At 36.1% G+C, this 57,671-nt stretch carries 53 protein-coding genes (2 of these 53 cut by a window edge); 17 read left to right on the top strand and 36 right to left on the bottom strand.

The genetic code is table 11. The features are described from left to right. From GFU89_RS14150 to GFU89_RS14165, 4 genes are all read right to left on the bottom strand, one after another. Window positions 1-1,134 carry the 5' portion of a TIGR03364 family FAD-dependent oxidoreductase gene (locus GFU89_RS14150; RefSeq protein WP_318847737.1) on the bottom strand. It extends 21 nt beyond the left edge of the window, so only the first 1,134 of its 1,155 coding nucleotides appear in the window; the start codon lies at window positions 1,132-1,134; its stop codon lies off the left edge, out of view. Window positions 1,135-1,145: 11 nt separating this feature from the next. Further along, on the bottom strand, window positions 1,146-2,456 hold the full coding sequence (locus GFU89_RS14155) for a DUF5690 family protein (protein ID WP_318847738.1): 1,311 nt from the start codon (window positions 2,454-2,456) through the stop codon (window positions 1,146-1,148). 9 nt (window positions 2,457-2,465) lie between these two features. Further along, the gene (locus tag GFU89_RS14160; protein WP_318847739.1) at window positions 2,466-5,291 is read right to left on the bottom strand and encodes a TonB-dependent receptor; all 2,826 of its coding nucleotides are present in this window, start codon (window positions 5,289-5,291) and stop codon (window positions 2,466-2,468) included. A gap of 581 nt (window positions 5,292-5,872) precedes the next feature. Beyond that, window positions 5,873-6,442 carry an XRE family transcriptional regulator gene (locus GFU89_RS14165; RefSeq protein WP_318847740.1) on the bottom strand — a complete coding sequence of 190 codons (570 nt, stop codon included), beginning with the start codon at window positions 6,440-6,442 and terminating at the stop codon, window positions 5,873-5,875. A 195-nt stretch (window positions 6,443-6,637) separates the two neighbouring features. Between GFU89_RS14165 and GFU89_RS14170 the strand changes: the two genes are divergently transcribed. From GFU89_RS14170 to GFU89_RS14215, 10 genes are all read left to right on the top strand, one after another. Beyond that, entirely contained in the window at window positions 6,638-7,345 is a 708-nt protein-coding gene (locus GFU89_RS14170) for a response regulator transcription factor (RefSeq protein ID WP_318847741.1), read from the top strand. Window positions 7,346-7,348: 3 nt separating this feature from the next. Further along, window positions 7,349-8,749: a HAMP domain-containing sensor histidine kinase gene (locus GFU89_RS14175; RefSeq protein ID WP_318847742.1), complete on the top strand. Its 1,401-nt coding sequence runs from the start codon at window positions 7,349-7,351 to the stop codon at window positions 8,747-8,749. A gap of 230 nt (window positions 8,750-8,979) precedes the next feature. Continuing rightward, window positions 8,980-9,474 carry a hypothetical protein gene (locus tag GFU89_RS14180; protein WP_318847743.1) on the top strand — a complete coding sequence of 165 codons (495 nt, stop codon included), beginning with the start codon at window positions 8,980-8,982 and terminating at the stop codon, window positions 9,472-9,474. 27 nt (window positions 9,475-9,501) lie between these two features. Continuing rightward, window positions 9,502-10,329: a YoaK family protein gene (locus GFU89_RS14185; RefSeq protein WP_318847744.1), complete on the top strand. Its 828-nt coding sequence runs from the start codon at window positions 9,502-9,504 to the stop codon at window positions 10,327-10,329. Window positions 10,330-10,646: 317 nt separating this feature from the next. Further along, entirely contained in the window at window positions 10,647-12,437 is a 1,791-nt protein-coding gene (mutL, locus tag GFU89_RS14190) for a DNA mismatch repair endonuclease MutL (protein WP_318847745.1), read from the top strand. A 6-nt stretch (window positions 12,438-12,443) separates the two neighbouring features. Beyond that, window positions 12,444-13,172 (top strand): rhomboid family intramembrane serine protease, encoded by a 729-nt coding sequence (locus GFU89_RS14195; RefSeq protein ID WP_318847746.1) that lies wholly within the window; start codon window positions 12,444-12,446, stop codon window positions 13,170-13,172. 9 nt (window positions 13,173-13,181) lie between these two features. After that, on the top strand, window positions 13,182-14,174 hold the full coding sequence (locus tag GFU89_RS14200; protein ID WP_318847747.1) for an endonuclease/exonuclease/phosphatase family protein: 993 nt from the start codon (window positions 13,182-13,184) through the stop codon (window positions 14,172-14,174). A 73-nt stretch (window positions 14,175-14,247) separates the two neighbouring features. Then, window positions 14,248-15,219: an endonuclease/exonuclease/phosphatase family protein gene (locus GFU89_RS14205; protein WP_318847748.1), complete on the top strand. Its 972-nt coding sequence runs from the start codon at window positions 14,248-14,250 to the stop codon at window positions 15,217-15,219. Window positions 15,220-15,223: 4 nt separating this feature from the next. Then, window positions 15,224-15,586, top strand: coding sequence for a hypothetical protein (locus GFU89_RS14210; protein WP_318847749.1), 363 nt, complete (start codon window positions 15,224-15,226; stop codon window positions 15,584-15,586). A 28-nt stretch (window positions 15,587-15,614) separates the two neighbouring features. Then, complete coding sequence (locus GFU89_RS14215; RefSeq protein WP_318847750.1) at window positions 15,615-16,058, top strand: hypothetical protein; 444 nt, start codon at window positions 15,615-15,617, stop codon at window positions 16,056-16,058. Between the two features lie 63 nt (window positions 16,059-16,121). On the opposite strand, the gene GFU89_RS14220 is transcribed toward GFU89_RS14215, so the two are convergent. From GFU89_RS14220 to mraZ, 17 genes are all read right to left on the bottom strand, one after another. Further along, entirely contained in the window at window positions 16,122-17,639 is a 1,518-nt protein-coding gene (locus GFU89_RS14220; RefSeq protein WP_318847751.1) for a GH3 auxin-responsive promoter family protein, read from the bottom strand. 105 nt (window positions 17,640-17,744) lie between these two features. Further along, on the bottom strand, window positions 17,745-18,155 hold the full coding sequence (locus tag GFU89_RS14225) for a BrxA/BrxB family bacilliredoxin (protein WP_079243608.1): 411 nt from the start codon (window positions 18,153-18,155) through the stop codon (window positions 17,745-17,747). Window positions 18,156-18,611: 456 nt separating this feature from the next. Next, window positions 18,612-19,058 carry a GatB/YqeY domain-containing protein gene (locus GFU89_RS14230; RefSeq protein ID WP_318847752.1) on the bottom strand — a complete coding sequence of 149 codons (447 nt, stop codon included), beginning with the start codon at window positions 19,056-19,058 and terminating at the stop codon, window positions 18,612-18,614. Window positions 19,059-19,144: 86 nt separating this feature from the next. After that, a complete protein-coding gene (gene ftsZ, locus GFU89_RS14235) occupies window positions 19,145-21,058 on the bottom strand; it encodes a cell division protein FtsZ (RefSeq protein ID WP_318847753.1) in 1,914 nt (637 codons plus the stop codon). 91 nt (window positions 21,059-21,149) lie between these two features. Continuing rightward, complete coding sequence (ftsA, locus tag GFU89_RS14240; RefSeq protein WP_318847754.1) at window positions 21,150-22,535, bottom strand: cell division protein FtsA; 1,386 nt, start codon at window positions 22,533-22,535, stop codon at window positions 21,150-21,152. Between the two features lie 88 nt (window positions 22,536-22,623). Next, entirely contained in the window at window positions 22,624-23,595 is a 972-nt protein-coding gene (locus GFU89_RS14245) for a cell division protein FtsQ (protein ID WP_318847755.1), read from the bottom strand. Between the two features lie 29 nt (window positions 23,596-23,624). Further along, entirely contained in the window at window positions 23,625-24,983 is a 1,359-nt protein-coding gene (gene murC / locus GFU89_RS14250) for a UDP-N-acetylmuramate--L-alanine ligase (RefSeq protein WP_318847756.1), read from the bottom strand. Between the two features lie 80 nt (window positions 24,984-25,063). Further along, entirely contained in the window at window positions 25,064-26,161 is a 1,098-nt protein-coding gene (gene murG, locus GFU89_RS14255; RefSeq protein ID WP_318847757.1) for an undecaprenyldiphospho-muramoylpentapeptide beta-N-acetylglucosaminyltransferase, read from the bottom strand. 1 nt (window position 26,162) lies between these two features. Beyond that, a complete protein-coding gene (locus tag GFU89_RS14260; RefSeq protein WP_318847758.1) occupies window positions 26,163-27,401 on the bottom strand; it encodes an FtsW/RodA/SpoVE family cell cycle protein in 1,239 nt (412 codons plus the stop codon). A 22-nt stretch (window positions 27,402-27,423) separates the two neighbouring features. Further along, window positions 27,424-28,761 carry a UDP-N-acetylmuramoyl-L-alanine--D-glutamate ligase gene (murD, locus tag GFU89_RS14265; RefSeq protein WP_318847759.1) on the bottom strand — a complete coding sequence of 446 codons (1,338 nt, stop codon included), beginning with the start codon at window positions 28,759-28,761 and terminating at the stop codon, window positions 27,424-27,426. 82 nt (window positions 28,762-28,843) lie between these two features. Then, window positions 28,844-30,085, bottom strand: a complete 1,242-nt coding sequence (gene mraY / locus GFU89_RS14270) for a phospho-N-acetylmuramoyl-pentapeptide-transferase (RefSeq protein ID WP_318847760.1) — start codon at window positions 30,083-30,085, stop codon at window positions 28,844-28,846. Window positions 30,086-30,129: 44 nt separating this feature from the next. Continuing rightward, window positions 30,130-30,510 (bottom strand): four helix bundle protein, encoded by a 381-nt coding sequence (locus GFU89_RS14275; protein ID WP_318847761.1) that lies wholly within the window; start codon window positions 30,508-30,510, stop codon window positions 30,130-30,132. Window positions 30,511-30,548: 38 nt separating this feature from the next. Next, window positions 30,549-32,009 carry a UDP-N-acetylmuramoyl-L-alanyl-D-glutamate--2,6-diaminopimelate ligase gene (locus GFU89_RS14280; protein WP_318847762.1) on the bottom strand — a complete coding sequence of 487 codons (1,461 nt, stop codon included), beginning with the start codon at window positions 32,007-32,009 and terminating at the stop codon, window positions 30,549-30,551. A gap of 57 nt (window positions 32,010-32,066) precedes the next feature. Further along, window positions 32,067-34,058: a penicillin-binding transpeptidase domain-containing protein gene (locus GFU89_RS14285; RefSeq protein WP_318847763.1), complete on the bottom strand. Its 1,992-nt coding sequence runs from the start codon at window positions 34,056-34,058 to the stop codon at window positions 32,067-32,069. Next, window positions 34,042-34,407: an FtsL-like putative cell division protein gene (locus GFU89_RS14290; RefSeq protein ID WP_318847764.1), complete on the bottom strand. Its 366-nt coding sequence runs from the start codon at window positions 34,405-34,407 to the stop codon at window positions 34,042-34,044. The genes GFU89_RS14285 and GFU89_RS14290 overlap by 17 nt, the downstream gene beginning before the upstream one ends. A gap of 62 nt (window positions 34,408-34,469) precedes the next feature. Next, complete coding sequence (gene rsmH, locus GFU89_RS14295; protein ID WP_318847765.1) at window positions 34,470-35,363, bottom strand: 16S rRNA (cytosine(1402)-N(4))-methyltransferase RsmH; 894 nt, start codon at window positions 35,361-35,363, stop codon at window positions 34,470-34,472. A 47-nt stretch (window positions 35,364-35,410) separates the two neighbouring features. Beyond that, entirely contained in the window at window positions 35,411-35,869 is a 459-nt protein-coding gene (gene mraZ, locus GFU89_RS14300) for a division/cell wall cluster transcriptional repressor MraZ (protein ID WP_318847766.1), read from the bottom strand. Between the two features lie 272 nt (window positions 35,870-36,141). Between mraZ and GFU89_RS14305 the strand changes: the two genes are divergently transcribed. From GFU89_RS14305 to GFU89_RS14315, 3 genes are all read left to right on the top strand, one after another. Beyond that, window positions 36,142-36,903 (top strand): alpha/beta hydrolase, encoded by a 762-nt coding sequence (locus tag GFU89_RS14305; protein WP_318847767.1) that lies wholly within the window; start codon window positions 36,142-36,144, stop codon window positions 36,901-36,903. 69 nt (window positions 36,904-36,972) lie between these two features. Next, a complete protein-coding gene (gene yihA / locus GFU89_RS14310; protein ID WP_318847768.1) occupies window positions 36,973-37,596 on the top strand; it encodes a ribosome biogenesis GTP-binding protein YihA/YsxC in 624 nt (207 codons plus the stop codon). Next, window positions 37,589-38,038 (top strand): GNAT family N-acetyltransferase, encoded by a 450-nt coding sequence (locus tag GFU89_RS14315; protein WP_318847769.1) that lies wholly within the window; start codon window positions 37,589-37,591, stop codon window positions 38,036-38,038. Before yihA ends, GFU89_RS14315 begins: the two co-directional genes overlap by 8 nt. A 62-nt stretch (window positions 38,039-38,100) precedes the next feature. Here GFU89_RS14315 and GFU89_RS14320 read toward each other — a convergent pair whose 3' ends face one another. From GFU89_RS14320 to GFU89_RS14380, 13 genes are all read right to left on the bottom strand, one after another. Further along, window positions 38,101-39,000, bottom strand: coding sequence for a hypothetical protein (locus tag GFU89_RS14320; RefSeq protein WP_318847770.1), 900 nt, complete (start codon window positions 38,998-39,000; stop codon window positions 38,101-38,103). An 11-nt stretch (window positions 39,001-39,011) separates the two neighbouring features. Continuing rightward, the gene (locus tag GFU89_RS14325; RefSeq protein ID WP_318847771.1) at window positions 39,012-40,352 is read right to left on the bottom strand and encodes a beta-carotene 15,15'-monooxygenase; all 1,341 of its coding nucleotides are present in this window, start codon (window positions 40,350-40,352) and stop codon (window positions 39,012-39,014) included. A 6-nt stretch (window positions 40,353-40,358) separates the two neighbouring features. Continuing rightward, window positions 40,359-40,766 (bottom strand): hypothetical protein, encoded by a 408-nt coding sequence (locus tag GFU89_RS14330; protein WP_318847772.1) that lies wholly within the window; start codon window positions 40,764-40,766, stop codon window positions 40,359-40,361. A 5-nt stretch (window positions 40,767-40,771) separates the two neighbouring features. Further along, window positions 40,772-41,173, bottom strand: a complete 402-nt coding sequence (locus tag GFU89_RS14335; RefSeq protein ID WP_318847773.1) for a DUF6804 family protein — start codon at window positions 41,171-41,173, stop codon at window positions 40,772-40,774. A gap of 9 nt (window positions 41,174-41,182) precedes the next feature. Next, window positions 41,183-41,398, bottom strand: a complete 216-nt coding sequence (locus GFU89_RS14340) for a TM2 domain-containing protein (RefSeq protein ID WP_318847774.1) — start codon at window positions 41,396-41,398, stop codon at window positions 41,183-41,185. Between the two features lie 3 nt (window positions 41,399-41,401). Continuing rightward, window positions 41,402-42,028 (bottom strand): PH domain-containing protein, encoded by a 627-nt coding sequence (locus tag GFU89_RS14345; protein ID WP_318847775.1) that lies wholly within the window; start codon window positions 42,026-42,028, stop codon window positions 41,402-41,404. Window positions 42,029-42,044: 16 nt separating this feature from the next. After that, entirely contained in the window at window positions 42,045-42,572 is a 528-nt protein-coding gene (locus tag GFU89_RS14350) for an SH3 domain-containing protein (protein ID WP_318847776.1), read from the bottom strand. 13 nt (window positions 42,573-42,585) lie between these two features. After that, the gene (locus tag GFU89_RS14355; RefSeq protein ID WP_318847777.1) at window positions 42,586-43,656 is read right to left on the bottom strand and encodes a type I restriction endonuclease; all 1,071 of its coding nucleotides are present in this window, start codon (window positions 43,654-43,656) and stop codon (window positions 42,586-42,588) included. Between the two features lie 5 nt (window positions 43,657-43,661). Then, window positions 43,662-44,000, bottom strand: a complete 339-nt coding sequence (locus GFU89_RS14360) for a YegP family protein (protein ID WP_318847778.1) — start codon at window positions 43,998-44,000, stop codon at window positions 43,662-43,664. 377 nt (window positions 44,001-44,377) lie between these two features. Next, the gene (locus GFU89_RS14365) at window positions 44,378-45,043 is read right to left on the bottom strand and encodes a response regulator (protein ID WP_318847779.1); all 666 of its coding nucleotides are present in this window, start codon (window positions 45,041-45,043) and stop codon (window positions 44,378-44,380) included. 117 nt (window positions 45,044-45,160) lie between these two features. Then, complete coding sequence (locus tag GFU89_RS14370; RefSeq protein WP_318847780.1) at window positions 45,161-45,823, bottom strand: DUF5932 domain-containing protein; 663 nt, start codon at window positions 45,821-45,823, stop codon at window positions 45,161-45,163. Between the two features lie 10 nt (window positions 45,824-45,833). Beyond that, complete coding sequence (locus GFU89_RS14375) at window positions 45,834-47,471, bottom strand: ATP-binding protein (RefSeq protein ID WP_318847781.1); 1,638 nt, start codon at window positions 47,469-47,471, stop codon at window positions 45,834-45,836. Window positions 47,472-47,527: 56 nt separating this feature from the next. Then, window positions 47,528-47,728 carry a hypothetical protein gene (locus GFU89_RS14380; protein WP_318847782.1) on the bottom strand — a complete coding sequence of 67 codons (201 nt, stop codon included), beginning with the start codon at window positions 47,726-47,728 and terminating at the stop codon, window positions 47,528-47,530. A 346-nt stretch (window positions 47,729-48,074) separates the two neighbouring features. Between GFU89_RS14380 and GFU89_RS14385 the strand changes: the two genes are divergently transcribed. Then, entirely contained in the window at window positions 48,075-48,881 is an 807-nt protein-coding gene (locus GFU89_RS14385; RefSeq protein WP_318847783.1) for a hypothetical protein, read from the top strand. A 76-nt stretch (window positions 48,882-48,957) separates the two neighbouring features. Further along, window positions 48,958-50,748: a metallophosphoesterase family protein gene (locus tag GFU89_RS14390; RefSeq protein ID WP_318847784.1), complete on the top strand. Its 1,791-nt coding sequence runs from the start codon at window positions 48,958-48,960 to the stop codon at window positions 50,746-50,748. A 128-nt stretch (window positions 50,749-50,876) separates the two neighbouring features. On the opposite strand, the gene GFU89_RS14395 is transcribed toward GFU89_RS14390, so the two are convergent. Continuing rightward, window positions 50,877-51,953, bottom strand: a complete 1,077-nt coding sequence (locus GFU89_RS14395) for a phosphatidylinositol-specific phospholipase C1-like protein (RefSeq protein WP_318847785.1) — start codon at window positions 51,951-51,953, stop codon at window positions 50,877-50,879. A gap of 330 nt (window positions 51,954-52,283) precedes the next feature. On the opposite strand from GFU89_RS14395, the gene GFU89_RS14400 reads away from it, so the two are divergent. After that, window positions 52,284-55,328: a SusC/RagA family TonB-linked outer membrane protein gene (locus GFU89_RS14400; protein WP_318847786.1), complete on the top strand. Its 3,045-nt coding sequence runs from the start codon at window positions 52,284-52,286 to the stop codon at window positions 55,326-55,328. 18 nt (window positions 55,329-55,346) lie between these two features. Beyond that, on the top strand, window positions 55,347-57,107 hold the full coding sequence (locus tag GFU89_RS14405; RefSeq protein WP_318847787.1) for a RagB/SusD family nutrient uptake outer membrane protein: 1,761 nt from the start codon (window positions 55,347-55,349) through the stop codon (window positions 57,105-57,107). Window positions 57,108-57,295: 188 nt separating this feature from the next. On the opposite strand, the gene msrA is transcribed toward GFU89_RS14405, so the two are convergent. After that, window positions 57,296-57,671: the 3' portion of a peptide-methionine (S)-S-oxide reductase MsrA gene (gene msrA, locus GFU89_RS14410; protein ID WP_318847788.1), read on the bottom strand. The gene runs 179 nt beyond the window's last position; only the last 376 of its 555 coding nucleotides appear in the window; its start codon lies off the right edge, out of view — the gene reads right to left on this strand; its stop codon occupies window positions 57,296-57,298.

A 57,671-nucleotide genomic window follows, 5' to 3' on the forward strand; every position in this document is an offset into this window, starting at 1 on the left:
ATTAAACTTGGAGAAGCCACCGCTTCCCGTCATTCCTTTTCCTCCGATACCGGTTACAATATGAATATTGGCAGAAGGGCTGTGCTCAAAAATATCTTTGGTTTTGCACTGAGAATAGATTCCAAACCATCTTCTCTGGATTTCATAAGTCGGAAGATCAATAATTTTTTTAGCCTCATGAATCATGAATTCGTCAATCTCCATATTAAGATCATATCCGAGATCATCTGCATTTTTAGCATCAGCATACTCATGAGAATCGCCGATGATGACAGAACCGTCCAGAGCTTGTTTAAATAAAATATGAACCCCATATTTCTTTTCAAACGAATTTGGGTCTTCTAAAGACTTGATTTTCTGAAAAGAGGGACATTCGCTGAATGATTCATACCTTCTGACAGACAGCCCGGTAAGAATATTCCCCTGAAGCGAGTATATTCCCTGTGGTTTGGTCTGAAGCATCTGAAGTTTACTGACTTCCAGATCGCTGTCATTGAATACTTTAGGGTATAAAGTTTTAAACTCATGGCCGCCGCAGATAATGATTTTAGAAGTATTGAATTCCGATCCGTCTGCGGTTACAGCGGTACATTTCTGATCATCTTCATTCGTTTCAAGTACCGTTGTATTATAGAAAATCTGCAGACCCATTTTTTCCTGCAGCAGCTTATGGAGTTTTACAATCATATCTGCAGAATCTACTGAAAGTTCCTGCGGGAAAAATAAACCTCCTTTACAATAATCCGAACGGAGACCGTCATATTTCTTGATACAGTCATTTTTAGATAGTAAAACAGACTCATAGTCATTGTTTCTGTTGATTTCATAAAGTTCTTCAATCAGCTGAAGTTCTTCGTCGTTGGAAGCAATATATACAGATCCGTTTTGTCTGATGGTAAGGTCTGCCTGGGAGTGAAGTTCGTTATAGATGGCAAGACTTTCTCTTCCGAAATTCTGCCATTTCAGATCCATCCCGGAGGGTACGACCTGTCCAAAATTCCTTACAGTAGCCCCTTGAGGAACAGAATTTCTTTCCAGTATAGCTACCTTAAGATTTTTCTTCAGCGCATGATAAGCATGGAATGTTCCTAAAATTCCACCTCCTACAACGATTAAATCAAATTTTGTTGTCATTGTATTATAATTTATAAGATTTTCGACGTATCGAAATTGATGAATTGATTAGAGTTTGAGTTTAAGTTTGATTTCGGCTTGGATTTGTTCCTGAAAGCCAGAAAAGCAATCACCGAAAGAACAAAAACCGTTACGGTGATGATATAATTTAAGTTGATATAAAAATGTAACCATGAAGTCTTGGCCGAACCGAAGTTTTTGTACAGCAGAATCAAGACACTTCCAAGATACCCGAACGAGTCTACAATGTAGATCAGGAAACCTACATTTCCTTTGATTTCAAATGCTGCAATCATCCGGTCAAAATAAATTCCGTTAAAAGGAATATAGCAGATGTACATTCCAAAACCTGAAACCGTCATCCATAAAAACGGAGACAGAGAACCCTGCTGAAATAGATAAGTAGAAAGCCCTACGGTGAGAATTCCTGTGAAAAGAATATAATGATAGTAGGCAAATGCTCTTTTATTATTCTTCACTTTCACCATAAAACTTAAAATCAAAAGAACCATCACCGCAATAGGGATCTCCGTTAAGGTGAAAATGGAGCTATCAAGATTAAAATGCAGTCCGTCCCAGATTTCACGGTTGAAATTATCTCTGAAGTCCCTTAAAACCGTTAAACTGATATACAAAAATATGATACAAACAATCGGTACAAAAAACTGCTGGATCAGTGCTCTTCTTTCTGCGCCATTCAACGGCTGTCTTTTGTTTTTAAGCAAAATATCCTCGTCTGTAGGCTTCGGAATTCTTTCAAGAAGAAGCCCGAAAAGAAGTAAAGGAATAACAAAAATAAGTCCGGCAGAAAACGGCATCCAAAACTCTGAAATGGAGAAAGTATCCATCAGAAATTTCCCTACAGATTTTGTAAACCCTGAAGAAACTACGAAACTTGAGCATAAAAATAAGCCTATAATTTCCGTGGTTTTCCGTCCTTCAATGTAGGAAAAAACAATTCCCCAGATCATTCCTAATGGGATACCGTTGATGAACATAAATATAATATTGTAAGGGGCAGGAACGGCTGCAAATCCTAACAACGCAAGTTCTGCAATGGCAATAAAAACGAATAAGTACGTGAGCCTTTTCTGAGGTTTCAGTTCAGAAATAAATTTGATCCCGATGAATTTTGAGATAAAATATCCTACCGCCTGGGCAATGATAATCAGAATCTTATAATCTACCCCTAAATAGGAAAGTCCCTCGAAAGATGCTACGGTAAAAGGTTTTCTGAAACCGTACATGCAGAAGTAAACACCGAAAGCAGCAAATGCAGCCTTCAGTGTTACTAATGTTTTTTTATTGATTGTTCTGGCCATAGTAATGGATTAGAAGTTCAGTTTTACTCCAAGATTGAATCGTACTCCATAATATTCTACCTGCTCAGGACGGTCTTCATTTTTACCAAAGTGATAAATCAGAGGTTTGTTCAGAATATTGTTGACATCTGCATATAAAGTCAGGTATTTTGTAAACTGGTAAGAACCTCCGAAATCAAGATTGCTGTATTTACCATAATAAGAATCATTGATGTCCTCTTCAGCATATTCCACAGCATATTTTCCTTTGTAGTTGTAAGCCAGTCTTGCATTGAATCCTTTTTTCTCAAAGAAAAGCTGGGCGTTATACAATTCTTTTGCCTGATAAGGAAGGGCTACCGTTCTCCCGCTTGGCTTTTCCATTTCAGAAGTCATGAATGTAGCATTCAATTGTACTCCGAAATACTGTAGAAACCCTGGAAGGAAGTCAAATCTCTTGTTGATTCCCAGTTCAATACCTCCTAACCATGCTGATTTTCCGTTGTTTGGGGCTGTAAACTGTACACCATTCATTCCGTTATAGCTTCCGATAAAAGAATCCTGAAAAATAGGATCTGTAATTGATTTATAGAAAACACCACCACTTAGAATTCCTACATTGGAAAAATAATATTCTCCCATCAGGTCAAAATTCAAAGAATAAGTAGGATTAAGGTTGGGATTTCCTCCTTTGAACTCGTTGTCCGCTTCAATATAAGTTCCTCCTGGTGTAAGATCTCCAAAATTCGGTCTTGAGAAAGTTCTTGTTGCTGCAAAACGAAGGTTGGTTTTATCATTTAATGTATATTTCAAATGAATCATCGGAAGAACAGCCAGGTAGTTTTTGGTATTTTCTACAGGAGTCAGTACATCATCATTTACGCTGTATCCTTTTACTTTGGTATTGGTGTTTGATAATCTGATTCCTCCTAAAATGATGATCTTATCATTCAGTTTATACGTTGCCATCCCATAAGCATCCGCATGTTTTTCAAACACATCAAAGTTTCTTCCTAATGCTTTATTATATTCCAGTGCTTCGGAATCAGCAGTATTAATTTTCAGATTTCCCTGATGATCATACCAGAATTGATTCATTCCATTGGTAGAAAGTACCGGTCCGAAAGTATTCCCGATGTGGGTATTCATTTCACTTAAATATTTTGGTCCGTTGGGCTGGGTCGTGATATATTGTGAAAACTCAGACAGAAGTGGGGCTGTTCCGTTGCTCCAGTTGTAGAAAATATCAGAGAACTTTGCATTACGCTCTTTATCTCTGTATTTGAAACCATACTTTAAAGTCAGTTTATCAGAAGCATTGATCTCATGGTTAAATGCCGCAACGATTTTATCCTTTTCCTCTACAAAAACTTTATAGAATTCAAGATCTGTAAATCTCATTTGGGAAGCATCCATTTTAAAGTTCGGATCACTGTAAAAACCAAATAAAGCATCCGGATTTTTATAGTCTAATTTTCCTCCATCCGCTTTCCAGTATGCTCGTGGGCCATTTCCATGATTGGAAATATAATCAGGATTGATCCCTACACCAGATTGCGTATACTTGATGACATAGTAGGAGTTATTTTGTTTGTCTGGGATATTTCCATACTTGAACTTATTATCATAATAAGATAAATCCCAGTCGATTTTTCCTTTATTTAATTGATGAACCGCGCCCAAAGAAACCGAAGTAAGCTCTGTAATCAATAAATTGTGGATATTCTGAAGCTCAACTCTTGCTGTATTGTTAGCACTGCTGAATTTATCAAATCGGATTCTGTGTTTGTAATGGGTCTCGTCATCTGATAAGGTACCATACATTCCTTTTAAATAGAAAGTTGTTTTTGGAGATAAAACATATTCAAAAGCCGTATTAATCCCGGTTGTCTTTCTTACCCCGTTATAATCACGAAGCTCCAGTCTGAAAACTCCTTCGTCTCCGCTTCTTCTGGCCTCGAAATTATCTGTAGACCAGTTTCTTATGAAATGGGCAAAATTGAACAAGTACCCGAATTTTTTATCTTTTGTTCTTCCTCCATATAAAAAGCCAAGATTGTAAACACCTTTATCAGCTTTTGCATTATATCCGCTTCCAATCGTTGCTTTGAATTCTGTCTTCATTGGGGGAGTTTTGGTGATAAAGTTTACGCCGCCACCAATTCCGTCTGCTTCCATATCTGGGGTAAAAGACTTGTTTACATGTACATATGAGATCAGTTCCGTAGGAAAGAAGTCAAAAGCTGTAGCTCTGGAAGTCGTTTCTTCCTCAGCCGTTGGAAGTCTGTTTCCATTGATGGTTGTAGATGCCCAGAATGGTGGAAGTCCTCTCAGGGAAACAAATCGTCCTTCTCCCTGGTCTCTTTCAATGGAAACTCCCTGTACACGCTGTACCGTCTCTGCTGCATTTCTGTCCGGTAGCTTTCCGATTCCGTCTGAAGCAATCACATTGGTAATATTGATCGCATTTTTCTGAAGGTTCAACGCTCTCGCTTCTGTATTTTTAAGTGTTCCCGTAACCACTACTTCATCAATGTTTTTTCGGGGCTGGGAAAGCTTTATGATTCCTAAATCAACTGTTTGTTCTTGTTTCAGATCAACATTGATGTCCGCTGATTCATAACCGATATAGCTGATTTGTAAAATATATTGACCTTCTTTGATATCATTGATGGTAAGTTTTCCTTCAATATCAGTTATTATATTTCTGGATAAACCTTTTATTTTGACTGTTGCCCCGGGGAGAGGCTGGCTGTCGTCAAGAACAGTTCCTATAATTAACTGTTTCTGTGCTGAAACAAAGACAATGAAACAGACAAAAACAAGGGTAAGTAATTTCTCTAAATTTGTTTTCATTTTTACATATATTAAATTTTTTATGCAAATCACGCTAATAATTTTAATATATATAAATATTTCGTATTAAGTAATGTTTAACAAATAAGTGCTATTTGTTACGCTTATTTTACTTTAGGGCCAACTGAAATCAAATTTAGAAAATCAATTAAAATGAAGGTTAATGTCGCTATTTCAACGCTTTGTGTAAATAATTCTTAAAAATAATAAGATGGAAAATCTCTGAAAAAGCATAGTATTTTGATTCATATTTCGTTCATCTCGGAAGAAAATAGAAAAATAAAAGTTGCATATTTGTAAACTTTTATATTGTCTGAAAATTAGAAATTGAAGGATAATGAATAAATGGCTGTTATTTTAAACGCAAAGTTTGATGATTTAACAAAATATTATTAAGGAAGCAAGGGCTGCGACTATGTCGCTGATGAAGTGCATACATCTGGAATGAATCTATTCTCGACGTGTCATTCTGAATGAAATGAAATGTAATGAAGAATCTTATGTTATTGAATGCAAATAAGATTCTTCCTTCGTCAGAATGACAAAAGTCAAGTAAAAACTTTGCGTTAAAAAATATGCTGTTATGCAGTATAAAAATAAAGAACAAGCATCACGCAGCTTTCATCACTGATGCTTACCGGAACGTGAGGAAACTTTCCGTTGAAATAAAGTGAGTCACCTTCTTTTAAGATGATTTCTTCATTATCAATCACATATTTCACTTCCCCTTTCAGGATATATTTGAATTCCCAGGCATCTGTAATTACTTTTTCCCTTTTAGAATTGGGCTCAAGAGTCAATAATACCGCTTCAAAACCTATAGAATGAAGACTCTTGCTGAAGATATGCATGTATTTAAACCCTTCAGCTTCTACTTCCTTTTCTATGACTTGCTGGCTTTCTTTCGGAACATAGATGAATTTGGCGTTGGATTTTTTTTCAACCCCTTCGAAAAAATAACTGGCATCAATCTCAAGAGACTGAATAAGGTCCAGTAAAACAGGAAGCGAAGGAATAGTTCTTCCGTTTTCAATCCTGGAAACAAGACCATTGCTTACATTCGCTTTGAAGGCCAAATCATTGATGGTTAAATTATTCTTTTTTCTAATATCCTTTAATCTCTTACCGATACCTATTAAAAAGTCGTTCATACTGTGTGTAATTTAACCTGAATTATTTTTTCGTCATTCTATTAAAAGCAAAGGTAATATTATTCTATAGAGTTTAGATATGGGAGGGAATCAATTCATTGAAAATTATTATTTGCTTTCTCGGCTTCCACAAATTCTTTCGTCTTTTCTCCCCAATAAAATTTCCCTATTTTTGTAAAACTCCTTATTTCATTTATGAAAAAAATTATTCTTATCGAAGACGAAACCAGTGTAGTTTCTTTTATTAAAAAGGGACTTCAGGAAAATGGATATGAAATTTCTGTTGCTTTTGACGGGCGTACAGGAGTACAACTGGTGCAGGCTAACGATTTTGATCTGGTAATTTTAGACATTATGCTTCCGGAAATGAATGGGCTGGATGTCTGTAAAGAAATAAGAAAAACCAATCAGAGTGTTCCTATTTTATTTTTAACCGCTTTGGGAACTTCTGAGAATATTGTTCTCGGATTGGAAAGTGGGGGAGATGATTATCTGGTAAAGCCTTTTAAATTCATTGAACTGGTGGCTCGTGTGAAGTCTTTATTGAGAAGAAGCAATAACAACGGCCCGCAGGAAACCATAGAACCGGAACCGGATAATGAACATGTGTTTCAGTTTTCGGATCTGATGGTGAATGATTACACAAAGAAGGTAACCCGCGCAGGAGAAGATATTTCTCTTACTTCTACAGAATATAAACTTCTGTTGTATTTCCTGAATAACCCGGAAAAAGTAATTTCAAGAGCAGAGATTCTGGATGCCGTCTGGGGAGTAAACTATGAGCTGGGAACCAATGTAGTAGATGTATACGTTAATTATTTAAGAAAAAAGCTGGATAGCCAGGATGAGAATAAGTTGATTCATACTGTGATAGGAATGGGGTATGTGTTGAAAAAAACATAATGGATGTTTAATAAAGTCATTACAAATCAGACCAAAACGATGGTGCTTTTAATGTTGGTTTTTACAGCCATCATTTTGTTGTTCAGTGGTTTGGTGTATTTTTCGATCGTTAATTTTTCACATCAGAGGTTTTATGAGCTGCTGAAGATCAGAACGGCGACTATTGTTCAGATCGAAAAAAGCAAAGATCATCTCGACCTTCCGGAAAACTATATTCTCAACAGCCTGAATGATGAGGAACTTCCGATGGAAAAAGATTATGTTTTTGCTGTTCCCAGAGATTCCAATTTCAAAAAAATATCTCAGGAAGTTCATATTCCCGATTATTTCTTTAAAAATATTATCAAAGAAGGAGAATCCAATTATAATGATGAGGAATTCTATTATATAGGACAAAGCTTTAAATATGATAGTAAAGATTATATCGCTATTGCTTCTGCCAAAAACCACTATGTCATTTATTATCTGGGCTTCCTAAAAAGGACACTGCTTACATGTATTGTACTTTCTCTGTTCTTTAGTATGATCTTCTCTTTTTATCTGTCTAAAACCTTATTTAGACCCATTTTAAAAATTACAGGAAAAGTAAAGGAGATCAGTTCTGAAAACCTTCACTTAAGATTAGAATCCCAGCCTGATAATAAAGAGCTGAATGAGTTGGTGGACACGTTCAACGATATGCTGAACCGTATTGAAACGTCATTTGAGACCCAAAATCACTTGATTGGAAATGTTTCCCACGAATTGAGAACTCCTCTTACTTCCATTATGGGAGAAGCCGATGTTGCCCTTTCCATCAGCAGAACAGCCGACGAATACAAAGAAACCCTCGGAATCATTCTGGATGAAGCCGAAAAACTGGATAAAAAGATCAAGGCATTATTAATGATTGCCCAGACAGGATTCGATGGGAAAATCCAGAAAATGGATAAAGTGAGAATTGATCAGCTTCTTTGGGACGTTATTGAAACACTTAGGAGAATTGATTCCCGAAACAATATCTATCTTGATATCAGTATGCTTCCTGATAATCCTAAAAAACTAAAAGTTCAGGGGAACGAACAGTTATTACATCTTGCAGTAGCGAATATCATCAGTAATGGGTGTAAGTATTCTAATTTTCAGCAGGTTAAAGTTTCTCTCGGAGCCACCAATACAGATGTATATATCATTGTAAAGGACAACGGAATCGGAATACCGGAAGTGGAAATGAACAAAATCTATGACCCGTTCTTCCGAGCTTCTAATACTAACAACTATGAAGGTTATGGAATAGGACTTCCGCTGGCCAGAAACATTGTAAGAATGCATCATGGCGAACTGATCGTGAGTTCACACGAAAACCAGGGAACTACAGTACAGATGCGCTTCCCAAACTTCTATAGTACACAGAAAAGAGAATAGTCTGATCTCTTTTATTTTAGGCTAAAAACAATCCATAACAAACAATATTCATAAGCAATTTCGTCATTTTACGATGTTGTTTTTCGTTATATGAACTCCCATTAACAATTTTCTAATCTCATTTTAATCTCTTTAATCACATTTTAATTCCGTTCCAAAGATCTTCTAATATGGTCGTTCTAATTTTGTATTATCAAAAAAGATAAACACAATACAAAATAATAAAGAACATGGCTAAAACAATTTTAATTGCGACAGATTACTCTCTTGAGTCATTGAATATATTGAAAAAAGTACTTAAGGAGAAAGACGCATCAGAAGATCAGAATCAATATAATATCCTTCTGACGTCCGGATATGATTCCGGAGATTCTATCAGAGACCTTTTATTCACGACCAAAACATCGGTTTTTAATAAAATAAGACCGGAAGAGTTCTGTGATGCCTATGGAATTATCAGTAATAAATATCCTCATCTGGTTAATAAAATCATTTGTGATGTTTTTACAGGAAGTTTCCAAAGAACATTCAATCAGTATGTAAAGGCAGAAAATATTGACGAAGCTTATTATTCTCCATCCATCAAAAGTAAAGGAAAAGGAAAGTTTGATCTGATTCCTTACATCAAAAAATGCAAAGAACTGCAATCCCATGAAATTGCCGTTGAGGTAAGAGAAAGACTTCCGGAAAGAGGAAGACTGGCAGAGATCTTTGTAGAGGTCTAAATACAACACTATTAAAAAAATAAAAAAATGTTAAGAAATTATAGTAACAGCAGGACACTGGGGGATAATATCAGGTTGGGGACGCTGACTGCCTTTACGGCAGGTACTATAAATATTGCTTCCCTATTGATATTCCTCTCTTTTACATCGAATGTAACGGGCCACTATGCTATTTTAGCCGCAGAAATAAGTAAAGGAAACTGGACGCAGGTAGCGGTCGTAGGCGGATGGATATTTTTGTTCTTCTTCGGAAGCTTTCTGTCCAACTTTATTGTCATCAATTTTAATAAGAAAAGTAAATATTTTGCCCATTCTATGCCGATTGCACTAGAAATCATATGTCTCCTTTTTGTTGGGATATACGGACAGTTTTACTATCAGAAAACATTAGAAGAAACAGAATATTTGGTAGCATTGATGCTTTTTGCCACCGGACTGCAAAATGGTCTTACGGCAAGTATCTCCAACTTCTCTGTGAAAACAACCCATCTTACCGGAACAACTACCGACTTAGGAATCCTGGCTTCAATGTTTACACAAAAGAAATACAGAAGAAATGGAGAGTTGATCGGTAGAGCAAAACTGTTGATGAGTATTATGCTTGCGTATGTAATGGGAGCTGTCTTCTCTGGATTGACTTATTATTATCTGGAATTCAGGGTATTCTATGTGATCAGTATATGTCTGCTGATTGTCATCGGGTACGATGCTTATAAAATTCATATCCGTCACTTCAATACGAACTACAGATACAACAGGATTTACAGAAAGGCCAATATTTTTGCTTATCTGTATGAGAAAATCCATGGAATTCCTAAAAGAGAGAAGAAACCAAAGCTTGTCTTTGAGGATTAAAAATATAAAACACACTATTAATTTTTTGTATAAACTAGCTGTAAATGCCCTTATTTTATAATGAAATAAGGGCGTTTTTCTGAAAAATTATCTTGCATATCAGCATTTTTGTTATTTTTCACCATACTTTTCATGCTTATAGAAATGAAAATTTCCAGCGCAGGCAAATAAACACGCTAAAGCCCTTCATTACAAACATTAAAAAAAACAGATGGGGATAAATAGGTGAAAATGTTGATAATTAAATATTAAATCACGGTTTTGGTATTTTAATTCCCGTTTTCATTGACTATTTTTGTAAGTTGATTTACGTTTTTATGTCAGATATTATTCAGCTTTTACCGGATCATGTAGCCAACCAAATTGCAGCGGGAGAGGTGGTGCAGCGGCCTGCATCCATCGTGAAGGAACTTTTGGAAAATGCTATAGATGCAGATGCAACGAAGATTGAATTGATCATCAGGGATGCCGGGAAAAATCTTATTCAGGTGGTAGATGACGGAAAAGGAATGTCCGAAACAGATGCCCGCATGGCGTTTGAAAGGCATGCTACCTCCAAAATCAAAGGAACAGAAGATATCTTTAAAATTGCCACAAAAGGCTTCCGTGGTGAAGCGCTGGCCTCTATAGCAGCGGTTTCCCAGGTGGAGCTCAGAACGAAACAGCAAGACACGTCTATCGGTACCAATATTTATATCGAAGGCGGAGTTTTCCAGTTTCAGGACCCGGTTCAGACAGCAGACGGATCAAATTTTTTAGTGAAAAATCTTTTCTATAACGTTCCTGCAAGAAGGAAGTTTCTAAAAAATAATAATGTTGAATTCAGACACGTCATTGATGAATTTCAGCGTGTTGCGTTGGCTCATGAAAATCTGGAGTTTTCTCTTTTTCATGATGATGAAGCTGTTTTCAGGCTGAGAAAAGGAAGTCAGATGCAGCGTATTGTAGATGTTTTCGGAAGAAAGCTTCAGCCGCTTTTGATTCCTATTAAAGAAGATATTATCTGGTGTAAGCTTCATGGGTTTGTTGCCAAGCCTGAAGGAGCTAAGAAAGCAAGAGGAGAACAGTTTCTTTTTGTGAACGGGAGGTATTTCAGAAGCCCATATTTCAATAAAGCCGTACAGGAAGCTTTTGAAGGACTGCTTCAGCCCGGATATGTACCTTCATTTTTCCTTTTCCTGGAGCTTGATCCGGAGAAAATAGATGTCAATATCCACCCACAGAAAACCGAAGTGAAATTTGAAGATGAACATCTTATTTTTGCTTTGCTCAGATCAACCATTAAAAGATCTTTGGGTATTTATAATGTCTCTCCAAGCCTTGATTTCGACAGAGATCCGGAATTGGATGAAATGATGAATAAACCCATTCCAAGTAAAGGAAATGACGGTGGAAGTGGTTTTGTAAAAATGCCCGAAATTATTGTAGATAAGGATTATAACCCGTTCTTGGAAGAAAAAATTGTAGTACATCCGCAGGAAATTCAGAATCTTACGGAAATGTATCATCAGAATCTTACCGCTGAACCTTCAAAGATCAATTTATTTGAAGATGAAGATTTTGACGAAGATTTGATGAGGCTTCCGAACGGCTATTGGCTTTTCAATAAAGGTGATGTGACATTAATGCTGGATCTCGGAAGAATGCACAGACTATTGGTTTCTGAAGGGAATAAATCTACCAGAAAATCAAGCACAAACAGCCATGCCCTTCTTTTTTCTCTGGAATACCATATGAATGAGATTGAGAAGACAAAATACAATTCGATCAAAAAATATCTTCCGGAATTAGGGTTTGACATGAAAATTGCTCATGAAAGTGTACTTCGAATAGATTCTCTTCCTGAAGGGCTGAAAGAAACACAGGCGATGAAATTCCTGGAAAACCTCTTTGAAATCCTGGAATATAAAACAGAAGAAGAGTTTTTGCATTATTACCATAATCAATGGAACAAAATGCAGTCGAAGTCGAGATTTGACTTTATTTATAAAAAAGATGCGGAACAGCTGATCAAAGACTTTACAGCATTAGGTTTCCCGGAATTTTTACCGGATGGAAAAAGATGCTATTACGAAGTTCCGTTTAATGATTTTAAAAACAAATTTTAAAAAATTATGTTTAACAATATACCACCGATTACAAGAAATATTATAATTATCAATGTTATAGTCTTTATTGTTACTTACTTTATGGGTAACCAGATGATTAACTATCTCGCTGGTTTTTATCCATTTTCACCCCTTTTCCATTCTTGGCAGATTATTACTCACATGTTTATGCATGGAAGTATTATGCATATTTTGTTTAATATGATGACATTGTTTAGTTTCGGTCCAATTCTGGAGCAGACATTAGGAGATAAAAAGTATTTGATTTTATACTTTGTAAGTGGTTTAGGAGCCTTTTTCCTTTTTAATTTATGGAACTTTGTAGAAGTTCAGCAGCTTTCCCATGAGTTGGAACAGCTTGGCTTTAATGTAAATGCATATTTGTCTGGTGCAAATGTTGAATTTGCAGGAAATACAGGTTCAGTTCTCAAACAAAAGGAATTACTGAAAAGTTTAACAGATATTTTAACAACCCCAATGGTTGGAGCTTCTGGAGCTATTTTCGGAGTAGTGGCTGCATTTGCAACATTGTATCCTGATTCTAAAATCGGCATTATGTTTATTCCAGTTCCGATAAAAGTAAAATATCTGTTGCCAATTATTGTGGTGGGTTCTGTTTACCTTGGTGTTTCAGGTAACGGAGGCGGCATTGCTCACCTTGCTCACGTAGGTGGAGCTTTGGTAGGGTGGCTGTTGGCTCTAATTTGGAAAAAACATTTATACCGTTTCAATTAAAATAATATTGTGAAGGTTTTCCGACTCATCCTATTCGTTCTGCATCTTGGAATTCTATTTTTGCTGCTGGGCACATTATTAAATGCCTATGTTCCACCGAAGGTTTTTCCGTGGTTTAATTTGCTTTCTTTGGGCTTTCCGGTACTTATGATCTCTTATATCATTCTGACAATATTCTGGGTATTCAGCTGGAAAAAAAGAGCGTTTGTTTTTATGTTTGCAGGTCTTGCTTTTATTAATCCTGTAAAACGATGGGTGAATTATTCATCTCCGAAAAATGGAGATTCAGAAATAAAATTAGTTTCCTTCAATACCAGAGCAGGCGGAAGAGGAAATAAAGAGATTGCTCCTTATCTGAGGTCTCAGGATGCAGATATTTTTCTATTACAGGAAGATGCGGGCAAAGATTATCAATTTGATGGTTATCAGAAAGCAAATTCCGGAGGAGGTTTAACGATTTTGACCAAGCATAAAATCATTAAACAGCAGATTATAGATCCACAAGACGAAAATGTAAGAATTCCTGGATTACAGGTTGATATAGAAATTAAGGGTAAGATATATAGGTTCATTGATGTCTATCTTAATCCTTTTCGGTTCGAAAAAGATATGGTGAAACTTAATGGAAATACCGATACCAACGAACAAAAAATAAAAGATGTTGTTAAAAGGCTGATTCCTACATTTAAAAAACATCAGGAACAGGTAGCGCTCATTCGGGAAGTTATTGATCATTCACCTTATCCTGTTATCCTGGCTGGAGATTTCAATTCTGTGCCTAATTCTTATGAATACTATCATCTGTCGGACGGCCTTGAAGATGCATTTTTAACCGCTGGGAAAGGAAGTGCAACCAGTTTTCATGACTACAAATTCCCAATCAGAATCGACTATGTTTTTTCATCAAAATCAGTAAAGGCAATATCTTATAAAGTTGACCGTTCTGTAAGTATTTCAGATCATTATCCTGTCATTGTGAAATTTTCAGCAGAGAGCAAATAATCATAAAAAGAGTTAAAATTGTCTGCTTGGTAGGATTTTTGTTGAAAGAAAACCGTACCAAGACCGTTTTTTCATGAAGTCGAATCAGATATTACTATTTATACATATCGTTATTGCTGTTTTGCTGTTATGCACATTAGGGAATGCATGGATACCGCCTAATCTTTTGGGCAATCTTAACCTGCTATCGCTTGGTTTCCCCTATCTGATATTGGCACATATCATTCTTACCCTAATATGGATCTTTAAAAAACAAAAAATAGCTATTGCTTTTGCGTTAGGTACCCTTATTTTCTATAATCCAATCAGACGATGGGTCAATTTTTCTCCGAAAACAGAAAATGTAAAGTCAATACGGGATATTAAAGTATTGACATTTAATGTAAAATACGGAGAATACGGCTGGGATAAAGTAAAAAATTATATCAAAGAGCAAGATGCAGATATTATTCTTGTGCAGGAGAAAGATACCAACCGCGCCATAAAGCGGGATCTTATAAAATATCCGTCGGTTATTCTGAAAACAAAACATAAAATTGTAAGACAGGCAGAGCTGATAGATGAGAAAGCAAGAGGAAATTCATTCTATGCTGATATTGATATCAATGGAAAAATAGTCAGAATCGTAAATGTTTATCTTGAGCCTTTCAGACTTCATAAATCTATGTTTACGAAGCTTGACGGCTTAGGTTTTGGAAATGTATCCGCATTACTTTCTCACATGATACCTACATTCCAAGCCCATGAAGATCAGGTGAAGAGAATCAGAAAAATGGTAGATTCATCACCTTACCCGGTTATTTTGGCCGGAGATTTTAATTCTGTTCCCAATTCTTATGAATATTATAACTTGGGAAAAGATCTTCAGGATGCTTTTTTAGTGGCAGGAAAGGGGAGTGCAAGCAGTTTTCACGACTATAAAGTGCCGTTGAGAATTGATTATATCTTCACTTCAAAATCTATCATTCCTTTAAGCTATAAAGTAGACCAGTCTGTGAAATTATCGGATCACTATCCTGTAATTGCAGAATTTCTGCTAAATTAGTTCCATGAAAAATATACTGTCTGCGATTTTTATTTTCACCATCCTCTTCACGGCATGCTCCAAGAAAGAATCTCCGGGATTTGCTGCTGAACAGGAAGTTAAGATGAATTATGATACTATTGCTATTGATTCCTTTTCCACAGGAGCTGTTTCAGTAGATATCGCCCGCAAGATAAGAATGTCTTCTCCGCAATATCTGGATTCTGTAAAACAGGCTAAAAAGCTTTTGGAAGAAGAGAATAAGCTAAAAGCAGAGCTTGAAAAAGAGAATAAAACAAAACAGGAAGAGGAAAAGAAAAAGGCAGATGCAGAAAAAAAGCAAAAACCTTTAGAAACGCCTTCAACTCCAGACTCTAAAACACAATAAAGTCAATATCATTAAAAAAATAGACCATATGAAAAAGCAAATCCTGGCAGCTGTAGTGATCTCTGTATTCACTGTAGCATGTACAAAATCAACAACAAAAACAGAGCAAGTAGAAAATGCTGATGGATCGGTAACAACAACTACTACCACCGTTACTGACACTCCAACCACTGTTGATACAGCAAAGATCAACAATGCAAAAGAAGATGTGAAGGCGAAGGTAGACGCAGCGGGAAATAAGATTGACGATGCTGCTCAGAAAGCAAAAGATAAAATAGATGCAACAGCCGATAAAACGAAACAAGATCTTCACAAGGCCGGACAAGATATCAAAACCGAAGCAAATAAAGTAGGGAAAGATATTAAAACAGGAGCTAAGGAAGTAGGACAGGATGCTAAAGAAGCTGCCAAAAAAGGAGCTTCAAAAGTAGAGGAAGCTGCGAAAAAAATGAAGGAAGATTTAAGTAAATAAAAATAGAAAGCCGTAATTCAATTGAGTTACGGCTTTTTTATTTACTAATTGGAAAGTATAATCTTAGTTTTTATTCATTTCCAGCAAAGGTTCAATATATTCTCTGTCGTTGCTCAATCTCGGGACTTTATTTTGCCCTCCAAGTTTTCCTTTAGCTTCCAGCCAGTGATAGAAAAGGTTGGTTTTAGCAATATGTACAATAGGTCTTTTAAGGGTTATATTGTTGTATCTCTTCGCTTCATAATCAGAGTTGATCGTCTTTAAATGCTTGTCAAAAGCATCAATAAAGCTGTCCAGGTTATCCGGATGCTGGCTGAATTCAAAAATCCATTCATGAGCACCTCCTTCGTTTCCTTTCATAAAAACAGGGGCTCCAGTGAAATCTGTGATTTGTGCTCCCGTAGCTTCACAGGCTTTTGAAAGGGCAGATTCTACATTGGTAATCATCAGTTCCTCTCCAAAAGCATTGATATAATGTTTCGTTCTTCCTGTTATTTTGATTCTGAACGGGTTGGTTGATGTAAAGACAACGGTGTCACCAATCAGATATCTCCATAGACCGCCGTTGGTTGTAATAACCATTGCATAATTTTTTCCCACTTCCACATCTTCCAGGCTTACTACTTTTGGATTCGAAAAATGGAACTGATCCATAGGGATGAATTCATAAAAGATACCATAATCCAGCATCAGCAGCATTTCATCACTGTCTGACCTGTCCTGTATCCCGAAGAAGCCTTCAGAAGCATTGTAAATTTCGTAGTAATTGATGTTTTTTCCGATGATCTGTCTGAATTGTTCCCTGTAGGGCTTGAAACTGATTCCACCGTGAAAAAATACCTCCAAATTAGGCCATAGCTCTGAAATACTTCCAATATTGGTTTCCTTTAATACCTTTTGAAGAAGAACCATCATCCAGCTTGGTACACCAAGGATACTTCCCACGTCTTCATTTTTTACTTCAGAAGTGATCGCTTTCAGTTTGCTTTCCCATTCTCCCATCAAAGAGACTTTCTTGCTTGGAGTGGTGGTAATTTCTACCCAAAACGGAAGATTGTCAATTAAAATAGCGGATAAATCACCAAATTTTGTGTTAAAGTCGGCATAGAGTTCAGAACTTCCACCTAAACGTAAATTTTTATAATTAAAAAGCTGATTTTCAGGATGGTTGTTGGCGTAAATGGACACCATATCCTTTCCTGCCTTCATGTGGCAGTATTCAAGGCTTTCGGCAGAAATAGGGATAAATTTGCTCTTGGCATTGGTAGTTCCCGATGATTTGGCAAAATGTTTAATGAGCCCGGGCCAGCTTATATCCTTCTGTCCCTGCCTTGCTTTTTCAATATAAGGCTCCATTTCTTCGTAGGTAACGATAGGAACCTTGTTTTTAAAATCCTGATAACTTGATATAGAATTGAATCCGTATAATTTACCATATTCCGTATCTTCTGCATGAAACAGCTGAGAAAAGAGTATACCTTTCTGGGTCTCAATGGGATGGTCCATGAAATTCTGTATCTGATCTATCCTTTGGCGGATGAACCAGTTGACTACGGTATTGAAAAGTGCTTTGGTTGCCATTCCAACAAATATAATGATATTTGAATTTTCTGAAAATTTTTTACAGAATTAAATAAAAAAACCGTTACAAATTATGTAACGGTTTGATATTTAGATTATTGTTTCTTAGCAATACTCGTCATATGCAGCCTGAAGGTTTGCTGCGATAGCTCCTGCAGGGTTTCCTTCGATGTGGTGTCTTTCCAGCATGTGAACCAATTCACCATCTTTGAAAAGGGCTACACATGGAGAACTTGGAGGGAATGGAGCAAGGTGTTTTCTTGCTTCTACTACAGCCTCAGTATCAAATCCTGCAAATACTGTTGTTAAATGATCAGGTTTCTTATCTCCAGTTAAAGAGTATACAACTCCCGGTCTTGCAGCACCTGCAGCACAACCACATACGGAGTTAATAACCAATAACGTAGTTCCGGACTGCTTCAGTGCATCTTCTACCTGAGTTGGCGTTGTCAAGTCCTGGAAACCTTTATCTGTAAGCTCTGCCTTCATAGGCATTACTAAATCTGTTGGATACATATATTTTGTTTTTTATCTCCACAAAGTTAAGCAATTCTTTGCTTTTGTTCAATATATAAAAACTATCAATAGATTAGTCATATAAAATTAATCAAATATTAATACTGTAATAATATTCAAAAAAATGTGAATTAAGACTAGGAATAATGGAAAATTATTATTAATTTTGAAATGATTCTGAAAAACAAACGGCCATGAAAAAAACATTTAATGCTTTCCCTCAAGCAATCAACCACTTAATTACTTTCTGAAATATGGTAGTATCTTAATTCTTTTTTCAGTTTAGAATCAAAACTGATTAACAAACTTTAATATCCAAAGAAAGTGAAACCCGGAACTGAAAAGTTCCGGGTTTCTTAATCAAATCGATATGCAAAGGTTGTATATCCTAATGTAAATAGTTGATAGGAAATAAGTTGATGGTTTATAGGATGGCCATCAAAGATGATCTTTCAACTAAGACAGGAGCTTTTTAGCCATCTCGGAAATACTTTTTCCGTCTGATTTTCCAGCTAATGTTTTTGATGCAGCTCCCATTACCTTCCCTAAATCTTTAATAGATTCAGCTCCGGTTTCAGAAATAATATTTTTAATTTCTGTTTCTAATTCTTCAGCAGAAAGTTGTGTTGGTAAAAACTTCTCAATTACTTTCATCTGAGCGTCTTCTACTTCTGCAAGATCCTGTCTGCCTTGAGCGGAAAACTGTTCGAAAGAGTCTTTACGCTGCTTGATCATTCTCTGCAGAATGGCAATTTCCTGTTCTGCAGAAACTTCAGCACCTCTTGCTTCTGTTTTTAAAAGAAGAATCTGAGATTTTACGGCACGAAGAGAGTCCAGAGCAACTCTGTCTTTCTCTCTCATGGCTATTTTTATAGCTTCGCTTATTGTATTTTCTAAACTCATGTTTATATGCTTTTGGCTTCTGGCAGTTGGCTAATAGCTTTTATAAGGCCCGAAAGCCATTTGCTGGTAGCCAATTGCCATAGCATTTAGTCTACGTCTTTATTTAAAAATCTGTTTTCTCTGATCTGCATAGATCCGTTGTTATCAGACAGATACGTGTTGATGTTCTGATCTGAAGCATTGGTTCCGTCGATCGAAATATTTTTTCTTTTGAAAGCTGGAATAGATTCAAACTCACTCGTGCTGTCAAAGCTTTGGTAGCGGGAGTTGAATTCTTTTAATTTATTTCTTCTTTCAATCACTCTTTCCTGGTCCATCGTTTTATTCACGAAAGTGAATTCTGATTCTTCCGTTTTCGGAGTTTCAATTTCTGTTTTGCTTTCAAAAGCAGTTCTTGTTTCAGCTTTTGGCTCTTCCTGTTTCTGATAGAATGTTTCAATCTTCTGAGCCGGTTCTGCTACAGCAGCATTGCTTGGCGTGTTGAACTCTGCTTTTGGCTGCCCAAAATCGGTATTAGGCTCATTTCTGACAGGTTCGTTTACAAAGAAGCTGAATTCAACAGGTTTTTCATCTGAAAAAGAGTTGCTGAAGGTATTCCCAGACTGTGGCTCATCTTTTTTATTTTCAAAATCAAATGAGAAAGACTGAATTTCCAGATCATTTGGATCTTCACTCTCTTCGTCAATAGAAAATAAGCTGTATTCCTGTTCACCTTCTTCTTCGTTTTTCCAAGCCTGCTCAGGAGTATTTATACTATTTTCCTCTTTATCAGAGAATTTTATTTCTGGTTTCACCTGCTCTTCTTCAAGAATCATTTTTTTTTCAATAGATGTAACCTTAAACTGTGTGCTGTGGTCTTCATCATCTAATCTGAAATGATTGGCTCTGCTGGAATCGTAGGCTGCATCAGGTGCAGATTCTCTTTCTTCTCTTGTTTTGAAAGGAGAGTTTTTCGGAGCATCAAAGCTGTCATTAAGACTGATTCTGATTTTCTCTGTAGGCCCTGCAAATTTCTTGTTGTCGTTAGAGAATCCTGTTGCGATAACAAGAACGCTTACTGCATCTCCCAATTCTTCATCAGCACCCACCCCGAAGATAATATCTGCCGTGTTTCCTGCTTCTTTCTGAATATGGTCCATGATGATACCAATCTCATCCATGGTCACTTCTTCAGCACCACTTCTGATCAATAACAGAACGTTTTTAGCACCTGTAATCTTATTATCATTCAATAATGGAGAATCAAGGGCTTTTCTTACGGCTTCTTCGGCTTTATTTTCACCTGAAGCGGTTCCTGTAGACATCAAAGCAGTACCTGAATTCTGAAGTACAGATTTAGCATCTCTAAAGTCAATGTTTACATCAAAGTAACCTGTAATAACTTCTGCCATACCTTTGGCAGCATTCGCTAAAACTTCATCGGCTTTTGAAAATCCCTGCTTGAATCCCAGGTTTCCGAACTGCTGTCTTAGTTTATCATTGTTGATCACAATTAATGAATCAACATTATTTTTTAGTTTATCAAGACCGTTTTCAGCCTGATCAAGTCTTCTTTTACCCTCAAAACTGAAAGGAACGGTAACAATCCCTACCGTTAGAATTCCCATGTCTTTTGCTACTTTAGCAATAACAGGAGCAGCTCCGGTACCGGTACCACCACCCATTCCGGCAGTGATGAACACCATTTTGGTGTTTTGTCCCATAGCAGCCTTGATATCTTCAATACTTTCGATTGCAGATTTTTCTCCAACTTCAGGGTCTGCACCAGCTCCAAGACCTTCTGTGATCGTGGTTCCCAGCTGTACTTTATTAGCAACAGGGTTATTATCTAAGGTTTGGGCATCTGTATTACAAATCACAAAGTCTACCCCGTGAATTCCTTTCTCGTACATATGCTTCAGAGCGTTGTTTCCACCGCCCCCTACACCGATTACTTTTATGATGGATGAATTTCCTTTTGGCAAATCAAATGAAAATCCTTGTGTACCTATATTTTCCATAACTATATTTTTAATAATTATAATTGATAATTGATCAATGATAATTGATAAGGAAAAGACCGTTTATCGCTTACCACTCATCATTTATAATTTACTCTACTTCTTCAAAGAATTTTTTTACTTTTTCCATAAGCGACTGCCCGAAGGTCAATTTCGCCTTTCTGTTCTCCTGTCTTTCATTTTCAAAAGAGCGCTGCTCCTGAACGGGTGCTGCCTGCTGAACCGGTTGTACAGTTTCTGTCTGCGCTGAAGCGGTTTCCTGCTTTGGCTGTTCTGTAACAACTTCTATGATTTCATCAGCATTCTGCTTTTTGTCTCTGATCTTTAAACTCTCCATCAGTAATCCGATAGACGTAGCAAATTCAGGGCCTTTCAGGTACTGATTTTTATCGTTGGCAATATATTCATTCGCAAAACCAATTCTGCTGTCAAAACCAGTGGTATAATTGGCCAGCTGACGAAGATGTTTTAAGTTTGAACCACCGCCTGTAAGAACGATTCCAGCAATAAGTTTTTTCTTTTGTTCAAAAGCACCGTAAGCCTTCAGCTCTGTATTGACCATTTCTAACACTTCTTCTACTCTTGCATTGATGATCTGTGCTAAAGTTTTTAAAGAAATCTCTTTGTCTGGTCTGCCGTGAAGCCCCGGAATGGTTACAAAAGTACTATCTTTTTCTAATTCGGGAACAGCCGAACCAAACTTTACTTTAAGTTGTTCCGCATGTTTCTCTATAATGGAACAACCTTCTTTGATATCTTCGGTGATAATTCCGCCTCCGTATGGAATCACACAGGTATGACGGATGATATTATCTTTAAATATCGCAATATCTGTTGTACCACCACCAATGTCAACAATTGCAACACCGGCTTCTTTTTCTTCTTTTGTAAGAACAGCTTCTGAAGATGCCAATGGTTCTAAAGTAAGAGCTTCCATTTCTAATCCGGCTTCACGAACGCATCTTGCAATATTTCTGATGCTGCCCATTTGGCCTACTACAACGTGGAAGTTAGCTTCTAAACGCTTTCCATGCATTCCGACGGGTTCCTGAATTTCACCCTCGGAATCCACTTTATATTCTTGAGGAAGTACGTGGATAATTTCTTCTCCAGGAAGCATGACCAGCTTTTTCACCTGATCTTTTAATGCTTCAATGTCATCGTCTGTAATAAATTTATCAGGATGTTCACGCATAATATAATCGGAGTGCTGCAGAGAACGAATGTGTTTTCCTGCAATACCTACCGTAACTTTGCGGATAGGAACACCAGCACTGGATTGTGCTTCGGATACTGCAGCCTTGATTGAATTGATAGTTTGTGAAATATTATTCACAATCCCTTTATGAACACCAAGACTTTTAGCTTTTCCTACACCGAGAACTTCTATTTTCCCGTGTGCATTCCTTCTTCCGACAATCGCGACTATCTTTGTTGTCCCGATGTCCAGACCTACTGAATACTCTTGATTTTCCATTTTTATATCGATTTGATTTTTTCTACTTTTTCCTTTTTTTCTCTTAAGGATGATCTCCTATTTGTGTATTGAATGTCCTGAGAGGACTTTATTCTATTTTTACTTTAGCCTTTGGCTTGGACAATGCCTTAGCGGTTGATTTTTTCTCTGTTTTTTTCGTCTCTTTTGTATGTGTTTTCTGTTTTGTGCTCTCTTTCGGTTTTGCCTGGGTGGAGCTTGTTTTTTTTGCTTCCGAAGTCTTTGGTTTGGTCTCTGTCTTCTTTGCCGCAGCCATTGGAGTAGGAGCCTTTGCCAGTTCTAGTTTTCCCGCTTTTAAAATACTGTCGTTTTCTTTAAAATAAGGGTTTAAAGTAGTAACAATCTGGTTCTGGTATTTTACAGAAACCATGCTGTACTTCTGTGGATCCTGATATACAAGGTATTTTTCCACAAAGGTTTTAAATCCTTTTACTTTAAAATCAATATTATCCAGATCCCCGATCTCTACGCGGTAATTTCCTTCACTTGTAAGAAGATTGTAGCTTTCTTTGCTTTTTGAAATTCCAATAAAGTATTTCTTACTGAAATCATCCTTATCTATCTTTCCTACCAGCTCTGCCAGTTTTTCATATTCATCCGGCTGTACATCTCCAGTTACCAGCATACATGGATGAGAATACGTTCTTGAGATTGGAAATTCAATTCCTTTTTCATCTACATAAAAGTCTTTTCCGTCCTTATTAAGCCTGAAAACAGGAACTCTCTGCTTGATATCCAGATTCAGTTTTCCGTTCAGGTTCAGATAGACATTGGCACTATCAACTGCCGGAAGAGAATTGATTCTTTTCTCCAGAGAAGGAATATTAAGATCTCCCACTTTTCCTGATGGGTTTTCTTTTTTTACAATCTCCCTGATATCTTTTTCATCAACAAAATAAACAGGGGTTTTCTCACTCATTTTTACAGAAATCTTGTTGTCCGTAATCTGTTGGTGGCTGAATCTCTTCAACGAGAAACTCAGTAACAATCCAAGGATGATTACAGTGACCGCAATTTTTAATATTCTGTATTTATTTTTCATATTTTTTCTTCGTGAGCGCAGCGTTTAAATCAAATTTTCTCTATCCACTCACAGATAGGATCATACAGGGTATCTATATTTCCTGCGCCTACGGTAAGAAGAATATCAAAATCTTTTTCTTTTATTTTTTCAAAAGCATCGGATAATGTTGATACTTCTTTTTCATTTAATGTTACTTTATCCAGCAGCCAGCTTGAGGTAATTCCTTCAAAGTTCTCCTGAAGTTCTCTTGCAGGGTAGATATCAAGCAGGATAAGTTCATCAGACTTACTTAAACTTTCTGCAAATCCGTCCGCGAAATCTCTTGTTCTGCTGAAAAGGTGGGGCTGAAAAACTACCACTAGTTTTTTATCAGGATAAAATGTTCTGATTGAGCCTATTACAGCATTGATTTCTGTAGGGTGGTGGGCATAGTCATCAATATAAATTTTACCGTTTTGATAAATATGTTTGGTATATCTTCTTTTAATTCCTTTAAAGTTGGCAATTGCTTTTTTCAGCGTATCAAAATCTGCGCCTAAATTATGCAGAATTGCCAGTGCTACAGTAGCATTCTCCACATTATGGATTCCCGGAATATCCCAGATGAAATCCTTGATGGTTTCAGTAGGAGTATGGAAGTCAAAATAAATTTTATCATGATCCATACGCAGGTTGTCAGAATAGTAATCTGCGGGCTCATTTACTGCATATGTTTGATGCCCTCTGCCAATTTCTACTCCTTTTCTTACAAAAAGCTGTTTGTCTTGAGGTACTAAAGCGGCAAACTGTCTGAATCCTTCTTCAATATGGCTCTTGTCTCCATAAATATCCAGGTGGTCTGCATCTGTAGACGTTACTACCGCCCAATCCGGAGACAGGTTCAGGAAGCTTCTGTCATATTCATCTGCCTCTACCACAGAATAAGTAGAACCATTGTACAGGAAGTTAGATTTAAAGTTTTCAGAAATTCCTCCTAAAAAGCATGAGAAAGGAAGATCTGCTTCTTTGCACAAATGCGCCACAAGAGTAGATGTTGTTGTCTTTCCATGGGTTCCTGCTATAGCAATACAGTCTGTATTTTCAGTAATTAATCCTAAAACTTTAGCCCGTTTCAATACTTCGAATTGATTTTCATTGAAGTAATCCAATATTCCAAGCGTTTTGATGGCTGGAGTATAGATAACCAATGTATCTTCTTTCTGAAGAGAAGTTATTCTTTCGTCAATAAGGTCTTCAAACACAATATCAATCCCTTCATTCATCAGATTCTGAGTCAATTTTGTATTGGTTTTGTCGTAACCCAATACTTTTTTTCCGGATGCATTGAAATAACGCGCTAATGCACTCATTCCGATACCTCCGATTCCAACGAAGTAAAAAGTTTGATATGTTTGTAAAATGTTCATTTCTTTGTTTTGTATTGTTGTATCATGTACAATGTATTCATGAGTATTGTAATCATTACTACATTATACAATGGTACTTTTTACATTAATTTAAATATCTCGTCTACAATCTCTTTTGCTGCATTTGGCTTGGCAAAATATTTCAGATTGTCAGACATTTCTTTTCTTACACTTTCATTTTCGCAGATTTCTGATAATGTATTCCAGAATTTTTCCTGCATTTCAGAGTCTTTCACCATTTTGGCTGCATTTTTTTCAACCAGATTCATGGCATTTTTAGTTTGGTGGTCTTCCGCTGCAAAAGGGAAGGGTACCAAAAGAACCGGCTTCTGTGCTACAGCCAGCTCTGAAATGGCAATGGCTCCGGCTCTCGAAACGATGATGTCAGCGGCAGAATAAGCCAGTTCCATGTCTTTGATAAATTCAAGGATCTGAATATTTCTGGTGTCTGTATCTTTTGTTTCGTTTATAATGTCTTTATAATCAAGCTTTCCTGTCTGCCAGATCAGCTGATAATCTTTGTTTACAATTTCTTTTAAATGAGATTTCCATGCATTATTCAATGTTCTGGAGCCTAAAGAACCTCCTACAGACAGAATCGTAAGTTTGTCTTTATTCAATCCCATTTTTTCTTTTGCCTGAGCAGTTTCCTGCATTCCTGAAATAATAGTTGAACGAATCGGATTTCCCAGGAATTTTATTTTCTCTTCCGGAAAACCATCTACTTTTGGATAGGCGGTGAAAACGGCTTGAGCTTTCTTGCTTAAAATTTTATTGGTTACCCCCGCATGGGCGTTCTGCTCCTGAATGAAAATCGGGATTCCCATTTTGCTGGCTTCATAAAGAGCAGGTCCGCTGGCAAAACCACCTGTTCCTATGGCAAAATCCGGAGCGAAGTTTTTGATTATCCTTTTAGACTTTGATAAACTTTTCAGAATCTTGAAAGGAAGTCCCAGATTGGATAACAGGTTTCCTCTGTTGATTCCTGCGATATCAATTCCCTCTATTTTGTAGCCTGCCTGAGGAACTTTTTCCATTTCCATTTTTCCGTTGGCACCAATGAACAAAAATTCTGCGTCAGGAAATCTTTTTTTGATCTCATCAGCAATGGCGATAGCCGGGAAGATGTGTCCTCCTGTCCCTCCGCCTGATAATACTATTTTTAGTTTCTTGTCCATTTTAAGCGATATCGTTTATTTCTGCTATACTTTGCTTTTTGCCCATTCCTTCTTCATCATAAATCTGAATCCTTGAGCTTATATTTAAAATAATACCTAACTGTAAATAGGTTACCAGCATTGAGGTTCCTCCGTAACTTATCAAAGGCAGTGGTTGTCCTGTAACCGGAATCAGATTCACTGCAACGGCTATATTTACCGAAAGCTGAATGAAAATCATTACCCCGAGACTGAGGACAAGCAACGATCCGAAAAATGCAGGCATCTTACTGGCAATCATCACGATCCTTATCATCATAATCAGGTATAAACTGATCAGAAAAGCGGCTCCAATCACTCCATATTCTTCTACGATAACCGCGAAGATAAAGTCGGAGGCAGACTGTGGAAGCATTTGTTTCAATGCGCTTTTTCCTGGTCCCATTCCGGTAATTCCGCCATGTACAATGGCTGCTTTGGCCTGCATTACCTGATAGTTCTTTGCTTTTATACTTTCATCATCTACATCGGCTGATTTTGCTTTGCTTGATGTAAATGTTTCTACACGGCTCATCCATGTATGAACACGGTTACCGCCGATCATATTAGTATTCAGAGCTATTAATAAGAATAATACAATGGCTACAAATGAAGCAGAAATAAATCCTGCAATGTATTTCCAGTGAAGCTGCCCTATGACAAGAACCACTACGGAAACCATTAAAATCATTAATGCTGTAGATCCATTATCCTTTGCTACCAATACGAAAACAAGTAAAATTGGCCCGAAAATATACATGATATTCTCTATGGGAAGCCTTTCTCTTGTGATCTTTTTGGTTAAATATCTGCACAGATAAATGATTAGCATTAAAAAGGCAAATGATGAAGGCTGAAAGGAGATTGGTGTTCCAGGGATTTTAAGCCATCTTGAAGCACTGGCTCCGTCAATGGTTTGTCCCGTAAACATAGTAACTACCAGTAAAACAATCATCAGCCCGAGCAAGATACTGCTGAGCTTTCCGATGTATTCATATTTGATAGTTCCTACCAGTCTCATAATGACTAATCCTAAGACTACAAAGAACATGTGTTTGATAACGTGACCCGTTGTAGTCCCGTTATTGACAATATATTCCAGATTCGAACTAGCAGAGTATACAGGGAAAATAGAGAAAATGGAGATCACAAGGATGACCATCCAAAGTACTTTATCGCCCTTTAGAAATTCAAATCTGTTTTCTGTATTCTGTTCGTCCATATGTAATGCTATTGGCTTCTGGCTAATGGCCATTGGCTTTTAATACCTGTTGTTTAAACTGGTGTCCTCTGTCTTCATAACTTTTAAACAAGTCAAAACTTGCGCAGCATGGAGATAATAAGACGGTATCACCTTTTTTAGCCAGTGATTTTGAAATTCTCACGGCTTCTTCCATGCTTGAAGTATCATAAATAACCTCTTTTTTATCTTTAAAGAAATCTATAATCTTCTTGTTGTCAATTCCAAGGCATACAATAGCCTTCACTTTTCTTTTGACTAAATCTTCAATTTCGGTGTAGTCATTTCCTTTATCTAATCCACCAACAATCCATACGGTTGGTGTTTTCATACTTTCCAAAGCATAGTAAGTAGCATTCACGTTGGTTGCCTTGCTGTCATTGATGTATTTTACACTGTCAATTTCAGTTACCAACTCCAGTCTGTGCTCTACAGCCTGGAATGTCATCAGTGAATGTCTGATGCTTTCATTATTGATTTTTAATATTTTACCGGCAATAGATGCTGCTAAGCTGTTGGCTACATTATGATTTCCCAGTAGAGACAATTCATCAACTTTCATTGCGAATTCGTCTTTCATTTTTACCACAATTTCATCTTCATTAATGAAACCTCCTTCCGGTAACTTCTCTTTTGTTGAGAAAGGGATCATTTTGGCCTTTATTTCAAGCTTTTCAAGAAGATTTTTACTCATTTCGTCATCTTTATTGTAGATGAAGAAATTATCATTTTCCTGATTTTCAGTGATTCTGAATTTTGCCAAAGCATATTCTTCATAGTTGTAATTGTACTGATCCAGGTGGTCCTTAGACAGATTCAACAATAAAGAAATATAAGGTCTGAAATTCTGAATATCATCCAACTGGAAAGAGCTTACCTCCAATACATAATATTCATGGTTTTCATCAGCAACCTGCTTGGCAAAGCTGTAGCCGATATTTCCACCCAAACCTACATTCAATCCGTCATTTTTCAGGATATAATAGATCAGGGAAGTCGTGGTTGTTTTTCCGTTGCTTCCTGTAATGGCGATGATCTTTGCGTCTGTAAATTCAGAAGCAAATTCAATTTCAGAGGAAAGTCTGATTCCTTTTTCATGAATTTTATAAATGATCTCCGCTTTTTTCGGAATTCCCGGGCTTTTTACGATCCAGTCAGCATTTAAAATCCTTTCTTCATCGTGATTTCCTTCTTCAAATTCAATTTCATTGTCGGTAAGAAACTGCTTATAGTTATCCTTAATGGCTCCTTTATCTGAAAGAAATACTTCCAGACCTTTCTTTTTAGCCAAATAAGCAGCGCCGCATCCGCTTTCTCCACCTCCTAAAACAACTATTTTCATATTATTTTGATTTAATGATTAAAAGATTTAATGATTAAAAAAATTATTTAATGTTTCAATCTTTTAATTTTTAAATTGGTTTTTATCTCATTTTTAATGTGATCAGACATACAATAGCCACTATTACACCGATGATGATCATTCTGTTCACGATTTTACTTTCGTGGAACCCTTCTTTCTGATAATGGTGGTGTAGTGGTGACATCTTGAATAGTCTATTGTTTTGGGCATATTCCAGCCCGTATTTTCTTTTTCTGTATTTGAAAACAACTACCTGAAGCATTACAGACAGGTTTTCAATTAAGAAGATTCCGCATAATACAGGAATCAGCAATTCTTTTCTTAAAATAATGGCTAAAACGGCAATCACTCCTCCCAGCATCAAACTTCCGGTATCTCCCATGAAAACCTGTGCAGGATAGGTATTGTACCAAAAGAATCCGATTACTGCACCTACCATTGCCACTGCAAAAATGGTGGTTTCTCCCATATTCGGAAGGAACATGATATTGAGATAGTCTGCAAAGATGATGTTCCCGGAAAGATAAGCGAAAAGAGCCAGCGAGAGCAGTATAATGGCACTTGTGCCTGCTGCCAGACCATCAATTCCATCTGTAATATTAGCCCCGTTTGAAACAGCGGTTACAATGAAGATCACAATAGGAATAAAGACAATCCATGCCCACTCATGGGCATCTTTATCATTCATCCAAAACAAAATTCCGCTATAATCGAACTCATTGTTCTTTGCAAAAGGAACAGTAGAAACAGTAATTTTTTCCGTAGGCATAAAGTTTTGCTCTACATTGTTTCTGTTGACCACTTTAGCATCAGCATACTTTCTTTTAACGGTGATATCCGGGTGGAAATACATTGTAATTCCGACAATTAGGCCCAAACCGACTTGTCCTACAATTTTGAATTTGCCACTTAATCCGTCTTTATTTTTTTTGATTTTCTTTAAATAATCATCAAGGAAACCAATAGCACCCATCCAAAACATTGAAACCAGTAACAGTACAATATACACATTGGTAATTCTTGTAAACAGCAATACAGGAATGATGGTTGCCAAAATAATGATAAGCCCTCCCATAGTAGGAGTTCCTTCTTTTTGTTTTTGACCATCCAATCCAAGATCACGTACCAATTCTCCCATTTGTTTTGTTCTCAGATAATTGATTACTCTTTTTCCGTAGACAAGAGCAATAATCAGGGAGAATAATACGGACATTCCGGCACGGAAGGAAATGTATTTCAACAATCCTAATCCCGGAACATGGATTCCATGGTTGGTCAGATATTCGTATAGATAGTATAGCATGTTTCTGTTTTTTTATTATTTAAAAATTTAATTTATTTAAAGATTTAAAGATTGGGTCTCTCAATATTTTCACTTAAATATTTAATAAAGTTTGATATGTTTGAAGAAACTTCTCTTGAAAGGGTGATAATTTCTTCAGCTTTATTTTCGTCACCTAATTTTAATCTTTTACTTACAATCAGCATACTTTTTACTTCTGCACAGCTGCCTTTTGCAATTTTTAAATATCTAATAAATTGTCTGTTATTATTATATTCTGAGCCTTCTGCAATATTATTGCTAATTGAAAAGCTCGCTCTTTTTATCTGGTTATTAAATTCAAATTCTTTTTGAAAGCTTTGATTTTGAATAAACTCATACACTTTTTCAATAAGATCTAAACTTTTGATATATACAGGAAAGTTTTCAAAATTCTTCGCCATCATCAAATTTTTAAATCATTAAATGAGTTTAATCTTTCAATCTATTTGGACATTAATTTCCAAAGCTCATTAATTACTTCTTTGTCATCAAAATGATGTTTTACACCATTTATCTCCTGATAGGTTTCGTGGCCTTTTCCGGCAACCAAAACGATATCTTTAGGTTCTGCAAATTTTATGGCCATCTTTATGGCTTCTCTTCTGTCCGGAATTGAAGTGTATTTGCTGAAGTTTTGAGGTTCAATACCTGCTTCAATTTCTTTGATGATCTGCGTAGGATCTTCTGTTCTCGGATTATCTGAAGTGATGATTGCCAATGTTGATTTTTTAGAGGCAATATTTCCCATTTCAGGTCTTTTGGAGTGATCTCTGTCTCCTCCGCAACCAAATACGGTGATTAATCTTTCATTTTTGGTTCTGATATCGTTGATGCTGTCCAGAATGTTTTCCAATGCATCCGGAGTGTGTGCATAATCTACGATAAAGAAAATTCCGCCATCGGATTTGAAGGTTTCAAATCTTCCGGAAACTCTTTTTAATTTGCTGACTGCCTGAAGAATTTCATCCTGCTCAAAACCAAGCTCTTCAGCTATTCCGAATACAAGCAGCAAATTGTATACATTGAATTTTCCGGTGAGTGTCGTCCAGAATTCTTTTCCGTTGAAGTTCAACAGCATGCCGTTGAAATCTACTTCCAATAATTTTCCGTGATAATCTGCCATGGTTTTCAGAGCGTAAGACTTCTTTTTGGCCTTAGTATTCTGAAGCATGACATTACCATTCTTGTCATCTATATTGGTGATGGCAATGGCTGTATCTTCTAGTCCGTCAAAGAATCTTTTCTTTGTTTTTAAATATTCTTCGAAGGTTTTATGATAGTCTAAATGATCGTGAGTAAGGTTGGTGAAACCTGCTATTTTGAAGTGTAGTCCTTCAATTCTGTTTTGAGCGATTCCGTGTGAGCTTACTTCCATGAAAGCAAATTCACATCCTTTTTCTACCGCTTCAGCTAAAATCCTATTGATTGTAATCACATCAGGAGTAGTATGGGTAGCTGGAATGATTTCTTCTCCGATTCTGATTTCAACAGTGGAAAGCAAAGCAGATTCATAGCCCAGGTTTTTGAAAACATCAAAAAGAAGGGTAGAAACGGACGTTTTTCCATTCGTTCCAGTAACTCCTATCAGCTTTAATTTCTGGGAAGGATTTCCGTAGAAATTAGAAGCAAGGTGGCCCAGAGCTTTAGATGCATCTTTTACCTGAACATAGGTTATATTTTCAACCAATGTTTCTGGAAATTCTTCGCAAACGATTGCTGTAGCACCTTTTTCAATAGCAGAAGCAATGAATGAGTGACCATCCACCACGGTTCCCCTCATTGCAATATAAAGAGCATTTTCCGTAACCTTTCTGCTGTCGATTACCAATTCCGTAACCTCACGGTTGTTATCACCGTGAATTTCCAGTACTGGGATTCTGTTTACTAATTCTGTTATAATCATTTTTATCAATAAGGCTTTGCCTTATTTTGGTTTAAATTGTCCTTGCGGGACTTGTTTTTAATTTTGCAGAGACAAATAAATTCTCTGGTTCTTACTGATCGTTGTACCTTCCAGAGGGAACTGTTCTTTAATTCTTCCCACTCCTTTATAGTCGACACGGTATCCTAAGTTTTCCAATTGCGGAATAATATTCTTACCAATTAATCCTACTACATTAGGCATTTGCTTATCATTCACTGCTATTTTTACATTGGGTTCTACCATTTTACTCAGGTTTACCTTTTTGTCTACAAGCATTTCTTTTTCAATATTCTGAGGCGTTTTCAGGAATGTTTTACCTGCTATTTCCTTAAACACCGGTGCTGAAACAGGTCCTCCATAAAATCCTATTGATGTATTGGGTTCACTTATCATTACATAACAGGTGTATTTTGGTGCGTCTGCAGGATAAAATCCGGCGAATGATGCTCTGTATTTCATAGGACCAGGCAGCCAGTATTCAAATCTTGCGGTTCCGGTTTTACCTGCCATTTTAAGATTCGGGGTAAAAATGCTTCGTCCTGTTCCTTTTTCTACGGCTTTGGTTAAAGCACTGGTCATCATTTTGATAGCCTTTTCTGATGCCATTTTGTTTACCATTACCTCAGGTTTCGCGCCATATATTACCTTTCCGTCTTTCATGATTTTATCAATGAATAAAGGCTTAAGCATCTTACCACCATTAGCAATTCCGTTATAGAAAGTAGTCAATTGAAGCAGGTTGATATTGGAAGAGTATCCGTAAGAAATAGAAGCCAGCGTTGCGGCATTCCATCTCTTATTCTGTGGAGTTACGATTTTCGGTTTTGTAATTCCCGGGAGTTCGATATCCATTTTGTCGAATAATTTCCAACGTTTCAGGTGATCAAGGAAAATCTGTGGCTTCTCTGCATAATATTTTGTAATCAGCTTTGAAGTTCCTACGTTACTGGACTTCGCCAAAACGTCACTGATATCATAAGTTCCTCCGCCGTGGCCGTCAGAAATTCTCTGTTTGGCATATACCCAGACACCGTTTCCTACATTTACGGTTGTGTTTTCATCAATGAAACCGTCATCCATTGCTGCTAAAAGCGAAATGGTTTTAAAAGTGGATCCCGGCTCAATATTATCTTTTAGGGCGTAGTTGTAAGCGTCTTCATAATCTCCTGACTCTGTTCTTCTTAAGTTGACAAGAGCCCGTACTTTTCCTGTTTCAACCTCCATCACAATTACGGTGCCGTGTTTTGCCTCGAAATGGATCAGTTGTTTCTCCAGAGCAGAGTGTGCAATGTCTTGAATTCTAAGGTCTAAGGTGGTGTAAACATCTTCTCCATCTACCGGTTCTTTAACTTTCCAGAAGTCGATTGGTTTCCATTGTGAAGAATTGATTCTCTGCTCAAGTCTTTTTCCGTCTGTTCCAGTTAAATATTTTGAGAAAGCACCTTCCAGTCCGGACTTAAGCTCACCATTATCCATACCAATGGTTCCGGCTCCGATTTCTGATGTGGCCAATTCTCTTTTATAGTTTCGGTCAACAATAAATCCCCCTTTGTTTTTTCCTCTTTTGAAGATCGGGAACTTTCTGATTCTGTCGTATTGGTCAAAATCAAGGCCTTTTGCCAAAGTGTAGTATTGGTTTTTCTTTTTCTTCTGTTCGTCAAACTTCTGTCTGAATTCTCCTCTGGATTTTCCGAACATTTTGCTCAAAGAATCAGTCAACGCTCCGATGTTGTTGGAGTACACCGTATCTTTCATCGTTTTGAAGTCAAGATAGATGTCATACCGCATTACTGTGGTGGCGAGAATAGAGCCATCAGACGCAAAAAGGTTACCACGGGCAGCCTTTAAAGTAGCTTCGCGATAGTTTTTATTAATGTAATCGTCTTTGATTTCCTGAACATTCGTATTCTGAAGAATTACAATCCTTGCCAAGAACATTACAAACACGCACAAAGCTACCACTGCAAAGAGGTAGCCCCATCGTAACGTTTTCTTACGTTTGTTATCGTATTCATTTTGCTTTTGCATCTGTACTGTCCAGTTTTATTAGCAATTTGTGAGGGTGGTTTTCCAGGGTCATTAATGAGTCCCGGGCGACCTCTTTCCCCAGTTCTGATTCCATTTTTACTTTGATCAGCTTACTCTGGGCGTAAGCATTTCGTGATTTGTATTCTTCTGTTTCCTCCTTTAAGGTGTTGACTATTTTAATTTTCTTATTGACGAGATGGTTGGTATAAATCATGGCCATCATCAATATAAACAACAGGAGAAAATACTTGTAATGTATTTTGATCTCATCACGATTCAGAAAGTTTCCTTTTATAATATCTATAAAAGTGAGTCTTTTCTGGGGGCGATTTGTTGTTCTTTTTGCCAAAGCTTTATTTATAATTAATGATAAAAGATAATTGATATCGCTTATCACTTATGATTGATCATTTATACTTTTATTCCTGTTCTCATTTTGGCACTTCTTGCTCTTGAGTTTTCTTCGATTTCCTGATTGTCAGGAATGATCGCTTTACTCTTTATCAATTCGAATACCTTTTTATAATTTCCGTAGATATCTCTTTGCGGTTCTCCCTCGAACATTCCGTTTTTCAGGAATCTTTTTACCAAACGGTCTTCTAAAGAGTGGTAAGAAATAACGACTAATCTTCCTTCCGGTTTTAAAACATTGTAAGCCTGAACGAGCATTTCTTTTAATGCTTCAAGCTCCTGATTAACCTCAATTCTTATCGCCTGAAAAAGCTGGGCATAAAATTTATTTACCTTATGAGGCGGAATGTAGCTGAAAAGCTTTTTCAAATCCTCAGTAGTATCTATACTTTTTGTCTTTCTGTGATGAACAATTTCTCTAGCCAGCTTTCTCGCTTCTCTTAATTCTCCATAGTGATAGAAAATGTCTGCAAGTTCGCTTTCTTCATATTCATTGATCACTCTTTTGGCATCAAGGTTCTGCATTACATTCATCCTCATATCCAAAGGAGCGTTGCTTCTTGTGGAGAAACCTCTGTCTGCTTCATCAAACTGGTGTGAAGAAACACCCAGGTCGGCCAAAACACCATCTACCTGAGGAGCTCCGTACATCAATAATGAGTTTTCCAGAAATCTGAAATTCTGATTAACTAATGTAAATCTAGGATCATCAATTGTATTTTTAAGTGCATCCAGATCCTGGTCAAAGCTGAACAATCTTCCTTTGTCAGAAAGTCTGCTCAAAATCTCCCTGGAGTGGCCTCCGCCTCCAAAGGTGCAGTCCACATATATTCCGTCAGGATTCGTCACCAAATCATCTACACTCTGCTTCAACAAAACGGGGTTATGATACATGCTTAATTGTGTTTTTTATTTAATAATAATCAATTAATAACCTACAGTTATTCTTCATCGAAAGAGCCCATCACATCTTCAGCAAGACTTGCAAAATCAGTTTCGTTGGTTGAGATGACCTTTTCATAGGCTTCTTTATCCCAAATTTCGAAGAGCTCTCCCGCGCTGGTAATCACAATATCTTTGTGAAGATTTGCGAAATTCGTCAGGTCTTTAGAGATCTGTAATCTTCCCGCATTATCCAATTCTACTGTCTTTACTCCTGCCGTAAACATTCGTATGAAATCAGCATTCTTTTTTATGAACCTGTTCAGTTTATTAATTTTGCCCATCAGTTTGTCCCATGCGTTCATAGGATAGACTTCCAGACAAGGTTGGAACACAGATCTTTTGACTACAAACGCCTTATCGTCGAAGTCTTCCATCTGCTTAATTAAAGATGAAGGAACTTTTAAGCGGCCTTTATCGTCAATTTTACACTCATATGTTCCAATGAAATTTTTCATTTGGGACAAATTTATATAATAATTTCCAAAATTTCCCACTTTTTCCCACTTTTTGACTCAATGTTAATAAGTTTTATTAGAGATTGAATTTCGATAATGTAAAATACTGATATAAAGGAGGTTGCTGGAAGTGTTATTTAGCCCATAATAAAGCGATTTTGAAAAAAAAAGTTAAAAAGGAGAATATTATATTATTTTTATCTTAAATTAGGATAATCAAAATTTTTTTGAGGTTTAATTTGTATTTTTGCAGGGCTTTATTAAGGCGTTTTATGATATTTAGTACAAAAAAAGAAAAGAAATATTCCTATGTAGAAGCGGGAGAAGGACATCCATTAGTGCTGTTGCACGGGTTAATGGGTGGTTTGAGTAATTTCGATAAAATGGTAGATTTTTTTTCGGAGAGAGGCTTCAAAGTATATGTTCCTCAGCTGCCGATCTATGATCTGCCGGTACTCAATACGAATCTTACCACTATCGCAAAATATATTATCAAGTTTATAGAAAGTCATATTTCAGGTCCGGTTACCATTATGGGAAACTCAATGGGAGGGCATGTAGGGCTTATCTTGACTTTAGCAAGACCAGATTTGGTGAAAAATCTTGTGCTTACAGGAAGTTCCGGATTATATGAAAGAACTTTCGGGGACAGTTTTCCAAGGAAAAATGACCGATCTTATATCAGAAAGAAAACGGAAGAAGTTTTCTATGATCCAAAGATTGCGACAGAGGATCTTGTAGATGAAGTTTTCGGGGTGGTAAATGACAGAATGAAAGGAATAAAAACAGTAATGCTGGCTAGAAGTGCCATCAAACACAATATGCTGAACGATCTTCCGAAGATTTTGACCCCTACGTGTCTGATCTGGGGAAGACAGGATAATGTAACTCCTCCGGAAGTGGCTGAGGATATGCATAAGTTTATTCCTAATTCGGATTTATTCTGGATAGACCATTGCGGCCATGCAGCCATGATGGAAAAACCGGATGAATTCAATGAAATCCTGTACAACTGGATAAAAGATAAAGTTTAATAAGTAACATTATAAAATGACCATTAAGAGCTTTTCTTAATGGTTTATTTTTCTAAAATACATTCAAAAATGATTATCAAGACAGCAGAGTTTGTAAAGAGCAGCGGAAAATGGCAGGAATGCCCTGAACCCAATATTCCTGAATATGCTTTTATAGGAAGGTCAAACGTAGGAAAGTCATCATTGATCAATGCCATGATGAATCATAAAGATTTGGCTAAAACGTCTGGGACTCCGGGAAAAACTCAGCTGATCAATCATTTTTTGGTGAATGAAAACTGGTACCTTACCGATTTACCGGGCTATGGGTATGCAAAGGTTTCAAAAGTTCAGCGAAAGGATTTTGAAAAACTGATTACGAACTATATTCTGAACAGAAGAAATCTGGTGAACCTTTTTGTTTTGGTCGATTCAAGACACAATCCGCAGAAAATTGACCTGGAATTTATCCAATGGTGCGGTGAAAGCGGAATACCATTTTCAATAGTATTTACAAAGGCTGATAAACTAAAGCCGAATGTTGCCATTAAAAATGTTGAAGATTACAAAACTGAACTTCATAAAACCTGGGAAGACCTTCCTGAATTATATCTTACCTCAGCAGAGAAGAAAGAGGGTGGAGATAAAATTCTTGATTTTATCCAAAAGACCAATGAGTTTTTGACAAATAATAATATAAGCTTCGATGAGTAATATTGTCTGGAAAATCAAATCGTTTGATGAATTTACCGTTCCGGAATTATATTCGGTACTGAAAGCCCGTATAGATGTTTTTGTTATTGAACAGAATTGTCCTTATCCTGATCTGGATAATTATGATCAGAAAGCAGTTCATATCTGGGCTGAAGAAGACGGACAGGTGCTTGCCTATTGCCGTGTTTTTGATAAAGGAATAAAATATGATGAAACTTCTTTCGGAAGAGTTCTGACTACGGAGCAGGCAAGAGGAAAAAGCCTTGGAAAACAGTTGATACAATATGCTGTAGAAATCATAGAAAACCGTTTTCATACTTCTGAAATTAAAATATCTGCGCAGGATTATCTGTTAAGATTTTACAGCGGATTCGGATTTGTAGATACGGGGAATAAATATCTTGAAGATGATATCCCGCATACGGAAATGATAAGAAAATAAATAAAAGCGAGGAAATTTAATTCTTCGCTTTTTTAATAGGTAAATATATTGAGTGTGTTTTTTTATTTCCCTGAAATCGCTTTTAAGATAATCGGTTCTAGGTTGGAGGGAAGATCAGCGGATTTGATCTGATACTTTTTAATTTTCATTTCTTTAAACCAATTTTCCCAGTATTCTTTAATAACGGCTTCTTCGAAAGGATTCCCTTTTGCCGGATTGATTCCTAAAACAATGACTTCGAGATTACTCAGATTTTCATTTGCTTTTACAAAGCCATAGCCATTTTTTTTAATAGTATCTTTAAAACCAGATGTGGTTAAGTCATTAGCTTTTATAAGCTTGGTTGTTAAATAAGAAGTTCTATATGAGCTTTCATTTTTTTCTTCAAACTTAGTATTTTGATGATACATATAACCGTCGGTCAAAATGAAAAGGATGTTTCTGCGATCATCTTTTATGCAATAATCTTTCACTTTGTTTTTGAAGAATTCCCAGATATCTGAACCTACATATTTGCCATCTTTTATTGCTGATTGATAAATTTTTAAAGGTAATTCCGAATATTTTTTGTCAACGGAATCAAAATAACTTCTTGGAATATCCTTATTGAAAGAAACTTTCAGCTCCTTTGTGAGTTCATTCATTTTCGGGTCTGAGGGCTCCGGGTTGAAGAAAACCTGCATCTGATCATCATAAGTGATAATTCTTTTTGATTTAATATGATTTAAAAATCCTTTCTCAATGGTCTTGATATATTCTGTATCCCTTTGGTAATATTCCATTGTAGGATTTGGATTGGTGTTAGGATCAATCCTGTCGGATAAATCAATCAAAATACTGACATTGATATTGTTTGAGTCAAAAACAATAGAATCCTTATTTCTTGTGATTGTTCCGTCATCTTTGCTTTTGCAACAGGAAACCAAAGAAATGATCATTAATAAATAAAGTAATTTTTTCATAATCTGTGATATTATAAAGATGATAAATACACTAAGTTTTGATTGTCGGAATTAGCACCCACAGTTTCCAGATTGGTATTGTAAGTGGCAATGCAGTCGTCAATCATCGTTTGTTTTTCTGTTCTTGATACGGCTATTTTTTCACCAATAAAAGTGACCCAGCCCTGAACATATTCCGAAGCATACAATTTGTAATCTTTGGTTGGAATAATAACTCCGTCAATAATATTTTGAAGTTCTTCGATTCTTCCTCGTGTTTTGATAATAGTTTCCTTTATTGTTGCGATACTGGCAAGAATCTCTTCAATTTCTCTTTTCAAAACACTAATCTTTTCCTGAAAGAATTCAACCCTTTTCTGTCTGATTTCCTGTTCGTTCTTGATCTTGTCTTTTTCACGGTGCTCTTTCATAACAAAATCAAAAACCAGCCCCCAAATAATATATACAATGAAACCTGCGAAAATAATTCCCCAAAACTGAATTTTGGTAAAAGCTATTTTGATATCAAATGGTGGAGACTCAAAGGTTTTATTGAGTTCATATAATTTTGATTCAATTTCGTAGGCTAAAATGCAGTCGAAAATGAATGTTACGATAAATAATAATCCCAGCTTGATATAATTGGCTCTTGTTTTATTCTCCCAAAACATATGAATCAAATAGCCCAGCCCGAGAAATACAAACGGAATCAGGGTAACAAAAGCTCCTTCAATAACACCCTCGTTCCAGGCTTTGCTGAAAGCCTGAGCATCCAAAACACTTTGAATCACCGTACTTTTTGCATCAAAACTTTTAAAGAAAGCAGAATATGATGTTGAGATATAAAATGTTCCTAAATATAAAGTGATAGGAAACAAAAGGAAAAGCCCGATCCAGAATTTTGCAGAAGCTCCTCTTGTTGCTTTTACATTGTGCTTTTCCGGGTTTCTGGGAAGGTCAAGAATTTCGGCTTTTAAATTTTCAATTGTATGTTGATGGTTTTCTACTTCTGCATTTTTATTTTTTAATTGTTCTTCTTTGGTTTCCTGTGAAACAATTAATGCTTTAATCTCTGTTTCCCTGTTTTTTTGTTCGTTAACGTAAGATTCTTTAAGCTTTTGCTGTTTTTCTACCATTTCTTTTTCTTCGTTTTGAAATTTCGAATAGACGGCATCCAGACATATGGACAGAGTAGAGTGGTTTCCACTGGTTCGCGAGCTGTCTCTGTAACCGGACTCGTGATAGGTTCTTTTTCTGCTTTCTTCTAAAGATTCATCGGTTGCATCGATTTCATTTTTGGGTAGCTGTTCCTGTTGGGGTTCTATCGGAACAGATTTTAGTTTAAATAAATTTTTTATACTGATGGTATCCATGATGAGTTAGTTTTTTAATTCATATAAAATTTCGCTTTTATTCTTTCCAATTTTTACGGCTTCAATGAGATAATCTACAATTGCAGTTGCGTTTTCTTCCAAAAAGCCAAACATCAAAACGTATTTTTGCATCGCAGAATATTCGTTTGGGGAAACAATTCCATCTGCCCAGATCATGACGGTGAGATCATACAGATAATCAACTTTTTCTTCTATAGTTTTCGGAATCAATGATTTTAAATTGATAGGATTTAAAAGAATTTCGTCTAAATTTTTTGATGAAATCCCTCTTTCTTCCGCACATTTATAGAGCATTTTTAATTCTAATGCGCTGAAATCATCATCACAGATGGCCATTTGATACAACCGTAAAAAATGAGCTTTGAGATTTTCAGTTATTTGATTGTTTTCCATAATGGTTATTCTTCTTTTGGTATTTTTGGATTAATGATTCTGTCTCTTGAAACAGTTCTTTGGTGGATGGGAGCAGATTGTTCTATGGTTTCTTCAGTAATTTCTTCTTCCTTTTTTTGTTCTTTTCTTTCTACGAAATTGATCAGCAGAAATAAAATTCCTGTAATGACATCAATCGGTATCCAAACGCTTTTCCGATATAAATAAAAAGGAAAAATGGGATTGAAAAGAATGAGAATGATTAGAAATAGTATACTGAAATAATGTTGTCTAGAGCTTAAAGTATTGTATAAAACCAATAAAGCTCCAATGGAAATAAGAATTCTGAGAAAAGTATAATATTCTATAGGAAGTTTGAAAATACCAGCGAAACAACATACCGCACAGAAGGTGAGAAATGGTTTCATAATGTTTGTTTAAAATCCTGTTTTGAGATTATATTTATAATTAAAACGGCTTTCAGACATAAAAATAAAGACGAAGAAGTCGACAAATGCTATTAATGCAGGAATGAAGGTCCAGCAAAAGATTAGATACAGTATTCCCATAACATTTTGGCCTAAGTAAAATCTGTGAATGCCTAATCCTCCAAGGAAAAATGCAAGTAGAGTGGTGGTAGATTTTGATTTCATAATTTAGACTCTAGATAAGATTTCGTTCTTTTTTACTTCAAATTCCTCAGGAGAAATTATTCCACTTTCTTTTAGACCTTTTAGTTTCTGCAACAGTGCAAAAGGATCTTCACTCTCAATCATTAGTGGCTCTTTTTCCTGATAAAATTGTTGTGGTTGTGTAATAATTGGGGTTGCATTATTCACAGTAACACCTCCTGCAGAGGCTCTCAATGTTTCAAGATTTTTTTCTCGTCTGAGCCCCCGCATTTTTTCTTCCACTTCCTGTGCAAACTGATACAGCTTTCTGGCTTGTTTTTTAGGGAGATAATCCATCATATTGGTAAGACTGTTTGTTGTTCTCATGATAAATGTAGCACCCACAATTCCTTCCTTGATATGGCAATCAGCTATATCAACCCAGTTGTAATCTTGAAAATCCATTGATAAACCGAAGGTTTTCGGCCTGCAGAAAATGATTCTTCTATTGGTTAGGGCAATACAATCTGGTGATAAATTGATTACAGGTTTCTTCTGAACAGCTATATATTCTACAACTTCTTGTGAGGTAAGAAGACTGTTGATTCTTCCTAAAAGCTTTTCAACAGCTTGAGGATCTTGTTCTTCATTTAAAAATTTCTTTAAGTTCATATTATTTTGTTTTTGATTATTTTATGTCTTTATTGAATATATATCCTTTTTTCCCACTTGATTTAACTTGTACTTTGTACCATGAGCCTTCTGTTGCCAGCTTTATCAATTTGGTATCTCTCGGTACCGCTGCTAATATTTTAGACTTAAATGTGGGCTTTTCATAAATATTGATGCTTTCGGGTCCTGCAATGTATCTGTTATTAGAATTAAGGTTTACATTTACGTCATCAATAAATACTTTTGGTGGTTTACTGGATTTTGCTTTTGAGGATTTATAAGAATCAGAAGGATTGTGTTTTTCAGACTTATTTTTTTTACTGGATCTCCCTGATGATGAACTCTTTCCGGAAGAGCCTCCTCCACAAACTCCACACGTTCCACCACCACTGCAATGTCCGCATCTTGAGCAATTGGAGCATGCAGTGCAATAGGCAGACCCCGTGCATCTTCCGCCGTGTCCTACATTGTCATTGGCTTTAAAACAAGAATTTAAAAGAAATAGGCTGAATATCAGTATTATGAAAAATATTAAAGTTCTCATGGTTATTTATTTTTTAGGTATAGTTTTCCAATGTCAGATGAAGCTGATTTCTGTAATTGTAGATTTCATCAAGAGTATTCAATAAAATCTTTTCTCCTGCTTCTTTTCCGTTGTGGAAAGTCTCCAGATATTTGTTGGTTGTATTAAAATGCAATCTGCAAAGTGGCTTTCTGTTGTTATCATCTAATAAAATCCCGAAATAGGAAAGAGTATCTCTGTAAGCAATTCTTGAAGATGGAATTTTCTCCCTTAGAATGGCTTTTACAATTTGAAAACCTTCGAGCTCTTCCTCTGTAGTTACAATTTTAGAATCATTATTTTCATCAATGGGTTGTGATGTTTTTACTTCATCTTCCCTTTTTTCAATTTGTTCATTAATGCTCAATGCAGACTTTAACCGGAAGCTGATGGATTCATTAATAGAAGTCGTTAAAGCTTTTTTAGCATATTCTTTGAAAGAAACCATTCTGTTTGCTGTTAAGGGTTTTTCAAAGAAACGATTCACCAGAAGTTTTACCAGTTCGTCAGACGGGTTTTCGATTTCTTTTTCGAATTCTTTTCTGATGGCTTTGATATACTTTAATGCTTCTGCAGAATCAAGAATACTTTCCAGGTTATAATCTTTCTTTGTGAAACTTTCCAGAATTTTAATAGAACTGTCTTTTAGATCCTCAATATTAATGGTGAAGAACGGTTTTTCATCCATAATATTCGGTTTTTCAAGATCCGTATAAAAGTTATACACAATCCCATTGGTCAAAACTCCGAATCTCGTTTTAGAAACATGATAATACCTGTGAAGCTGCGAATTGTGAGCATCGGCACTTTCTTTCCAGTGTTTACATTCAATAATGAAGATGGGGTCATCATTATTTTTGATCACATAATCCACTTTTTCTCCTTTCTTAGTTCCAATATCACAAACGTGCTCTGGTACTACTTCAGTAGGATTGAAAATATCATAACCAAGGATTTGTATGAAAGGCATTACAAAGGCATTTTTTGTAGCTTCTTCTGTTCCTATCTTGTCTTTAAGACCAATTACTTTCTGATACAGCTGCTCAAGTTTAATTTTAAGATCCATAGTTTTTAGTTTTTTAACGTTTCATCAACGATTTCTGCTGCCGGAGCATTTGATTTTACGGAAGCAATACCGTTTTCCATTCCAGATTTGGAACTGTACATTTGACTGTTTCCAATAATTTCACCATTTCTTGCTTTTAAAACGAAATAATCTTTTCCGTTTTTTGCAACTCTTCTGTCGTATCTTGAAAGATCCTGTGAATTAACTTTTACGGATTCTATTCCTTTTTGACAAGATGCTTTCTGAACATATCCTTCGCTGGTTAAAATAATTTCGCCATTTCCGGCTTTAAGATTAAACTGATATTCTTTGTTAACTCTTTGAGTGATTATGAATTTTCCCATGATTAGCTTTTCTTATTTAACTTGTATGACATGCATTTGAACAATAGTAACACCCGTTGATATTGTTTCTTTGAATTGGAAATTGTCTTTTCGCTTCATTTACTGCTTCCTGACAAGTATAAAAACTGCCTAAATAAATTCTATTTTCAGAAGATGGTAAAAATCGGCATGAGCTTTCATGCACTTCATAGTCTCCATTTGACTGCTGATTCTTATTAAGGTAATATTCCTTTTTCATAATAAAAATTGTTTATTGTTTAACAGTCCAAAAATATGAGCATTAAATTTTGGTCCGTTACGGGTTTCCGTAAAATGGTCAAAAAATAAAAAAACCTTTCAAAAAATTTGAAAGGCTGTAAGGTGAAATGAATTATGTTTTATATGATCCCGATGTCCTTGCAGAAGGCTACCAGCTGCTCATTGCTGTTTATTTGAAGGTCTTCTTTCAGGCTATTTAATCTTTTTTCCACACTGCTAAGGCTGGCTGGCTTAATGTTTCTTTCTTCTAGATGTATAGGAATATTTTTCTGTAAGATTCCTTTGGAAAGAAGGGAGACGAGGGTGATGTCAAATGTAGAAAACTCATAGCTGTTGAACTTTTTCATATCTTCCTTCAGATCAAAAGATAAATAATTTTCCCCGATGTATACAGCTGCAATAGATTTTTTCAAATCTTTTGAATCGTTTCTTGCTTTACGAACGAAACCATTAATTTGGTAATCTGAGAAAAGATTTTCTATGACTCCCGTTTTATGTTCGGCCGAGAATACTATGATCTTCAAATCAGGCTGTATCTCCTTTGCTTTTCTGATGAGGTCTTTTCCATCTTTAAGTTTCTGCTCGTGATGATCATCTTCATAATACAAATCTGTAATCAAGAGGTCATAAGAATACTCTTCCCGTAATGCTTTCTGAATTTTTCCTATAGCATCATCACAGTAATATACATAATCTACCGTTGGTATATTCAGTTCTTCAAGGGTTTTCTGAACGGAAATGTTGATGCTTTCATGATCTTCGGCAATTAAAATTTTTTTGAACATGGTTATACGGTTTAATTTTAAAAATAGGTTAAGACCTCAAAAGTATATTCATTTATTTTTTCATCATTACGGTTTCACGTAAAGCGTAAGAAAAAATGACCTTTTCAGCAGAGATCATCAGATCAGGCCAATATCTTTGCAGATCACAATCATCTCAATATTGTTTTTTGCACCGAGACTATCCCTAAGTTCATTCAATCTTTTTTCAATAGATCTGATGCCATAAGGTGTCATTCGATGTTCTTTCAGATAGGTACTTATTTCACTTTGTTTGAGTCCTTTGGCAAGCATCTCAAGTAATTTCATATCATACATGTTAAACTCAGAAGAAACATGGCGCATCGTATTCAGAACTTCTTGTGGAATGACGATTTCTCCATTAAAAATTCTTCGTATTGCACTTTTCAGGTCTTTTCCATCATGCCTTGCCTTGCTTACAAATCCGTTAATTTGATATAACTTGTAAAGATCATCAATTGCTTTAGCTTTCTTTTCTACTGAAAATACCACTACTTTTAATCCGGGCTGAACTTTTTTTGCTTCAAAGATAAGCTCCTGTCCGGAACGAAGCTTCTGGGAAATATGGTCTTTGTCAAACGACAGATCAGCGATAAGCAATTCATAAGGACGCTCTATTTCCAAAGCTTTTTTGATTCTGCCTAAAGCTTCATCACAATATGTTACATATTCAAAATCAGGGATGTTTAATTCTTTTATTGTATTCAGGATTCCCTGGTTCATTATTTCCTGATCTTCGACGATTAAAACTTTTTTGAACATGGTTTTATGTTTAGGAGATAGGGAAAGAAAGATTTACTTTCAGCCCTTTTTCAATTTTCGTGTCAAAAGTAATCGTTCCGTTAATTGCCTCAATGCGGGATGCCGTATTGCGTAACCCATTTTTATATACAAGATCACCGGAAATTCCTATCCCATTGTCTTTGTATTGAATTTCAACCATATTGTTTATTTTTTCAAACTTCACGGCCACATGGCTGGCATGGCTGTGTTTTTTCATATTCACCATCAGTTCGCGAAGCATTTGGTAAACTTCCTCTTTTACTGTAGCAGAAATGGATTCCCAAATTTCAGGACTGTTTCCAGCTGTAAAGGTTTTTACCGTTTCATTATTAAAAGAAGCAATAAGTTCTGAAATTACTTTACTGAATTCTTTTTCTTCACCAATTTTATCATAGGATATATCCCTGGATTTTTCATACACAAATTCCAGTTCGTCTAGCGCTTTATTCCGGTCGAAATCTTCCTGGTTTTCAATCTTTGTCATCACCTGGTAAATCCCATTGGCAACTACATCATGAACCTTTTTAGACATTTTAAGCTGGGTGTTTTTAACTTCGATTTCTTTTTCTTGTTTTAATTTTAATTGTCTTCTTCTGTAACCAATTATAATAAATATGATTGCAACAATTAATATCACTACTCCAATCAAAAGTTTTAGAATATTATTATCCTTTTCTACATTTTCTCTTTTTAGTTTTTCAGAATCATATCTTTCTAAAGCAAATTGACTTTTAGACTTATTTCTGGCTGTTTCTAAACTATCCTTCAAATTTTGATATTGTCTGAAAGTTGTTTTTATATTTTCAGGTTTTTCTAATTGTATTATTTTTTGGAGGGCTTCTAATTTATCATCAGGGCTATTGTTAACTGAAGCGGTCTGGAACATTTTTTTTGCATAAAAAAGAGCTTTTGTTGGATCGCGATTCTCAAAGTATTCAGTTAAGTGAGAAAAACTGGCATTTAGTCCATCGGTATCTTTTATGCTTTCTCGTATATGTAGGGCTTTGTTCAGTTCATATTCGGCATTATATTTAGAATTTTGTTGAAATTTTGCAAAGGCAAGGTTATCATAAACTTTAGAGAAAATGACAGAGCCTTTATCGATATTAGAAGAGGATAAAATTTTGTTGTAAATATTAATTGCCTTATCGTAATCTCTCAAATATACAAATGAAACGGCCTTATTATTAAGAAGAGTGAATCGTTCAATAGGATTTTGAGCATATAGTGCAGCCTGGGTGTAAAATTCTGCAGCTCTTTTATAATCTTTTAATTTTTGGCAAGAAACACCAAGGTTATTGTAATTGGAAACAAGTTCTACCGAATCCTTTTTTGTATCTAAAAATTTAATAGCTGATAAAGCTGTTTCTTGCGCTCCATAGAAATCTCCTGCTTCACATTGGATTACTCCCATAAATACTAAACAATTTCCAGTATAAGAAGGATATCCTTTTTGAATAAAATCATCTTTTGCCTTATTTAAATATTTAAATGCACTGTCTTTTTTTGATGCCTCTAAATAATCATAACCCTTATCGTAATTTATTCGATCGGTTACTGATGGTTTTTTTCTTGAGCAAGAAAATAGAAGGAATAATATTAATAGAAAAGTTATATGAGTTTTCAATGGTTTTTTTTCAAATTTAATAAAAAAAGCGAAAGATAATTCTTTCGCTTTCTTTGTTATTTTCTTGGAGGTATGATTTGTCCTGTTTCACCTCCTGTATCGCTTCCCCCACTTTCCCCTGTAGATCCTCCTGGATCTGAAGCACCACTTTGAGGTTGAACGGTTTCAGTAGTTGGGTTATTATCATTTGCTGTTGTTGCATTTGCTGTATTGTTTGAGAATGCTAAACCTAATAGCATTAAAATAAATTGGATCATTTTTCAAAAAATTTATTGTTAAAGCATTCGTATTCTTCCCTGCGAAGCAGATCGCAGATAGTGTTATACGGTTAAAAAAAATTGAAGCGCTTCTAAATTTTTTGGGAAGTGAACCTTCAAAAACGGAGGAGAAACATCTGCTTCCCAACCCGGAGTTTTCCTCCGTTTTATCTGGTGATTTTTGAAATCAGGATTTTGATTTTCTTTTTATTTTTTGTCCCTGATTTCTTTTACAAATATCCGATAGTGCGTTGTCTTATGTAAGACAGCGAGTGGACAAGCAAAACCTTGTAAAATGCTGTTTTTTACGGGAAACCGCAATTATAATGTCTAAAATGTGTCTAATTTGGACAGCATATTAATCCATTATGGAAATTGTATGTTTGAGAAAAGAAAATTGCTCATAAAAGCAGCATATAAAACCGCAAAAAAAGAACTTGGAATTGAAACAGACAGTTATAGTACTGTATTTGATTTTTTAAGTCAGAAACTAGAGGAGAAATTTGAGTCTTCCAAAGATGGAAGAACTTTTGTGAGATATTATAAGAGATTGATAAATGAAAATGAAGACTATCCTATTGACGCTATTACTTTAGACCAATTAAGTTGGTATGTGGGCTATGATAATTTTCAAGATTTTTCTGAGAATTATATAATTAGAAGAGATCATGGAGAGACTCAGATAGAAATGAGAATTGGAAATGATGAAGATTCTTTGTCAGAAAGGCTTTCTAGAATAATTATAAACATTACGAACACACCTGTTTTTAATGTTCCGCAGATGGCAAAAAACGGAATGGGAATAGGTGTGATTGTCTTAGTTTTATTTGCAAGTTTAAATGGTGGTTTAAAAATGCCTGGGAAAGATAATCAATGTATGTATTGGGACGGAGATGAATATAAACTAACATCTTGTGATGATAAAAATCCCAAGCATCAGTTATTACCAGCTGATACTGTCAAACTAAAATATTTTAAGAGAATTACCAGACCAGATACCTTGACAGTAGAAAACGGATTAGGTAATTCATGGTATACAAAATATGATAATGCGGTAGAGTTTTTTACAATGGATGGAATAAACCCTGGTAATGGTAAAAGTTTGAGAGATGCAACGAGACATATGATCTTAACTTATGGTAAAGGAGAATGATCTTCCTTCACAATTATTTAAAATTCAATTAAAACAATTCTCTGCTCGTTGCCTTATTTTCGTCTTTATTTTTAAGATGAATAGACAGATATTCTCCATTTTACTTTTTATAAGTACTCTTTTTTCGGCGCAAAAGCCTGTACAGATTGCTTTTCTGTCTGATGTACATTTTCAGGATTTGTATGGAAGTTTTTCGGATAATGATTTTAAAGGAATTATGAACTCTAAAACGGGAAAATCCACGATCCTGAGAACGATGGATTCTCAGTTGCATTCCACAAGAATTTTCAATGAGAACTATTTTGCATTTCTTAAAGCGCTAGATGATATTGCGGCCAAAGGAATTAAAATTGTAGCTATGCCCGGTGATTTTTCTGATGATGGGCAGGCTTATAACCTTCGCGGGCTTCATACAATTTTAGAACAGTATCACCAGAAATATGGGATTAATTTTTACCTGACAACAGGAAACCACGATCCAGTTGGACCATTCAGAAACGATGGAGGGAAGGATGATTTTCTTGGGAAGAATGGAAAGCCGCTTGGAATTTACAGTAAGGAGAATATTGGAAAATCAACGGATAAAGTTATTACAAAAGATATTGCTGAATCCGGGTATCTTGAAATTTTGAATGAATTAAAAGATTTTGGTTTCTATCCTAAAAAAGAAGACTTGTACTGGAGTACCCCTTTTGATCACGACTCATTTAAAGATTATTCTTATGAAAAAGGGTTGAGGCTGGCAGACTATTCCAAAAGAATGTATGAAGTAGCCAAAGGTTTTTCTGTTCCGGATTTAAGTTATGTTGTTGAGCCCGTGAAGGATGTCTGGATGATTGCTATTGATGGCAATACCTATGTTCCGAAAAATATCAGCGAAAACCCTGAGAATGCATCTAATTATAAAGGAGCAAGCATTGGTTATAATAATGTACTGACCAACAAACAGCATTTGATACAATGGGTAAGGAAGGTTGCTGATGAAGCAAAGAAAAACAACAAAACTCTGATTGCATTTACCCATTATCCGATGATTGATTTCAATGATGGGGCAACCAACGAAATTAAAAACCTGTTGGGAGAAAAAAAGTGGCAGTTGGAACGTGTTCCGCAGGAAGAAGTCGCAGAGATGTTTGCTGAAGCAGGTTTGCAGATTCATTTTGCAGGACATATGCACATCAATGATACAGGAATCAGAAAAATGGGTGAGCATGTTTTGGTAAATGTTCAGGTTCCGTCATTGGCGGCTTATCTACCCGCTTATAAAATTTTGACCATAGAATCTCCCGATAGGATGGAGGTCCAAACCGAAGTTGTAAATAATGTTCCCAGATTTGATGAGCTGTTTCCTTTGTACGAAAAAGAATATGAAGCTTTACAGCATGATACAGCCAAAATACTTTGGAATAAAGACATTTTAAAAACAAAATCCTACCATGATTTTATGCTTTTTCATTTAAAAGAATTGGTTCGGCTGAGAATGATTCCCGATGACTGGCCAGTAGATTTTATTGATAAAACTAAAAATTTAAATGGAGAAGATCTCCTGCTGCTTATTCAAAATAAAGATCAGCTCAAAGAAAAAAGAATAAGGCCCGAATCCTTTAAAAAATGGTCTTTTGATGACTTGCTGTTGGATTTATATAAATTTCAATCTGCAGATGAGCTGGCGAAAAGAGATATTCCAAAAGAAAGACTGGAGCAATATCAAATATTGGAGAAACTATATCAGGAAAATGATCCGAAAGACAACTTGTTTATTAAGCAGTTGCAATCAGTTTTTAAAATACTTTCATTACTCTCTCATGGAGATCCGGCAGATCATTTTGAAATAGATTTGAAAAAGAAGGAAATAATAAAGTTATAATACTTCATAACCCTCCATTTGGATTCAATGAGATATTTGTGGCATTTGTGAAAAGAATTAGTGTTTAAACAAAAGAAAGGTTGTCCATAGACAGCCTCCTCAATTATAAATCTAACAGCAAAACAGGACTACTTTCCTGTCAAAGGATTCTTTCTTTCATAAGTATTGTTGTCAAAACTTACCTTATAGTTGGATTTGAATAATTTGCTGGGATAATAATAATCCGTTGTAATGATCTGCGCTCCAGTTTCTTTTGCCTTTTCAAATCTTGAATAATCCTCGCTTCTTGCTTCCATTGTATCTGCATCAGCTCTGGTACGGATGATGTATCCTTTTTTTACCAGGTCTTTGATCATTGTATCATCTTTCTTCGGTTCATTCATGAACAGAACAGCCGATTCAGGAGTTCCCGGTGCAGAATTTGTGAAAATCATCCTGCCTTTCAATGAAGGATGATCTTTGGCGTACAGATCTCTGTTTTCTCCGTTATTATCCATTACAAAAAGGAATTTTCCCTTTACGTCTTTTACTTTCGGCCAGTTTTTATTTAAAACAGCTTCGTTCAGCGTTTTATAAGATCCTCTGATATCATCAGGGGTAATAATTTTCTCTTTTCCGAGGTACTTTTTCAGTTCATTATCCAGATCATCAAAAAGTGGGCTTGTATAATGCTCAGGTTCGGTTCCGAATTGATTGGCCTTTCCATCTTTAGGTTCGAGCGTTATAAAAACAGGATCGTGATCAGGATGTTTGTCAGACCATTTTTTCAAATCCTTCAGACATTCTTCTAGGGTATAATACCATGTCTGATAATCAATATCTGTAATGTGAATCATTTTGTAACCCGGTTTTTTCATTTTTCCTTCAGGATCAAAAGATTCGTTGGTCTTTACAAGATCAAGAATTTTGGGATGGGCATATTTTCCTCCTTTACTGTCTGCGTATACATCAATTTCCAGATTTCTAAGCCCAAGATCCAGCTGTTCAGGAATAGGAATGTGTTCATATTGAATCTTCGGTAAAGAGTTCTGAGTGTCTTTTTGTGACAAATAACTGTACACTTCAGGCAGAATGGCTTTCTTATAAGAATTGTGAGAACCTATTACCTGAATTTCATTGATCTTTAGCTCATCAAGTTGCTGAGATTGTGACCAAAATAGGTTGAAGGAAGATAAACAAATGCCAAGAAAAACCGCCTTTTTCATTTCGATACATTTTACATGCAAAATTAAGGAGTCTTTGTTGGGGATGATTTATATATTATGTTAAGTAATTTTTAAAAATTTGTGAATGTTGAAAAAATAGAGGTATATAAATATTTGATATATAGTAAGTTTATAATATCTCAATTTGAGATATTTATATTTTGTTGACTTTAAGATAATATTATGTTAAAATAGATTTGTGGTAGATCCTTTTACTTTGTATGCCGAAATAAAAACTAACCGTTGCCTGAAAAGAAAACCACTGTTGCGGGAACAACAGCGGCTTTTTGATAAGCAATGTAACGTCTTGCAATTACTTTACTTATTGATATGTACCACAAAATTAATTTTTTTAAGTTTAAAAAGCTAATCCCGATTGCATTAATTTTTTTGGTGGCCCACCAAGCTGATGCTAAAGGATTTACTTCAAACTATCCTGTGTTTTCGCAGGTAAACGAAACCATTTCCGGAAATGTAACGGATCAGAATGGTTCTTCAATAGAAGGCGCAAAAGTCACTGTTGTAGAAACCGGAGATACTGTTTCTACCGATGCATTGGGGAACTTTTCAATTTCGGCCAATATCGGGCAGACCTTATCCATTTCTTATGACGGATATGGAGAACAGATGGTGAAGATCTCCAGTACTTCGGTTTCCGTAAAATTAGAATCCAAAAAAGGTTCAACTTCTATTGAAGAGGTAACTCTGGTAGGATACGGTTCTCAGAAAAAATCTGATTTAACGGGAGCGGTAAGCCAGCTGAAAGCCGAAAATTTTAAAGAAGGAATGAATATTTCCGTTGATAATCTGATGCAGGGAAAAATCGCCGGTGTTCGTATTGTTCAGTCGAGCGGAGAACCCGGTGCCGGAGTGAATGTTTCCATCAGAGGTATCGGCTCCATCCGAAGCGGAAGTACACCTTTATTTGTTGTAGACGGCATTCCTCTGAATAATGATCCTGTAAGTGCACAAAGCCCGAATATAGGACTTGGGAATACAACCGCAAAGAATCCGCTTAACTTTTTGAATACAAGTGACATCGAATCCATCACTGTTTTGAAAGATGCTTCTGCTGCGGCCATTTATGGGGCGAGAGGTTCAAATGGGGTAGTTTTAGTAACAACAAAAAGAGGGAAGAAGGGAGAGCCGATGTTTACGTATGATACGTATCTGGGCTTTTCTTCAGTGATTAAAAAATTAGACTTAATGACTGCGGATCAATATAGAGCTGCAGGCATAGATAAATCTTATGACCATGGCGGAAATACAGACTGGCAGGACGAAATCTATAGGAATGCCGTTTCATCCAATCATTCTGTTTCATTCTCAAAAGCTACGGAAACAGGGAATTATTTTGCATCTCTTTCTCATATGGATCAGGATGGTATTGTTCTGAACAGCAGTTTTAAAAGAACAACCGCCCGTTTGAATGCTGAAGAATCTTTCTTTGATAACAAGAGATTAAAGGTTAAGTTAAATCTTACTGCTAGTGATATCAGAGAAACAGGAATTCCAAATGGAGGAAATGCCGGGTCTGACGGGCAGCTTATTATCCATGCTTTAATGGCGAATCCTACGCGTTCTGTCTATGATCAAAACGGAAATTATACCAATTTCAATATGAATGCTCACTACAATCCATTGTATTTATTGAGTGTTTACGAAGATAAAACGAATACTTTCAGAGTATTAGGAAATACTGAGGCAACGCTGAGAATTTTACCAGGATTGAATTATAAATTTAATTTAGGGGTTGACAGAAGTTTATCGGAAAGAAATACAACCATGTTCCCGAACATTACAGACAGAAGCCCGAAAGGAATCTATTCACAGGCCAATCTGGATTCTTATAATATTCTTTTGGAGCATTATTTAACCTATGATCTTAGTTTAAAAAGGCATAATTTCAGCGTATTAGGAGGTTTTTCTTATCAAAAGTTTAAAGCTACTGCCACTTATCTGGGTGTAAGAAACTTTGTTAATCAGGGAGCGGGGATTTCGCCGGAAATTAACCCTGGATATTCTGGAGATGTGTTTATTCCACAGCCGGGAACTTCCCAGGAAAATGAACTGCAGTCTTATTTCGGAAGGGTAAATTATAATTTTGATAAAAAATATTTCTTAACAGCTTCATTAAGAGCTGATGGTTCTACCCGTTTTGGAGATAACAATAAATATGGGTATTTCCCATCAGTTGCTGCAGGCTGGACTATTTCAAAAGAAAATTTTCTGAAAGATGTTTCATTTATCAATGAGTTGAAATTAAGAGGAAGCTGGGGAGAAACCGGAAATCAGGAAGTTCTCAACAAAATTACAAAAGCAAGTTATCTGTTATCACAAAGTGCAGGATATTATTTATATGATAACTTAAATCTGATCAATGGAGTTCAGGTGGTGAGAACACCCAATCCTAATCTGAAGTGGGAAATTGTAGCACAAACGAATGTTGGTTTGGATTTCAGCCTATTCAGTAATAAATTATACGGTTCATTGGAATATTATAACAAGACAACCAAAAACCCAATATTGTTTATTCCTTCCACTCCGTTAAGTCCTACAGATTTTGTCTGGCTGAATGCTGACGGAAAGATCGTTAATAAAGGTTTTGAATTCTCTTTAGGTTCAGAAATTATTAAAAACGAAAACTTTACATGGAATCTTGATATCAATGGAGCTACAGTAAATAATGTGGTGAAAGATCTTCCGGTCTCAGGAATTAATTCCGGTGAAGTTTCAGGTCCAGGACTTTCAGGCGTTACCGCAAATATCTACAGAAACGGATATGAAGCAGGATCTTTCTACATGTACAATTACTTAGGAATTGATGCCAACGGAAAATATATATATGAAGATCTGAACGGAGATGGAAAGATTGATCCGAATGACAGAAAGATTTTCGAAGGTGCTATTCCTAACTTCACTTTCGGGATCAATTCTTATATGAAATACAAGAAGCTTGATTTTGCATTCTCTTTCATTGGTCAAACGGGAGGGTACTTAGTAAATAACACTGCGTTGGATTTGAATATCAATAATTTAGCGTCAGACAGAAACGTATTGAAGAAATATTATGATTCAGGGGCAAGCTTTGCCAATCAGCCGCAGTTATCTTCTTTATATCTTGAAAAATCAGACTTTATTCGCTTAAGCAACGTAAGATTAGGATATACTTTTGACATGAATCAATTGAAATTTTTGAAGAGTATCAATCTGTATGTAAGTGCACAGAATCTATTGACCATTACCAGCTATTCAGGTTATGATCCCCTTGTTGACACCAACAAGCAGGTGCAGGGAAATCAGTCGTTAGGAATTGATTACACGACTTATCCGTCTGCAAAAACTTTCATTTTGGGAGCTACTATTAAATTTTAATTTAAGTTAAAAGAAATCATGAAATCTAAATTTTTAAATCTAAATAAAATCGTTTTGTCCATCGCGGTGATATCTTTAGTGGGATGTACGAATCTGGATGAAAAAGTAATTGATGAGGTAATGGGAACTGAAAATGCAGACCCTGAAGCTTCTCTTGCTGCTGCTTACGGACAACTTGGCGACGGAACTTTTGTAGACCATGGAAGTGTGTTTGCGTTACAGGAATATTCTACTGATGAAGCCCTATTACCAACCAGAGGAAGTGACTGGGGAGATGGTGGAAAATGGAGAGCTATGCACGAATTTACCTGGGACGCCAATAATGATGTGGTAAAAACTACCTGGAATCAGTTGAACTCAGGAATTACGAAATCCATATTTGCTATAGGAAGTATCAACAAGAGTAACATTAATAATAAGACTTTATTTTTGGCAGAAGCAAAAGGGTTATTGGCGTTTTATACGTATACAACAATTGATTTGTATGGGCAGGCTCCTTACAGAGATCCTGATAACTTAAACGCTCCCATTCAGATCAGAAAGGCGGAATCTACCATTGATGCTTTAATTACTGAAGTGGAAGGTCTTATCCCAAACTTAGCAGATATTAAAACCCAGAATACCCACGCAGGAAGGTTTACAAAACAGGCAGCGTATGCATTATTGGCTGATATGTATCTAAACAGAGCTGTTTTAAAGAACAAGACAGCAGGTACTTTTAACTTTAAGGAACAGGCTTTAAGTGGAGGAGGGAATGATATGGATATGGTGATCAAGTATTCTGATATGTTGATTAATGGAGGCTTTTTTAGCTTAGAATCAAATTACTTCCACAATTTTGATATCAACAATGATACAAGTAAGGAAATGATCTTTACTATTGTTCAGAAGAAGAATTCAAATAGAAATGCGGACAATGATCTGGCCTATATGTCTATGGAAAGAATTCAAAAGCCGTCGCCTGATAACAGAGGAACCAATGCTTCTTGCGTTACACCGGAATTCTATTATTCATGGAACGGAAATCATGATGATCCTCGTTTTCAGAGAACCTATCAGTATGAAGACGGAACATGGTTCAGAAATGATGGAACGGATGTAAGTGTACCTTCAACAAGTAAAGTGGAAGGAACAGGAAAACCATGGTTTCATTTCAACAGAGGCTTACAGGTTGGTCAGCAATATGGACCTAAAATTCTTGCCAATGGTAACTTTGACCTGACTGCGGATGGAAGAATTAAGGTCTATAAATTATTCACCGAAAAAAACACGACGCTTGCCGCAGATTTTACTCCGGAACTTAATTTTGACAATCCTTCAGAAGCGGTATTTACACAGGCTCAGATCAACAGAGGGGTAAGAAACTTCAAATTTGAGTTTGATCCCGGTTACGGAAACAACGGAACAAGCGGAATGGATGTTCCATTATACAGACTTGGAACGATCTATATGATGAGAGCAGAAGCTTTTTTCAGAAACGGAAACGTATCTGGAGCGTTGGCTGATGTTAACAGATTAAGAACAAGCAGAACGAATGATGCTTTAAAGAACAATGCTCCAGGAGTTGCGCTTGCTTCTCTGGATGCTAATACGCTTTTTAAAGAATCAGGATACGAATTGTATTGGGAAATGTACAGAAGAAAGGCGATGATCAGGTTTGAAAAATTTGATCTGCCGGGAACTGCCAAAGCAGCCACTCAGCCTTACAGAAGAATTTTCCCGATTCCTCAGGCAACTCTTGATGCCTCAAAAGATTTTAGTCAAAACCCTGGATATTAGTTTTTTCATATAACAATTATTTTTGCGTAAACAAGAAGCGAAGAGATTTCCTCTTCGCTTCTGTTATTTTATATCGGTTTGTAGCCATTCATTTGATATCAATAGGAACGGACTTTAGTCCGTTTAGCCGTTTAATAAAATGTTTACAATCAATCCGGCTTTAGCCAAAATTTAAAAATTGGTCAATTTTATTCTGCATTCAGCATTCCCATTTCTCCATAGTATTTTTTAAACTTCTGGATTTTTGGACCTACAACAGCGCTGCAGTAGGGTTGAGTAGGATTGTCATTGTAATACCCCTGATGATATTGTTCTGCAGCCCAGAATTTATCGAATTGAGTCAGTTCCGTTACATAAGTTCCTGCCCATCTTCCCGATTCCTGAGATACTTTGATAGCTTCTTCAGCCTTTGCTTTTTCAGCGTTATCTTTATAGTAAATCACAGAACGGTATTGGGTTCCGATATCATTTCCTTGTCTGTTGAGTTGAGTAGGATCATGAAGGAAGAAAAATACATCCATCAGCTGCTCGTAAGAAATAATAGAAGAATCGTAAGTGATCTGT

The organism is Chryseobacterium sp. JV558, assembly GCF_033712365.1.
In the GTDB taxonomy this organism is placed as follows: domain Bacteria; phylum Bacteroidota; class Bacteroidia; order Flavobacteriales; family Weeksellaceae; genus Chryseobacterium.

Bases quoted from the DNA above. Each gene is read 5' to 3' on its own strand.
- GFU89_RS14210 (WP_318847749.1), top strand. From the start codon at position 15,224: ATGAAAAATATACTGTCTGCGATTTTTATTTTCACCATCCTCTTCACG.
- yihA (WP_318847768.1), top strand. From the start codon at position 36,973: ATGATTATCAAGACAGCAGAGTTTGTAAAGAGCAGCGGAAAATGGCAG.
- GFU89_RS14155 (WP_318847738.1), bottom strand. From the start codon at position 2,456: ATGGCCAGAACAATCAATAAAAAAACATTAGTAACACTGAAGGCTGCA.
- murG (WP_318847757.1), bottom strand. From the start codon at position 26,161: ATGGACAAGAAACTAAAAATAGTATTATCAGGCGGAGGGACAGGAGGA.
- GFU89_RS14275 (WP_318847761.1), bottom strand. From the start codon at position 30,510: ATGATGGCGAAGAATTTTGAAAACTTTCCTGTATATATCAAAAGTTTA.
- GFU89_RS14245 (WP_318847755.1), bottom strand. From the start codon at position 23,595: ATGAAAAATAAATACAGAATATTAAAAATTGCGGTCACTGTAATCATC.
- mutL (WP_318847745.1), top strand. From the start codon at position 10,647: ATGTCAGATATTATTCAGCTTTTACCGGATCATGTAGCCAACCAAATT.
- GFU89_RS14160 (WP_318847739.1), bottom strand. From the start codon at position 5,291: ATGAAAACAAATTTAGAGAAATTACTTACCCTTGTTTTTGTCTGTTTC.
- ftsA (WP_318847754.1), bottom strand. From the start codon at position 22,535: ATGGAAAATCAAGAGTATTCAGTAGGTCTGGACATCGGGACAACAAAG.
- mraZ (WP_318847766.1), bottom strand. From the start codon at position 35,869: ATGAAAAATTTCATTGGAACATATGAGTGTAAAATTGACGATAAAGGC.
- GFU89_RS14205 (WP_318847748.1), top strand. From the start codon at position 14,248: ATGAAGTCGAATCAGATATTACTATTTATACATATCGTTATTGCTGTT.
- mraY (WP_318847760.1), bottom strand. From the start codon at position 30,085: ATGCTATACTATCTATACGAATATCTGACCAACCATGGAATCCATGTT.
- GFU89_RS14395 (WP_318847785.1), bottom strand. From the start codon at position 51,953: ATGAAAAAGGCGGTTTTTCTTGGCATTTGTTTATCTTCCTTCAACCTA.
- GFU89_RS14165 (WP_318847740.1), bottom strand. From the start codon at position 6,442: ATGAACGACTTTTTAATAGGTATCGGTAAGAGATTAAAGGATATTAGA.
- GFU89_RS14370 (WP_318847780.1), bottom strand. From the start codon at position 45,823: ATGTTCAAAAAAGTTTTAATCGTCGAAGATCAGGAAATAATGAACCAG.
- GFU89_RS14170 (WP_318847741.1), top strand. From the start codon at position 6,638: ATGAAAAAAATTATTCTTATCGAAGACGAAACCAGTGTAGTTTCTTTT.
- GFU89_RS14175 (WP_318847742.1), top strand. From the start codon at position 7,349: ATGTTTAATAAAGTCATTACAAATCAGACCAAAACGATGGTGCTTTTA.
- GFU89_RS14230 (WP_318847752.1), bottom strand. From the start codon at position 19,058: ATGAGTTTAGAAAATACAATAAGCGAAGCTATAAAAATAGCCATGAGA.
- GFU89_RS14400 (WP_318847786.1), top strand. From the start codon at position 52,284: ATGTACCACAAAATTAATTTTTTTAAGTTTAAAAAGCTAATCCCGATT.
- GFU89_RS14180 (WP_318847743.1), top strand. From the start codon at position 8,980: ATGGCTAAAACAATTTTAATTGCGACAGATTACTCTCTTGAGTCATTG.
- murD (WP_318847759.1), bottom strand. From the start codon at position 28,761: ATGAAAATAGTTGTTTTAGGAGGTGGAGAAAGCGGATGCGGCGCTGCT.
- GFU89_RS14185 (WP_318847744.1), top strand. From the start codon at position 9,502: ATGTTAAGAAATTATAGTAACAGCAGGACACTGGGGGATAATATCAGG.
- GFU89_RS14285 (WP_318847763.1), bottom strand. From the start codon at position 34,058: ATGCAAAAGCAAAATGAATACGATAACAAACGTAAGAAAACGTTACGA.
- GFU89_RS14330 (WP_318847772.1), bottom strand. From the start codon at position 40,766: ATGGAAAACAATCAAATAACTGAAAATCTCAAAGCTCATTTTTTACGG.
- GFU89_RS14260 (WP_318847758.1), bottom strand. From the start codon at position 27,401: ATGGACGAACAGAATACAGAAAACAGATTTGAATTTCTAAAGGGCGAT.
- GFU89_RS14340 (WP_318847774.1), bottom strand. From the start codon at position 41,398: ATGAAATCAAAATCTACCACCACTCTACTTGCATTTTTCCTTGGAGGA.
- GFU89_RS14350 (WP_318847776.1), bottom strand. From the start codon at position 42,572: ATGAGAACTTTAATATTTTTCATAATACTGATATTCAGCCTATTTCTT.
- GFU89_RS14315 (WP_318847769.1), top strand. From the start codon at position 37,589: ATGAGTAATATTGTCTGGAAAATCAAATCGTTTGATGAATTTACCGTT.
- ftsZ (WP_318847753.1), bottom strand. From the start codon at position 21,058: ATGGAAAATATAGGTACACAAGGATTTTCATTTGATTTGCCAAAAGGA.
- GFU89_RS14405 (WP_318847787.1), top strand. From the start codon at position 55,347: ATGAAATCTAAATTTTTAAATCTAAATAAAATCGTTTTGTCCATCGCG.
- GFU89_RS14325 (WP_318847771.1), bottom strand. From the start codon at position 40,352: ATGGATACCATCAGTATAAAAAATTTATTTAAACTAAAATCTGTTCCG.
- murC (WP_318847756.1), bottom strand. From the start codon at position 24,983: ATGAACATTTTACAAACATATCAAACTTTTTACTTCGTTGGAATCGGA.
- GFU89_RS14360 (WP_318847778.1), bottom strand. From the start codon at position 44,000: ATGGGAAAATTCATAATCACTCAAAGAGTTAACAAAGAATATCAGTTT.
- GFU89_RS14390 (WP_318847784.1), top strand. From the start codon at position 48,958: ATGAATAGACAGATATTCTCCATTTTACTTTTTATAAGTACTCTTTTT.
- rsmH (WP_318847765.1), bottom strand. From the start codon at position 35,363: ATGTATCATAACCCCGTTTTGTTGAAGCAGAGTGTAGATGATTTGGTG.
- GFU89_RS14365 (WP_318847779.1), bottom strand. From the start codon at position 45,043: ATGTTCAAAAAAATTTTAATTGCCGAAGATCATGAAAGCATCAACATT.
- GFU89_RS14215 (WP_318847750.1), top strand. From the start codon at position 15,615: ATGAAAAAGCAAATCCTGGCAGCTGTAGTGATCTCTGTATTCACTGTA.
- GFU89_RS14345 (WP_318847775.1), bottom strand. From the start codon at position 42,028: ATGAACTTAAAGAAATTTTTAAATGAAGAACAAGATCCTCAAGCTGTT.
- GFU89_RS14305 (WP_318847767.1), top strand. From the start codon at position 36,142: ATGATATTTAGTACAAAAAAAGAAAAGAAATATTCCTATGTAGAAGCG.
- GFU89_RS14195 (WP_318847746.1), top strand. From the start codon at position 12,444: ATGTTTAACAATATACCACCGATTACAAGAAATATTATAATTATCAAT.
- GFU89_RS14380 (WP_318847782.1), bottom strand. From the start codon at position 47,728: ATGATCCAATTTATTTTAATGCTATTAGGTTTAGCATTCTCAAACAAT.
- GFU89_RS14220 (WP_318847751.1), bottom strand. From the start codon at position 17,639: ATGGCAACCAAAGCACTTTTCAATACCGTAGTCAACTGGTTCATCCGC.
- GFU89_RS14320 (WP_318847770.1), bottom strand. From the start codon at position 39,000: ATGAAAAAATTACTTTATTTATTAATGATCATTTCTTTGGTTTCCTGT.
- GFU89_RS14225 (WP_079243608.1), bottom strand. From the start codon at position 18,155: ATGTATCCAACAGATTTAGTAATGCCTATGAAGGCAGAGCTTACAGAT.
- GFU89_RS14355 (WP_318847777.1), bottom strand. From the start codon at position 43,656: ATGGATCTTAAAATTAAACTTGAGCAGCTGTATCAGAAAGTAATTGGT.
- GFU89_RS14335 (WP_318847773.1), bottom strand. From the start codon at position 41,173: ATGAAACCATTTCTCACCTTCTGTGCGGTATGTTGTTTCGCTGGTATT.
- GFU89_RS14280 (WP_318847762.1), bottom strand. From the start codon at position 32,009: ATGATTATAACAGAATTAGTAAACAGAATCCCAGTACTGGAAATTCAC.